Origin of the sequence: Brevundimonas aveniformis DSM 17977 (genome assembly GCF_000428765.1) — a bacterium.
Classification (GTDB): domain Bacteria; phylum Pseudomonadota; class Alphaproteobacteria; order Caulobacterales; family Caulobacteraceae; genus Brevundimonas; species Brevundimonas aveniformis.
In genome coordinates, this window is sequence record NZ_AUAO01000003.1 from 445,133 (window position 1) to 502,803 (window position 57,671).

Here is a 57,671-nt window from a genome sequence, read left to right on the forward strand (position 1 = left end):
CAGGCCTTCAACACCACGACCTCTATGGGCCGGCTCACGCTGAACGTGCTGCTGTCCTTCGCCCAGTTCGAGCGCGAGGTCACCGGAGAGCGCATCCGCGACAAGATCGCGGCTTCCAAGCAGAAAGGCCTTTGGATGGGTGGCGGCGTGCCCCTGGGCTACGACGTGCCCACCGATCCAACCAGCCGCGTGCTCGTCGTCAATGAGCGCGAAGCCGAGGACGTCAGGCACATCTTCAGGCGCTACCTGGAGCTGGGCACTGTCAGGCGCCTTGCTGCCGACCTAAGAAGTCGAGGCGTCTTTACCAAGGACCGCGTCGCCCGCTCAGGCCGCCAAATGGGTGGGCGACCGTTCAAGGAAGGGCACCTCTACTATCTCCTCAAGAACCGGACCTACCTCGGCGAGATCGTCCACCGCAAAGCAGCCTATCCTGGCCAGCATCCCGCCATCGTAGACCGCGAGCTGTTCGAGAAGGTCCAGACGCTGCTCGCCCAGAACGCGTTGGCTCAGCGAGCTGACCGAACGCCGCAGACAGGCCAGCTGACCGGCCGCGTGTTCGATGACCGCGGCCACCCGATGAGCCCGGTCACAAGCCGCCGCGGGCCTCGCATCTACCGGTACTATGTCAGCCAGGCGGTTATCAGGTCCGATCGCGGGGAAGCCGGGTCGCTGACACGGGTCCCCGCTGCCTCCCTAGAGCGCCTTGTGAGCAATGCGCTCATTGAGGAGACCGCGGGAACGGCGACGATTGAAGACGTGCAGCGCCTGGAAGTCGGTGCGAAGGGTCTCAAGCTTATCCTCCCAGCCTCGCTCATGGCCCCCGGTCGGGTGTTCGCCACCGATGGCGACAATGCGATCGTGCACTCAGATGGCGCCATCGGTCGCGTCGGCGGCGCCAAACGAGCGTTCGCCGGCGACGGTAAGCTGCTTGAAGCCGTCGGTTCCGTCGACGCCATCCAGAAGGCGCTCGCGCGGGCCCACCGCTGGGCAGCTCAAATCGCCAACGGTGAGCGCTCCGGCTCAGACGACATCGCCAAGGCGGAGGGATTGCAGTCTCGCTACGTCGACAAGCTGCTACGCCTCGCCTGGCTCTCACCACAAATTCAGGAAGACATCCTGAGCTCGGATCGGTGCGCCCGCACCTTGGGAGATCTGATCCATACGGACCATCCACTGGCTTGGACCGCGCAGTCGCTCTGACTGCTACCAATCGTTCAGGTTGAAGGTCCATGATAGAATATGGCTCGCTTCCGCCCCAGAAATCGCAGACGGTCAGCTCGGCTGCTGAGGCTCGGGACGACAGTGTTCGTAGCGACCTTCATCATTGTGATGTGGGGGCCCGCAATGGTCGCCAATCTCCAGTCGGCGGCGAGACAAACAGCTATTCAACAGCCCGCCGTCACCGCTGACACCTTCGTGTGCAACGTGGCGTCGATCACCGATGGCGACACGCTGCGTTGTCGGGACGGCACGCGGATCCGACTGCATGCGATCTCTGCGCGCGAGACAGACGAAACCTGTTCCCCCGGGCACCCCTGCCCCGCTGCTAGCGCTATGGCCGCGACGGAGGAGCTGACGAGATTGGCGGCCGGGCGGCAGCTGAGCTGTGAGCGCGTCGGCCGGAGCTACAATAGGGTGACGGCAATCTGCGCCGATGAGGCTGGCCTTGAGATCAACTGCGCAATGGTGCGGAGCGGCACGGCCGAGCTGTGGGATCGGTTCAATGCTCAAAGGGCGATTTGTCGATAGCCGCCCAGATTTGACCTTCGTGAGGCGTGAACAACAGACGCTGGGGCTGACGCCTTCTGCCGTGGCACGTATGGGCGGTGCAAAGGCCAGCAGGGATGCAGCGGCAGAAGGCAGGGTATCGATTGCATGAGCAAGAGAAGGGCTGCGTGGGAAGCCGTCGAGGCCGACCATAGTTCTCGTCCCGAAAGCGCTCTGCGCTGCAAGTTGGGCGACCAACTGATCGTACATCCAGCAGGGAGCCAGCTGCAGGCTCCAGCTTTCTACATCCTGGGCTTTAACGGCGGGGAGACCAGCGAAGACGAAGCCTCGAGATCGAATACGCCGACCCGTTCGGCGCGCCACTGGTTCGACCTCTGCGCCAGGGCGGCAAAGGCTGTCGCAGCACCCGCTTGGGGAATCACCGAACGATGCCACTGGGGAAGTCCGGACATCCCCACACTGACGAAGCGCCTACGCACACGAACGGCTCTACGCCGCTTGCTCACGCTGCACGCCCAAGCAAACCTGGCGATGTTCGAGGAAACGCCTGCCCTCGTCGTTTGGGTAACAGGGCTCGGGTATATGTCGGAGACGGTAGAGGACTACGGCCTCACGGAAGTGGGAGAGCCCAAGCTTCGCGCGCCGCCCTTGAAAGGAATTTTATGGCGCGAGTTCGTGGATGCAGGCGGCGTGCCGTACCTCTTCTCCCGCCATCCGACTGGTGCTCGCTATGCGACGGGCGAACACAATCTGCTTTTCGAGAAACTCGGAGAACTGGCGCAAGCACGCAGGGCGCTGCTCGCAAAGAGTCCTAGCGCCTCGCCGGGCCGATGATGACAGGCCCTCGAGTGCATCTGAATCGCGCCAGCAGCGGACATTGACCAAGTTGTCGCAAACGGACATTGCGATCGGTGCGACAACGCCGATGGAGAGAAGCCGCCGATGGGCCTGCCACCATTAGAAGAACGCCGTAGTGACGTGCTCGCCGAAGAGGTCGCGACGCTGGAGAAGCTCGCCAGCGAAATCGAGTCCGTGGCCCGTAACCACAAGATCCCCCAGCTCAATCCTCTCGCGCAGCGCGTCCGTGACGCGGTCGATAAAATCGAGAAAGAACTAGCGCGGCGAGGAGGGGAATAGGCGCTATGCGCTAAGAGCGAACATTGGTAGGTGGCTCTAAAACAGACATTGGCAGGTGGCCCCTCGCTCCACAATGAACCGGACACGTCAGGCATTGAACTCGGCTTCCCATGGCCCTGCGGCGGCGCTGCCGACTGGGCACGGAAACCGGAAAGCCGCGCCCTAGTGGTCACCGATCCGCAGCCGCTCGGCCCGCCTCGGCCGCGCCCCTCGCCGCTAGAGCGAGACTAGTCGGCTCCACCCCGACGGAGGAACTTCCACCGGAACCAGCCCCCTCCTTCGCACAACTTGCAATGGCGCTTCGCGAGAAACCACGGCTAAGCTAGTAGCATGGCCCGCGCATCCGCCCCTCCGCCGTTTCGTCCGTACTTGGCCCCGATGCTCCTGCAGGCCGCCAGCGCCGCTCGCGACGCCCCCCTATTGACCGTACTCGGTGCCGAGATTGAGGCGCTGCTCGCTGCAGCCGGCGCCTCACGCATGATCCTCTCCCGCACGCCGGTCATTGTGTCAGGCGGTTTGCGGACCGTCGTGATCGAGTACCGCCATGAGTCCCAGCCCGCTTGGGCCCCGGCCGGCCGCTTCATGGACATCAACCATCATCTCGTGGTCGTCTCGGTCAAGGGGGCGCTCGCGGCTGTCTGCGCCTCCGAGCCGGCGATGAGAGACCGCATCGGCAAAAACCTCACAGCCGCACGCCCCGTTTCGCGCTCGACCGTGGAGACCGCCTTCGTCGGAACTCGCACCAAGGCGCTGTGGCTGAACGGCATCCACGTACGTTCCGACGCCAAGGCGGACGCCAAGACGCTGATGGGCTCGAACCTGGAACTGGCGCTCGATCCGCTCGGCGACCAGAGCTATGCCTTCAACGCCGTCAGGAGTCGCGTTCCCTTGGCCCTGTCGGGCGGGGCCGCCGACCCGGTGATTGGGGCCGCGCCGGCCGAAGGGCGACTGTGGCTCAATCGTCCCTCTGACTGGAACTGCTTTGTCGCCGACATCGAGACCATTCTCGACGCCCTGGCCGTGGCCCTCGCCGGTCCGGCCGTGAGCCGCTTTCCAGCCCTGGCGCAGAGCGTGTCCGATCTCGCCCAGGTGACGGACGCCTATGCCGTCGCCTTTGTGCCGCCGGATCTCCTTCTTGAGGATACGGACGCAACCGTGCGCGACCTGGCCGTTCGCTGGGCCTTCGGCTCTGGTTTCGTCGTGACGCCCGCTGCCGGACCGGACATGACGGCCGCAGTGACGCTCGAGGGCGTCGCCCTAGGTGACCTGACGATCCAGCCGATCATGGCGAACGGAAAGGTGTCGGTCACCTTCGCCTGGATGACCGATCCTCCCGCCGGCGCCGCTGGGCGCGCCGAGTTCGATCAGATCGCCGCCAACCACGACTGGCTGAAACTCTACTACGGCAGCGGCCACACCATCGCAGAAGGCCACTGCTACGTCGCCGCCGTGTCGGATCGCTGGTTCCCCGACTACAAATTCAAGAACCTCGCCGGCTACGATCTGAGGATGGAAAAGCCCGACGTCCGCCGAGGACACACGCTCGCCCTCTCGATCGGTGAGCCGAAGGCGAACGGGCAACGGGACAACTCCCTATTCGGATACTGCCATGATCACTTCAGGCAGGGATGGCTGGCGAGCGACGATCGCTCCATGGAACTTGCGGACTTCATCCATATCTCGGAGGCCGGGGCGGTCACCCTCATCCATGTCAAACGCGCAGGGTCAACCGGCGTCCGGATCGCCTCCGCGTCCGAGTACGAGGTGGTCACCGGCCAGGCCATCAAGAACCTTAGGCACCTCGAGCGTCGAACCCTCGCGGACGCCCTGGACGCCGGCCGAAATCTTCAGATCGCACGCGCCGTCTGGCGCGACGGCGTCCGCCAGCCTGACCGTACGGGCATGATCGCCGCGGCCCGCGCGCTCGCTCCGGATCACGAACGGACGGTGGTGATCTTCCAGCCGCATCTGACGAAGACCGAGCATGACGATTGCAAAGGCGGCACCGCCACGCCAAGCCGGATACAGAAGATGAAGCAGTTGAACACCTTGCTTCTGTCCGCCCGCCTTTCCGCTAGCGCCGTCGGCGCCACGCTCGAGGTCTGGGTGGCGGCCTGAGCCAGCGGACAGAGCCTTGACTGGCCCGGCACACGGCTGTCCTTCAGTGCACTTGTCCTAATGTGTACTCAGCGAAACCGAACGTTAGCTTGGTGCCATGAGCGGACTTTGATGCCTAGCTCGAATGGCGACATGGGTCAGCGGCTAGATCTCGATGGGCTACGGTAAAGCTCTACACAAATCCCCGTCACACCCCCCCCGGGAGAATCCATGACCGTCCCCCCATCCCCATCGCCTCCTTCGGCGACAAGCGTGCGCTGGCTGTACCGGAGGACGGTCGACGCAGCGGGCACCTCGCACATTGTGCTACACGCGCTGAACCTGTGGTGGATCGCGGCGGCGGCTGCTGAGGAGACCATACAGGGCACGGCCATGGCCCCGGCCTTCCTCGCGCTTTTCGACGGCCACCTCAGCACGACCGATACGACGTGGCTGCGTTGGCGCGAGGACCTCGCTACCAGCGCCGAAATGCGCCGAGCCTACTCCGCCCTCTACGGCCGCTTCTTCGCCCGCGGGATGCTCCAGCACGTTAAGGGAATCACGAACTTCACGCCGCTCCACACAGACCAGACCAGGGTCGGCTCCATCACTGTAGCGCGTGTCGAGCCTGGCGACATTCCGGACTGGATCGCGTGGGACCCCGCAGCGCAGGTGCATGTGCTCGGCGAGGCGAAGGGCAACCTAACGGGCAGCGAAGGCCAGTTCCGGACGGGAACACCCGGCTGCATTATGAATGGCAAGGACCAATTCGAGCGCGTGAGCGTCGTCAACTCTGCCGGCGCCCAACTCTGGGTGGATGGATGGGTCGCCGCAAACCTTTGGGCCACGGACCAACGTGACCGTCGACCCGTGTTTGTCGCGTGGGACCCGCTGCGCAAAGGCCTTCGGCTCGACGGACAGCAGGCCGAAGAGAAGGCGCGGGAGATGCGAGGCGCGTGGCTCGCTTCCCTTGCCGACGGCTTCGCCGAGCCTGCGCTCCGGGACGGCGGGGGGGCCTTGGGCCCGACCGTCTTTGTCTTCGCACCGGCCACCGCCTATCGAGCGCCCAGGTCACCGCAGCCGCAGCTCGGACGGCTCCTGCCTCGCGTCGATGAAGTGATCGACGAGCCATCACAGGAATGGCACGCGGGACGCTACGTGCCGGCGATCCTGACACGCCATGGGCTGCGGCCGATGCGCGGTCGGGAAGCTGTTGCGGAACTGCTGCGCCTGCAGAGGCGCGCAATCCATGAGGGCGAGCTTCTTTGGTTCGTGGGCCTGCGTGCCGATGCGGCAAGCGCGAACGCTCAAGCTCGGAAGCCGTGGACGTCCGACTACGGAGTGGTCACTCCTAGTGGACTGGCCGTCTTCGACCTTCGGAAGGTCCGCTTCGGCCGGATGCGTTGACAGCATTCGAGGTCTGCGATGGGCGGAACTTCGTCGTGCTGCTTAGATGGCAGTCGAAATCGAAGGCCGAAAAGCGCCAGAAGCGGACATCGGCTCCCCGCCTGGAAGTAGACAAAAGATCACGAACCGCAGAAGCCGTGCGGACGAACAAACAATGAACTGGACGACGCATCGCGCAGCAGTCAGATTTCCCATCTGCCGAATCTCGCATGCTGCTCGGCTCGGAGTGAAGATGACCGCGCGCAACCGACAGATGTCCTTCTATGAATTCTTCGCTGGTGGAGGCATGGCACGTGCTGGACTTGGCGATGCGTGGACTTGCCTGTTCGCCAACGATTTCGACGCCAAGAAGGGCTTCACGTATCAAGCCAACTGGGGGACCGGTGGTGAGCTGACCATCGGGGATATACGCGACCTTGAAGCGAGCGCCTTGCCCGGCGCCCCAAACCTCGTCTGGGGCAGCTTCCCCTGCCAAGATCTCTCATTGGCAGGTGCCGGGGCGGGCCTCGCCGGTGCGCGGTCCGGCACCTTCTATCCCTTTTGGGACCTGATCCGGAGATTAGTGGACGATGGACGAGCACCGGATCTCGTGGCTGTCGAAAACGTGTGCGGCACGCTGACGTCGCACGGCGGCGAGGACTTTCGCGCCATCTGCCGAACCTTCTCAGAGGCCGGGTATCGCTATGGAGCCCTCGTCATCAACGCGGACCTCTTCGTCCCACAATCTCGACCCCGCCTGTTCGTCATCGGCGTTCGGGCAGATGTCCCGATCCCACTGGAACTTTTATCGCCGGAAGCGATCGGCCCGTTCCACACCCGCGCCCTGAGCCGCGCGATCGATACTCTCTCTCCAGAGGTTCGTGAGAACCTCGTCTGGTGGAATGTCCCCACTCCCGAAAGGCGTCAAAGCACGTTTGCGGATCTGATCGAGGACACACCTGACAGCGTCGTCTGGCATAATCAGCTCGAGACCAAGAAGCTGCTCGACATGATGTCGCCGGTGAACTTGGCCAAGGTCGAGGCCGCCAAACGCGCCGGGCGGCGCATGGTGGGCGGTGTCTACCGCCGGACCCGTCCCGACGGCCAAAGGGTCAAGGTGCAGCGGGCCGAGGTCCGGTTCGACGATGTGGCGGGATGTCTGCGAACGCCGGCGGGCGGCTCCAGCCGCCAGATCATTCTCGTCGTCGACGGTCCGCGGGTTAGATCTCGCCTCATCTCAGCGAGGGAGACAGCCCGCCTGATGGGCCTTGAGGACAGCTACATCCTCCCGAACCGCTACAATGAAGCCTATCATTTGACGGGCGATGGCGTTGCCGCTCCCGTCGTCCGGCACCTGGCCCGACACGTTTTCGAGCCCGTGCTGGCGGCCGCTCCGGCTTTGCGTCAGGTCGCCTGAATGGCGGGTCCTCTGCAGTTGGAGGACGGCTCTCACCTGCCTCCCTTTGAAACAGAAGATCTGCGCGCCAATCTGGCTGCGTTTCTCGACTCCGGTTTTGACGATCCATCAGGCCTGAGGGTGCGGGTCGGGAATTATAAGTGGGGCGTCTACGCTTTCTTCGACTACGACGGCGAACCCATCTACGTTGGCCAGACTAATGAGATGCTGCGCACCCGCATTCGGCGGCACCTCACCAATCAACGGACGGACGCCGTGGCGATGTCCGTCCTCGACCCTTTTGAAGTCTATGAGATCGAGGTCTGGCCGCTTCCGGATCTCCAGCAAGTCAGTGGCAAAGACGTTGAGGCCAAACGTCGCCTCGACGCTCTAGAGCGGCTGATCACCGAACAGGCGGTGGAACGGTCGACCTTCAAGGCGATCCTAAACGAGAAGGATCCTCCGCCGGGCGTTCTGGCTGTCGAGGCTCCGCGATCGTTGCGCGGGCGGATCGTCTCGGATCGAGTCTTCGAACTCCGCTCCCATCCAGACTTTCGTATCGCACGGCGCGCTCTCGTGATCTCACGTTTGGCGCAGGTGATCTCCGAGCGGAAAGTCCAAGGGGGCCTCCGGCGAGTTCTCAAGACGCAGGCGCGACGATTACAGTGGCTTGCGGAGAGGCGCTATGAGGCCCTCGGTGGAGCCGCCTCGGTTGAACATGAAGACGTGCTCGACGGCGGCACCTAGCCTGGCACTCCCATACTGAGCCATCCCGGTGCAGGACTGGCTGGGCAAGCACGGCTTCCGGCAGACCTGCCCCGGCAACGGACCTCGAAGCCGCACCGAATGACGGTCGTTCGGCGGCGACTACAGCTTTCCCTCCCTCGGAGCACGGCGCAACCTGTGCTAGTACCATCCTGGGAGGGTACGTGCTCACACAGATCAAGAAGATCAAAAGCTTAGGCGTATTCGACAATTACGCCTCACCGCCGGAGCTGAAGGCTTTTGAGCGGTTCAACGTCATTTACGGTGAGAACGGCTCCGGCAAGACAACGCTTTCCCGGCTTCTCGCCTGCCTTCAGGCGGGCGAGCACAAGGACTACCCGAGCCTCGAATTCAGCGTCGATACGCAATCGGGGTCGCTGACCCACGGCCAGAAGTACGTGCGGAACGTCCGCGTCTTCAACAGCGACTTTGTGGAAGCCAACATTGGCCGGTTCGACGGTCCTCTTCGTCACATCCTGATCCTGGGCGAGGAGAACAAGGCGGTCGCGGCAGAGATCAAAGCCGAGGTCGCGACCCGCGACGGCCGGACCAAACGGCTTCAAGATATCGCCGCCGCCGTCACGAAGCTGGAGAACGAGCGCGGGAAAATCTTCTCGACCATCGCCAAGACCATCGGCGAGGCGACCAGCGGTTCGACCCTGCGGAACTATCGCAAGCCCGACGCCGAAACCGCCTTTGGCAAGCTTGCGAACCCCAAGTCGCTCAACCACTCCGAACTGGAAATCCACCGCGCCACCGTGCGGCAGGAGCAGATGCCGGAAGTCGGCAAGCTCAATGTCCCCGGCATCATTGAGCCCGAGACTGGCAAGACCATCGGGCCGGTCGGGGCCGCGCACGCGCTAGCAAAGCGGTGCACGGCACTCACGATGCGGTCGGCGCAGTCAGCCGTCATTGCGCGGCTTGCAAGTTATCCGGACATCGCGGCCTGGGTTGAGGAAGGCGTCACCCTCCACAAGCACCACGCCAGCGACACCTGCGAGTTTTGCGCCCAGCCACTGCCGGCGGCCCGATTGAAGGCCCTTGCGGATCACTTCAGCGTCGAGGACCAGCAACTCAAGGCGGAGATCGACCGCGAGCGGGTCTGGATCGCCACCGTGCTGGAGGCCCTTGGCGGCTTCACACTGCCGGATCGCCTCGCGCTCTACTCAGAGCTTCGCGCCGACTACGACACCGCAGTCGCGGCCTTCGAGAATGAAATGGAGGCCGTCAGAGCGCGGGTGGCCGCCGTTGACGGCCTGCTCGCTGAGAAGCTGACGCGGCGTACAGAAGCTTATGACGGCGTGGCCCAATCAGATGCAGAAGCATTGAAGGCGGCCCTCACAGCGATTGCCGATGTGATGGAGAGGCACGACACCAAGACAAAAGGCTTTGAAGCCGAGAAGGTGGCGGCCCGAAATGCCATCGAGGCCCACTATCTCCTGACCGTCAAGGCACAGGTCGAGGAGGTGGCGGCAAAAATCGCCACCTACAAAGCCGAGGAGACGTTGCTCAACGACGGCGGGGACGGCCTGCCCGACAAACGAAGCCTTGCCGCAATCACGCAGTCGATCATCGAAAAGCAGGCCCAGATCTCGAACGAGCACAAGGGCGGCGAGGAGCTTACCGCGCACCTGAAACAATTTCTCGGCCGCACCGATCTCGTCTTCGAGAACAACAAGGACGGCTATGTCGTCCTGCGACGGGGAAAGCCTGCGAAGCGTCTCAGCGAAGGGGAGAAGACCGCCATCGCCTTCCTCTATTTCCTCGTCCAGCTGAAGGATCAGGACTTCGACCTGGCAGAGGGCGTGGTCGTCATCGACGATCCCATTTCCAGTCTTGATTCAGGCGCGATCTATCAGGCGTTTTCGTTCCTGAAAAACGTCACGCAAGACGCCAAACAACTCTTCATCCTGACCCACAATCACGAGTTCCTGCGGCTCGTAATCAACTGGTTCCAGAACCTGCCGAACTCTCTCGGTAAGAAGTCGTATGCGATGGTCCTGTGCTCCGAGACTGCGGCCGGACGCTCCGCCCGCATCACGGCACTCGACCCGCTTTTGATCGAACACGCGACCGAATACCACTACCTTTTCAAGGTGCTCTACACATTCCAGTCGGACGGCACGATCCTCAGTTGCTACCACGTGCCGAACGTGGCTCGGAAAGTCCTTGAGACCTTCCTCGACTTCCATCTGCCCTCCAACATGTCGCTCTATCGCAAGCTTGATGAGACGGACTTCGACCCGCACAAAAAGACGGCGATCTTCAAGTTCACCAACGACCTGTCGCATTTCACCGGGAAGGGTTTCGATCCCGCCTTGGTCTCTGAAACCCAGAAGAACACCGCATACCTTCTGGAGATGATCAAACAGGTGGCTCCCCTGCATTACGCCGGGCTTGAGGCGTTGGCCAAAGGTTGATCAGCCATCAAATCTTGGAGCGACCTCTGAACTCCTCAGGGCGCTGAGCAGACCTTCTTGACGGCAGCAAAGAGCCCATAGCCGAACTTAGCCCGTGCGAGCGCGCTTGCTCGAGCTTGCACTTGGAAATGGGTACTCAATCCGTTTCGCGGAGAGAATCTGCGGTCTCAGGCCCCCGAACCGCTCACCAAAGGCGCCACAGAGAGTCAGAGATCCGCGCCCGTGAGGTTCGCAAGCCGCGGAACACGCGCAACAATACCCCGGATAAATTTATTCAATAAAATCAATAGGGTATTGCTGGCGGGCACGTAGGGATACGAACGCTCGGTACCCATTGCTCCAACCCACGGAAGCTCCGGCGCATTTCCAGAAATCCTAGGCCGAACCTCGCCTTTGCCGCACAGGTCACGCCTTGGCGCTGTGTGGAAATGGGTACTCAATCCGTTTCGCGGAGAGAATCTGCGGTCTCAGGCCCCCGAACCGCTCACCAAAGGCGCCACAGAGAGTCAGAGATCCGCGACCGCGAGGTTCGCAAGCCGCGGAACACGCGCAACAATACCCCGGATAAATTTATTCAATAAAATCAATAGGGTATTGCTGGCGGAGACGGAGGGATTCGAACCCTCGGTACCGGTTACCCGGTACGACGATTTAGCAAACCGTTGCCTTCAGCCACTCGGCCACGTCTCCGGCAGGCGCGTGACCTACCGGGCGGCGGCGGCTTCCGCAAGGGGCTCTGACGCCCCCGTTAACGGGAATTCCACCGGCAAGCGACACAATAGGCGCATGTCGAACTCCGCCCGCATCCGCATTCCTGGCGACCCGCCCCCGCAAAGGGGCCTGGATGCGGCTGGACTCCAGGCCATGGCCGCCAAGGCGCTGGGAGCTCCGGATCCGCGCAATCGGCGTGGCCCCTTCCGCCCTGAAAAGCTGGTCAGCAGCCGTAAGCGCCAGTCTGAGCGCCTGTCATCCTTCTATTTTCGCGGCATCGACATTGCGTGCCTGATCAGCCTGACCCTCGCCTTGATGCTGGCGTCGGGCACGTCCCCGATGACCGCTCCGGTTGCCGCCGTCGCCCCCCTGGCGACGGCGGTTCTGGTCGCACTGGTCGCCTTGAGAGGGATGCGGCTGTATGGATTCGCGCGGGGCGAACGGCTGGATATTCATCTGCTCAAGGTGGCGACCTCCTTAGCCCTGGGGACCCTGGCCGGCGCGTTCGTCGCTATCCCTATCGGCCAGATATCTACGCTGACGCCGCTGACCGAATGGGCGATGGCCGGTGCGGCTCTGATCGGCCTTCTGCATGCCCTGTGGTGGGGGGTCGTCAATCAGTGGCGGGCCGACGGTCGCCTGACGCCATCGATCGCCATCGTTGGAGCCACAAAACACGCCGAGCGCCTGATCAATGAGGCCTTGCGCCGTCGCGACATGAATGTGCTGGGGGTTTTCGATGATCGGCTGGGACGCGCCCCGGACGCCGTGGGTGGTGTGCCCGTTCTGGGCGATCTCGACGCGCTGGTCAGTCATCGCCTGACACCGTACCTGGACCACATCGTGGTCGCGGTTGATCCGTCAGCCCGCGCCCGTGTCGGACAGATCACCCAACGCTTGGCCATCCTGCCCAATGCCGTCTCGCTTGTGGTGGATCAGGACGGCGAAGACGCACGCGATGCCTCGCTGGCGCGCCTTGCCCGGTCGCCACTGGCCTCGATTGATGGGTCGCGGGACCCCGACCGGGTCGCGTTCGCCAAGCGCCTTCAAGACCTGGTTATCGGCGGCACCATGCTGTTTGGGCTGGCCCCACTTCTCGCCCTGGTCGCCGTCGGCATCAAGATGGACAGCCCCGGTCCGATCTTCTTTCGCCAGCGCCGCCACGGCTTCAACAACGAGGAAATCCTAGTCTGGAAATTCCGCACCATGCGCCACGAGACAGCGGATGCGACGGCCGCCCGTCAGGTCACGGCCGACGATGACCGGATCACCCGTTTCGGCAAGTTTCTGCGCAAGACCAGCCTGGACGAACTTCCACAGCTTCTCAACGTGATGAAGGGCGAAATGTCTCTGGTCGGGCCGCGCCCGCACGCTGTCGGAATGAAGACCGGCGATACCGAATCCGCCCGCCTGGTGGCTGAGTATGCCCACCGCCACCGGATGAAGCCGGGCATGACCGGCTGGGCCGCCATCAAGGGCTCTCGTGGTCCCCTGCATAGCGCAGGCGACGTCAAGCGTCGCGTCCAGCTAGACATCGACTATATCGAGCGCCAATCCTTCTGGCTGGACGTCTGGATCATTCTGGTGACCGCGCCTGTGTTGCTCGGCGACCGCGCGACGGTGCGTTAGGGCGATGTTCTGGCGCGGTCTGGTCGGCTATCTCCCCGCCAACATTGTGCAGGGACTGGTCGGTGTTCTCACCCTGCTGTTCTTCACGCGCCTGCTGAGCGCGCACGAGTTCGGGCAATACGCCCTGGCCTTTTCAGTGATGAGCCTGGCGCACGTCGCCTGCTTTACCTGGATCGAGGCCGCCATGGCGCGGTTCTGGGCCGCGCAGTCTTCTCCCGAAACCATGCGGGCGCACTTTGCGACGCTTTACCGAACATTTGGGTGGATCACCGCCGCCTATCTTCCCGTGGCAGCGGCCTTTGTGTGGCTGTGGCCCCTGGACCATCACCTCAAGCTCGCCGTCGCTGTGGGGCTGGTCGGCGTTCCAATGCGGAGCGCCTTTCGACTGATCCAGGAACGCCAACGCGCCGAGGGGGCCGTCATGGCCGCCTCCAGCCTGGACATCGCAGTGACCCTGGGAGGCTTTGCCATCGGCATCGTAGCGGCTTTGCTGGGCGGCGGTGGGTCGGCGCCGCTGGTTGGCCTCGCCGTTGCCCCCTTCCTCGCGGCCCTGCTCTTCACACCGGGGGAGGTCCGCAAAGGGCGTCAGACGCCGCCCGAGCCGGCGCGCGCACGCGTCTATGCGGCCTACGGCTATCCGATTGCGGCGTCCCTGATTTTGGCGCTGGTCCTGTCGTCCACGGACCGGCTGCTGTTGGCGGCGTTCCTGGATGAGGCGGCGGTCGGGGCCTATCATGCGGGCTACAGCCTCGCCAACCGAACGCTGGATGTCATCTTCATCTGGCTCGGGGCCGCCTCTGGGCCGGCCCTGGTAATGGCGCTGGAACGAGGCGGCCGCGCGGCCCTCAAGACAGCGGCGCGTGAACAGGCATCGACCTTTGTGCTGATCGCACTGCCGGCCGCCGCAGGCCTGGCGCTCGTCGCCCAACCGCTCGCCGAGTTGATCATTGGCGAACAGCTTCGCGAAACAGCCGCCGCCATCACCCCCTTGATAGCCTTGTCGGCCCTCTTCGCTGGTCTGACGACCTACTATTTCCATCAGGCCTTTACCCTCGCCCGGCGCACCGGCCTGTTGCTGGTGGCCATGGCCATCCCTGCCGGACTGAACCTGGTGCTCAATCTGGTGCTCATTCCGCGAATGGGTGTGATGGGTGCCGCCCTGGCGACGGCGCTCAGCTATGGCCTGGGCCTGGTGGCCTCTGCGGCGCTTGGAGCCCGTGCCGTCTCCTTGCCGATCCCGGGGGCAGCCATTGTGCGCTGCGGGCTTGCAACTCTGGTCATGGCGGTTGCCGTCTGGCTGGTACCGGCTTCAGGCGGTCTGGTGGAGCTGATCTCCAAGGCCACAGTCGGGGCTTTGGTCTATGGGGCGGTTGCCTGGCTCATCAACGCCGCCGGCGTGCGTGACCACGGCTCACAGGTTCTCAAGACCTTTCAGGCAAGATGGGCCGCATGAAACGTAGCGCGCCCAAAACCCGAGCGATGACCGACAACGCTGCCTGGCGCACTGCGCGTCCTGCGGTGTCTGTTCTGGTGCCCTTCTTTCGGGATGATCCCAGCGGATTGATCGAGGCGCTGTCGGATGAGGCCCAGGCCCTGGCCGGCTCGGTTGAGCTGATCCTTTTGGATGACGGTTCCGGTGACGACGCTCTGGCCGAGCGGGTTACGGGCCTGGTCCAGGCATCGCGCCTGCCCACACGTTTCATCCGCTTGAAGAAAAATGAGGGACGCTCCCGGGGACGCAACCGACTGACCACGTCGGCGCGCGGCGGCAGTTTCCTGTTTCTGGACTCCGATATGCTGCCGGATGATCGGCGCTTTCTGCAAACCTGGGCCGATCTGGTCGCGCGCCAGGACCCGGCGGTCGCCTTCGGTGGTTTTTCTCTGTTGCAGGCCCCGCAGGACCGCGCCTTTGCTGTCCATCGCGCCATGTCGCAAAAGTCCGAGTGCATCCCCTACCAGGAACGCGCGCTTCAGCCTGAGAAGTACGTCTACACCTCAAACCTACTGGTTCGCCGTGATGTGTTCGAGGCCGAGGCCTTCGATTCGGAATTCTCGGGCTGGGGTTGGGAAGATGTCGAATGGGCGATGCGCGTGGCGCGGCGGTTCCGTGTCGTCCATCTGGACAATCCGGCGACCCACCTCGGCCTTGAGAGTGCCGACAAGCTGGCCGGAAAATACGAACAATCCGTGGCCAACTTCGCCCGCGTTGTGGACCGGCATCCCGACTTTGTCAGCCAATATCCCAGCTATCGCGCCGCCCGCCTGCTCAAGTCGGCACCTGGCGTGCGCCGGTGGCGCTCGCTGTTCAAGAAGGCCGCCCTTGACGAACGCGTCCCGGTGGCGGCTCGGGCCTTTTCCCTGAGGCTGTATCGCGCCGCCCTCTATTCGGAGGCGGTATGAGTGCGCTCGAGCCCTATTCGCCAGACCGTTCGCTGAAGGGCAAGCTGCGGCGACGCTGGGCGCGCGCCGTTCATCGGCGACCGATTGGGGGGGCGATCGACGGTCCCCTGATCTCGTTCAGCTTTGACGATTCACCCCGCTCTGCTGCCACGGCCGGTGCCCAGATCCTTGAGGCCCACGGCAAGCGGGGCACTTACTATGTTTGCGCGGGCCTGGACGGCAAACCCGGCCACATGGGCGACTACGCTGACCGGCGTGACTATGCCGACCTTTCCGTTCGCGGCCATGAGATTGCCTGCCACACCTTCAGTCACCTGGACTGCGGCAAGGCCTCCGAACCTGACATCGACCGTGACGTTGACCGCAACATCGAAGCCCTGAGCGAGGTCGGCATCACCACCCGCCATTTCGCCTATCCCTATGGTGACGTTTCGCCCGGTGCAAAACGTGTTCTGAATCGCCGCTTTGGATCCCTGCGGGCTCTGCATCCGGGGCTGGTGACGCCGGGCACCGACCTGAACCAATTGCCTGCCGTGGGGATCGAGGGACCGGAGGGCGAACGTCGGGCCGCAGGCTGGATCGACCGGGCCATCCGTCAACGAGTGTGGTTGATCCTGTACACCCACGATGTGCGCGAGACGGCATCGGACTGGGGCTGCACGCCTGACGCCTTCGATCGACTGGTTCGGCGCGCGTCGGCAGGTGCCCATGTCGCGCCGGTAGGCACCGTCCTTGGCCGGCTCGGGATTGTCTGATCATGCGCCTGGCCGTTGTCACGCCAACCCTGCGACGTCCTGAGGCGCTGGAGATCGCCATCCGCTCGGTCATGGCTCAGCGCGGTCTGGATGCCCGGCCCGACGAAATGGTGATCTCGGACAATGACCCGGAAGGGTCTGCACGCGAGGTTGTCGAGCAGCTGGCGCGTGAAGCGCCCTTCCCGCTCATCTATGTTCACGCGCCAAGGCCTGGCATCGCGACCGCGCGGAACACAGGCCTGGCCGCGACGGACGCCGAGCTCATCGCCTTTCTGGATGACGATGAAGTCGCGGCACCCGGATGGCTCAGCGCCCTACGACAGACACGGGCCACCCTCGGGGTGAAAGTCGTCTTTGGGCCGATCCGGGGCCGAGCGCCGTCGGCACCCGAGGCGATCCGTCCATACCTGGAACGGTTTTTCGGACGCTCCGGACCGGCGCAGGATGGGCTTGTCGATCAGCCATACGGCTGTGGAAACTCGCTCTTTGTGCGGGCGGGAACTCTGGATCGAAATCCCCCTTTCGACCTCGACGCCGACCAGTCCGGTGGCGAAGATGATGCCCTGTTTCAGCATCTGGCGCTGTCAGGCGTTCAATGGGGCTGGTCGTCCCAGGCTTGGGTCGACGAGGCGGCACCACCACACCGAGCCAACCTCTCCTATGCGCTGAGACGCGCCTTCGCCTTCGGGCAAAGCCCCAGCCAACTGGCCGCGCGGCATCGAAACTGGGTGAACGTCGTGGGCTGGATGGTGGTTGGCTCAGGCCAATTTGCTGTCTTTGGAGCCCTCGCCGTCGGTCAATGGTTGATCGGCCATGCTGCGCGGGTCGACACGACCGACAGGGCAATCCGTGGCCTCGGCAAACTGTTCTGGATGAAGCCGTTCGAACCGCAGTTCTACGGCATGGCCGAGTTGAAGCGGACCCAGCGCGCCGGCTGAGGGTCGCCCAGCGCCAGCTTGACCGCCACGGCCACGAACAGCACCCAACGCATGTCGTGCCAATTCAAGGTGATGCTCTCGGTCAGCATGGCGATGGAATAGGCGGCGACAAACGGCAGGGCGACCCAGGCCCCCTCATCTCCTGAGAAGGTGGCCCAGAGCGTGCGCATCCAGGTTTCGGTGAACCAAAGCCCAAAGGCGATAACGCCGATCAGGCCGATGTTCAGCCAGATCTCCATCCAGCCGTTGTGCGCGTGGTTGGCCCGGAAGCCGGCATAGTGGGTGATCCACGCCAGCGGCGCGAAGGCATCTGTGTCGTCCCAGATCGCCCCGTACCCGTAGCCGGTCCAGGCATGGCCGACCATGACGCGGTTGATGCCGTCCCAAATCTCGGTACGCCCGGTCAGGGTCGCGTCTTTGCCCAGAAAATCAAAGACGGCGTCGGCGGCGAACAACCAGATCGCCGCAATCAGAAAGAGCCCGACCAGGCCCACCCAGGCGGCCGACACACCGGCTGCGGGACCCCGGTGAACCAACCAGACGAATCCCATGCAGCCTACGGTGAGCAAGAGCACAACCAGCGACGTCTTCGAAGTCGAAGCCGCCACGAGCAAGACGCAGAGCAGCGCAAACGCGGCCCACATCTTCCGTCGTTGCGGGGCGAGCACAGCTGCGGCCACGCAAAAACCGAAGCCGACGGTCATATTGCCCCCGAGATTGTTCTTCTCGAGCCAGAGCCCTCTCCAAGCCCCGGGGAATTCCCTGGTCATCAGGCCCCATTCTGGCTTGGCCAAGGCCATCAAGACGGACAAAACCGCCAGAACGGCAAAAGCCGTAGCCACCAACTCAGCAAAGGTCGGCCAACGAAAACGAGCCGCCAGAGCGACCCCTCCCAGAGATGTAAAACCCAGGGCCACGAACCGCCGAACGGTCGCAGACGGATCGACGGACCAGAACCAGGACACGGCCACCAGACCTAGCAGGACCAGCAACAGGGGCGATCGAACCAGGCCTTCAATCGTCCGCGGCAAGGCCGTCAGGACCAGAAACAGCCCTGCGAAATAGGCCGGAAAATAGATCAGGCGGATCAACGGCCCTTCCTGGGTCGCCGCGCCATAGCCCATAACGGGGCCTAGCCAGCCTTGCGAATAGATCAGGACCAGAAGAACACCGCTGGCAAAGGCGAGCCCATCCATTGCCGTCGGCCGCGGCTCCGCCTGTGCCCGCATCTGAGCCAGGGACCACAGTTGGGCAGTCACCCCATGACTCTTTTCAGAAAGGACGGGGGCTGTGCCCTGGCCCGGTTGAACACCAGCCCGGCACATCGGGCCCCGGCGTTCTCCAGTTCGTCACGCAGGTCGGCCCCCAGAGATGCATCCGAGGCTTCCGCCGCCACAACCAGAACCACAGCGTCGGCAAATGGCGCAATCGTCAGCCCAAAGTCCGTCCGATCCGCAGACGGCGAATCCACGATGACCGTCTCGGCATGTCGACGCATGGCGTCCCAATAGGCCCCGCGCGGCAGAGCCACGGCCCGTTGTCCCGCCTTGAGCACGTCGGACCTGAATTGCGTCACCCAGAGGCGGCGCCCCAGACAAGGACGTGCCGACAGCAAGCGGGCATCGGCAATCAGGCGGCCATCCCGGCCTCGCAAGGCCGGCTGAATCGTGAAGAAGGCGGATCCATTGGGTGACGCCAGAGCCGGGCGGCCCAGGGCACCGAACCGATCCGTCTCTCGCGCCACGAGGCTTTGCTGAGTCTGATTGTTCAGGTCAGCATCCACCAGCCAAACCGGTTTGCGCGCCCGGACCGCTGCCAGTCGCGCGTATTCGCGGGCAACGGTCGAGGTTCCCTCACCCGATGTGGCCGAAATGAACTGAATCACACGACCGCGATCCGGTCGCGACGGACCGAGTGACGCCCAAAGGGCCGCCATCTCCTGTGTCAGGTCCACCATGATCGAATCACACTTTGCGTGTCACCAAGACCAGAAGCTACCACGGCTCACCGACCCTTGGCTGGCGTTACCGCCAGCACCGGCAGGTCGAGCGTGCGCGACGCCGAACCGGCGGTGACAAAACGACGGCCCAGAAACACCCTCATCAGCCCGAAGCACAATGCGGTGAAGCCGGCGAACAGAAAGGCCAGGGCCAGCAACGGCTTGCGCAGACTTGAGGCCCGATCCGGCGGGGTCGCGGCGGCGATGACGCGGACACTGTCCGCCCCGCCGCGCGCCAGATCAGCCGAAGCACTGGACTGGACTTGCCGCGCGGTAAAATCACGATAGGCGGTCGACAGAACCTCGCGTTCGGCGTTGAGCGCCCCGTTGCGGCTTTCCAGAGCGACCAACTGCCCCTGGCGTTCCGCCAGGGAATCGACCTGAGCCGCCAGGACCGCGCGACGCGCCGCCAGGGAATCGCGCTCGGCCTGGGCGCGCACGCGATCCATCTCCAGATCCTGCCAGACCGGATTGGGGCCGAGGCGCTGGTCGCGCACGCCGGACGCATTACCGCTTCGGGCCAGAGCCTCGAGTTGGGAGAGCTGAGCATCAATGTCCCGCACAGGCGGCGCATCCGGCTGATAGCGGCCTAGCAGTTCCTCACGGTCGGCCCTCAGCTCAACGATCTGGCTCTGGACCGAAAGGTTGAGGTCTTGCTGGAGGGTGATCTCGGCCGGGATCGATGTCATCTCGGCGCGCAGCGCGGCCAGCCGGCCCTCGGCCTGACGAAGCTGAGCCTCCACCGAGAGCAGTTCGTTGTAGGTCGTCTGATAGCTGGCAGCGACCGCTTGGCGTTCAGTCGCGAAGTCACCAATGTCGTTCTCGTTCAGGAACTGCTCATAGGCACGATCCGTGTCGTTCTGTTGGCGTTCGATCGCGTCGCGCTGTTCGGCCAGGAGGGGCGTGGTGGTGTCGCGGAATACTTCGCGGCGATAGGCCTGATAGGTCTGGATGATCTGGTTGAGGATGGCCGCGGCCGCCTGACTGTCCTCAGACTTGTAGGCCAGCTGGATCACCCCTGTATCCGGGGCCGTGCCGATTTCCAGGCTCCGCCCCAAGGCGATAACCGCCGCTGTCTGCTGCTCCGCCGGTGTGCCGTGGGCTCTTGGCCCGAGGATCGTACCCGGCCCCATGACCTCCACGACCCTCTGATGCAGGGCCGCGCTCGCGAGGATGGCCGCCTCGGCCTGGACCACGTCGGTCACTTCGGGAATGGCTCCACGCGCCGCGTCACCCGCGCGTGGCTCGTAGACATATTCCTGGCTCATCTGAACCAGCAGGCTGGAATGGGCGGTGTAGGTCTTGGGAAGGGAAAAGGCGGCAAACACCCCTATGCCAAACAACACCAGAAAAACGATCAGCATCATCAGACGCTCACGCCACAACAGCGTGATCATGTCGTCCCAGCCATGGCGCGGCCGTGACGACCAGGTCAGCCGTGCCTGACCTGCCCCGTACCCGCCCGACTGTCCCTGCATAGGCATGGAATGCGCGACTCGCCTCATGGTTAACGACAACCACCTTTGGAGGGCGTGCGTTAACTGCTGGTTACGTTTTGCCGTTAAGGCTCCCCCTATTCAGAAAGAGTCGTTCGAGCCGATGTTGCCCAACCGCCGCGCCCTTCTGACCGCTATTGCCGGCTCCGCCCTCACCGTCGCCTGCGGCGGTGGCTATTCGCGCTATCCGACCCCCGGAATCGGTCGCCAGGACCGGAGTACCTTTAGCTCTGGCAGCTTTGCAGACATCGGCTTTTCCGATTGGAGCGAGGCCGAGCCCGAGTATCTGCTCTATCCGGGTGATCAGATCGACGTGCGCACGCCCAGCGCCCCGGAACTGAACCAGCAGCTGACCGTCGGGCCGGACGGTCGCATTTCCATGCCTCTGATCGGCCAGCTCATGGTCGCGGATCGCAGTCTCTATGACATCGAAGCCGACCTCGTGGCTGCCTATACGCCGATCCTGCGCCGCCCGGAGGTCGAGGTTGTGCTGCGCCAGGCCGGACCGCTCAAGGTCTGGGTGGATGGCGAGGTCCGCACGCCCGGCGTCTATGACATGCCCGGCGACATCGACGCCTACCAGGCGGTCATTATGGCCGGCGGTTTCCTGCCCTCGGGACGGCGCGATGAGGTCGGCCTGATCCGTCGTGGTCCCGGCGGTCGGCGGATGATGCGAACCATCGACCTGTCGCGAGGGGACATGGAACATGTGGCCCTGCGGCGGATGGACATCATCTACGTCCCGCGAACAACGATTGCCGAAGTCGCCGTCTTCATCGGACAGATTCGCGACGCCCTGCCCATCGGCTTCACCTATGCCATCAACGGCCAGTACCAGCAGTTCTGATCGGTCGGACTGATCCAGTACGGAAAATCGGTGGCATCCACAGGTCCGGCCATTTCGCCCCCAGGCGAAACCGGCGACCGCCCTTGGCGTAACCGGCGTGCATAGGCCAAAGGGTTAACGCCCATGACCTCTCTCGCGCTTGCCCCCTCTCCGTCTGTGACCGACACCGAGGTCAATAGCCTGCCTCACAACCTGGAGGCGGAGCAGGCCATTCTGGGGGCCCTGCTGTTCGACAACCAGGTCACCGAGCGGCTGAGTGACAAGCTGGCCGGCAAGCATTTCTATGAACCTTTCCACCAGCGCCTGTTCGACGCCATAGAGGAACATGTGCGCCAGGGGTTGCTGGCTGACCCGAACATCCTGGTCGAACGGTTCCGCAAGGATCCGGCCTTCGATGAACTGGGCGGCATCCGCTATCTCGCCGATCTGGTGGACCGCGCGCCCCCGGGTTCGCACGCCGCTGACTATGGCCGCCTGGTCTATGACCTGGCGCTCCGCCGTGACCTGATCCGCATCGGCGGTGACATCGTCAAACAGGCTCCTGAGCCCGGCAAGGACGCTCGCGAACAGATCGAGCAGGCGGAACAGTCGCTATACACTCTCGCAGAAACCGGTGCCTCATCGACCGGGTTCGTGCCATTTTCCAATGCCTTGGCCGGTGCCGTTGACATGGCCGCCGAGGCTTTCCAGCGTGACGGCGGGCTGGCTGGTCTGTCGACGGGACTGGCGGACCTCGATCAGAAACTCGGTGGCCTCTATCCCTCGGACTTGTTGATCCTGGCCGGGCGTCCATCGATGGGTAAGACGGCGCTGGCCACCAACATCGCCTTCAATGTCGCCCGCAACTACAAGTGGGAACCGACGCCGGACGGTCGCAAGACGACGTCGGGTGGCGTGGTCGCCTTCTTCTCCCTGGAAATGAGCGCCGAACAGCTGGCCATGCGTATTCTGGCCGATGCCTCCGGCGTCTCTTCAGATCGCCTGCGCAAGGGTGAGATCGACGCTTCGGATTTCGGGCGCGTCCGGGATGCCGCCATCGAAATCGGTGAGGCCCCACTGTTCATTGACGCCACCGGTGGCCTGCCGATCGGCAAGCTGGCGGCTCGAGCTCGCCGTCTTAAGCGGGCCGAACACGGCCTGGATCTGATCGTGGTCGACTACCTCCAGCTGGCGACCGCCGCCAGCGAAGGCAAGCGCGACATGAACAGGGTTCAGGAGGTGTCTGAGATCACCCAGACCCTGAAGGCTCTGGCCAAGGAACTGAACGTGCCGGTCGTGGCCCTGTCGCAGTTGTCACGTCAGGTCGAAAGCCGAGAGGACAAGCGCCCACAACTGTCGGACCTGCGCGAATCCGGCTCGATCGAACAGGATGCCGATGTGGTCATGTTCGTTTACCGGGAAAGCTATTACCTGGGTCGCACCGAGCCCCGCGAAGGCTCGGAAGAACACCTGAAATGGCAGCAGGACATGGATGAGGTCCGCGGCAAGGCCGAGGTCATCATCGGCAAGCAGCGTCACGGCCCGATCGGCACCGTCAAGGTCAGCTTCGACGAGAACACCACCCGGTTCGGCAACCTGGCCCAGACAGGTCGATACGACCCTCGATAAATCGAACAGTGGTTTCCACTCATTAAGGTTTCCAGCGCATCCTGCGTCGGAATTTTAGGAACCGCGTACGAATGCCTATGCCTGCCGATGCCCTGGAAGCGGCGCTGCGAAGCGCGTTCCCTGACGCGGAGATCGAGATCACCGATCTTGCCGGCGACGGCGATCACTATCGTGCGCGTATCGTTTCCGACGCCTTCAAAGGGCTGGCGCGTGTGCGTCAACACCAACTCGTTTACGCCGCTCTGGGAGGCAGGATGGGTGGGGAACTTCATGCGCTCGCCCTCGAAACCCTCCCACGCACGGGGTCCTGATCATGCGCTACCGTTCCTTTGGCCGCTCCGGTAGGTCTATCTCGGACCTGACTCTAAACCTCAGCGAACGCACGCTGGCGCGCGGCAAGACGGCTGGGCCCGCTCTCGTCACCGAGGCGATGGAAAACGGCATTAACAGTTTCCTTCTGGAAACCCCGGATGCGATCCTCGCCGAGCTGGTCGGCCGCGCGGTCGCTGATGTTGATCGGCATCTGATTTTCGTTGCCGTCCGTATCGGCAACGTCAGCCAACGTGGTCAGCTTATACGCGATCTCTCTCCGGCCGGCGTCACCGCGGCTATCGATGCGGTGCTGCTCGCCTCGGGGATCGAGTACCTCGACATGGTGCTGTTGGACGACCCCCATGAGGATGAGCTGTCTCACGCCACGCTGTCTGCGTTGAAGGCGCTGCGAGCTTCCGGTCGCATTCAGATGCTGGGCATTGCCGGCGGGGACAAGGTCATGGATGCCTATGTCTCCACAAATGCCTTTGATGTCCTGGCCACGCCATTCAACGTCGATGCGTCCTGGACCACACGAAACCGCGTCAATGCCGCCGTCAGCCGTGACATGGCCGTCGTCGGCTACGATTTCTTCCCCGACTATCTGTCGTCCCTGAAGAAGATCGAGTCGGGCAATCGACCCAAGTGGGGCTTGTTCGACTGGGGCCGGTCAAAACACCAGAACAGTGACCTCAGAAACGACGGCCTCGAGGGCTTTGCGTTTCTGCATCAAACGCCGGGTTGGACGGCCGAGGAAATCTGTCTGAGCTACGCCTTGTCTGAGCCGATGCTGGCCAGCGTGGTCATCGACACAAGCGACTCCGAACACCTGGCGCGCCTGGCTGAACTGCCAGAGCGAACCCTGCCGCCAGGAATGGTCGCCCAGATCGAAATGGCACGCGTCAAGATGGCGTCGGCCCGTACGGCTTGACCTGAGGCGAGCGGGAACCTAGCTCCTAGCCTTCACCTGAAGGCCAGATCCCGTGACCGAGACCCCGACGACCGAAATTTCCAACGATCCCGTTCATGCCTTCATCGGGCAGACCATTGCCGAGCATCCGGTGGTCTTGTTTATGAAGGGCACACCTGACACGCCGCGCTGTGGCTTTTCCGGCTTGGTGGTCCAGGTGCTGGATCACATGAGCGTGCCATTCATTGGCGTCGATGTGCTCCAGGATGAGGCGCTGCGTGACGGCATCAAAGCCTTCTCCGATTGGCCGACCATCCCCCAGCTCTATGTGAAGGGCGAATTCATCGGCGGCGCCGACATCGTCAAGGAGATGTTCCAGTCCGGCGAGCTTCAGGCCCTGATGAATGAGAAGGGCGTGGCAGGCGAGGCGTGAGGCACGAGTTGCAACCACGCGAGGACCGCGAGGTCTTCGTCGTCCCCCTGACTGTCGCCGACAACGACATCGACGAGAACGGCCACGTCAACAATGTGGTCTATGTCCGCTGGCTCCAGGACGTCGGCACGGCCCACTGGCAGGCCCGCTTTGACGCCGACACGCGCGGTCGCTGGTCCTGGGTCGCTTCGCGCCACGAGGTCGACTATTTCCGCGCCCTGCCCCCGGGTTCCAAGCCCGTTGCCCGTACATGGGTCGGAGATCCGCAGGGCGCACGCTTCAACCGCTATGTCCGCATTGAAGACGAGAGCGGCCGCCTGTGCGCGCAAGGGGTCAGCGAATGGGTGCTCGTCGATGCCGCCTCGATGCGACCAAGCCGCATTACGGCAGAGATGGTCGGCGTCTTCGAAACCTGACGGACGGTCCTCCAAAAGAAAAGGCCCCGGGCGCTGCCGGGGCCTTTCCGATTCCAGGGATCGTCGCGCCGCTTAGGAGGCGTAGTATTCGACGACCAGGTTCGGTTCCATCTTCACGGCGTACGGAACTTCAGCCAGCTCCGGCACGCGGATCATGCGGATCGAGAAGCCGCGATCACCAACTTCGAGGTAATCCGGGATGTCGCGTTCCGAGGACTGCAGGGCTTCGAGCACCAGCGCCATGGCGCGGGACTTTTCCTTGACCTCGACGACGTCGCCCAGCTTCACGCGGTAGGAGGCGATGTTCACCTTCTTGCCGTTGACGGTGACGTGGCCATGGTTGACGAACTGGCGCGCGGCCCAGACGGTCGGGACGAACTTGGCGCGGTAGACGATGGCGTCCAGGCGCTGTTCCAGCAGACCGATCAGGTTCTCCGAGGTGTTGCCCTTGCGGCGCGCAGCCTCGTCGTAGGTACGGCGGAACTGCTTCTCGGTCAGGTTGCCGTAGTAGCCCTTGAGCTTCTGCTTGGCCTTCAGCTGGAGGCCAAAGTCTGAAACCTTGGACTTGCGGCGCTGGCCGTGCTGGCCGGGGCCGTACTGGCGCTTGTTGACCGGGGACTTGGACCGGCCCCACAGGTTTTCACCCATGGCGCGGTCGATCTTGTACTTGGCGCTGTGGCGCTTCGACATAAACGTCTCTCTATGCGGATGCGGCCCGGCCTCCCCGGTATTGGGAAGGCGATCTCAACGGCGGTCCACGCATCGTCCGTAATAGATCGCGCCCCGGTTTATGGCCGGGGCGTGAAGGCGGCGCTTATGGCGGATCAGTCCTGCGAAGTCAAATCCCGCGCCCGGCGTTCAAGTATCCGACCGCGCCCCCGCGCTAGGGCCACGACCATCCCTCTGAGCGTCCGCACCTCCTGAGACGACAGTTCGGCCCGATTGAGCATGGCGCGGATGGCCCGCATCATGGTCGGCTTCTTCTCCGGCGGATGAAAGAAACCGCCCAGCTCCAGCTCGGTTTCCAAATGCCCGAACATGCCTTCAACCTCATTGGCAGGGGCCGGCGGTTCAGCCTCGCCAAAGATACCGGGCGGCGCTGCATCCACCGCCACACGCCACTCATAGGCGTTGATCGACACGGCTTGCGCCAGGTTCAGGGAGCGATGACGCTCATCTACCGGGATCGTCACGATTGCCTGGCACAGGACCAGCTCATCGGTCTCTAGCCCGGTCCGCTCGCCTCCGAAAAGCAAGCCCGTCCGCTGCCCCGTCGCTGATCGGCTATAGAGATCGGACGCCGCCTCACGCGGGGTGACGATGGGCATACGCAGGCCGCGCGGTCGGCCTGTCGTAGCCAGCACCCGCTCCAGATCAGACACCGCCTCGGCCACACTGTCGAACACCCGCAGGTCGTCCAGAACCCAGTCCGCGCCCGATGCGGCCGCCCACGCACGGTCCTGGGGCCAGCCATCACGGGGGGAGACGATGCGGAGCTCCGTCAGGCCGAAATTGGCCATCACGCGCGCCACCGCTCCAATGTTCTCAGCAAGCTGCGGCTTGTCGAGAATGACAACGGGGGCAGTCATCTTGGACATCTCTAGAGATCAAACACCAGCGAGGCCGACAGGCCCTTGGGACCATAGACATAGGCCACTTCGGTTCGCAGGTCGCGGGCCATCGCGGCGATGATGGTCTTGCCCAGGCCGGTGCCCTTGGGTGTGTCCTTGGCCTCACTCACGCCGATGCCATCGTCCTCAACCGTCAACCGGGCCCGCCCCTCAGCCTCGCGTTTGAGGCGGATGCGGATTTCTCCGTCGCTGTCGGGATAAGCGTATTTGACCGCATTGGTCACCAACTCGGCGACCAGGACGCCGACCGCGACCGTGCGGTCGGTGGTGGTCTTCAACCGTTCGGCTTCGACCGAAAGCGCACACGCTCGCTCACCGGAGCACAGGGACTGTCTCAGCTCATCCACCAGGCTGGTCAAATAGGCATCGAGCTCAACCTGGCTCATGTCGTCGGACGTGTAGAGCTGACGGTGAACACGAGAGACAGCCTCGATCCGCGCCTGGGTCGCCGAGAAGGCCTCGCGCGCGCGTTCATCGTTGATCGAACGGCGCTGGAGCGTGATGAAACTCGAAACCAGCTGGAGCGAATTGCCGACGCGATGATTGACCTCGCGTAGCATGGCCTCGGCGCGGTCCCGCGCCCGCTCGACCTCACGATTGGCCAGCACGAGGTCTTCGGTCCGCTCAGCCACAGCGCGCTCCAGACCCAGATTGACCTCATCCAGCTCGTCATGGGCCCGCATGATGGCCTTGAAGTTCCGCGAGAACTGAAAGATGGCCAGACCGGCGACGAGCACGATGAGGATTGAGCCCAGCGTGCTGAACCACAGGTTCGCCTGCCGCGCCCGATTGGCCGCACGTTCCCGCTCGCGCAGGTTGTCGCGCGCGACCTGATCGATTTCATCGAAGCGTTGCTGGATCTCCTGAACCAGGCTGGCTCCACGCCCCGATCTCAGCACCTCGACGGCCTGGACGAAGCGCCCATCGCGGGCATCCCGGACGACCTGCTCGGTCATGGTCATCCCCTCCTCAATCAGAGGGCGGGTGCCTTCGAGGCGACGCAGCTGATCCGGTTCATCCCGCAGTAGCGTTCTCACCGCTTCAAAGTCGTCCAGAAGCTCCAGTCGCGATTCTCGTTCGGCCCGCAGGAAGGATTCCTGGCCTGTCAGCAGATAGCCACGCTCGGCGGCCACGGCATCGACAATGCGATGCTCGGTCTGGTCCAGCGCACGCCGTACATCGCGTGCGTGTTCAACCGCTGCAGAATGGTCGCTCAGGGCATTGGCGGTCCACAAGGACACCCCGCTGGTCGCCAGAAGCGCCAGAAAGCCCAACAGGGCCAGGCCAAGTGTCGGCCCGCCGAACCCGCGCGCACGCGCGCTCGAGATCAGGCCTTGCAAGCTACGAAAACGAAAGGGTTGCGGCACTGCGCATCCCTAGCCCGTCTTGACGGCCTAAACCACGCCAATCGTCTTGAGGCGGGCACGGGGATGAACCTCGTTCTGACTCATCACCACCGTCTGGCCGCGGAATCGTTCGATGATCGACCGCACGAACGGTCGAATCCCCGGCCCGGTCAGCAGCACCGCTGCATCGCCCGACTGAGCCGCTCGCTCGAACACGTCGCGGACTTCGCGAATGAAAGCCTGGAGCTTGGACGGAGCCATGGCCAGTTGCCTGTCCTCGCCCTGCCCCACCAGCGACTCGGCAAAGGCGGCTTCCCAGTCCGGCGACAGGGTGATGATCGGAAGCGACCCGTCCGGGCCCTGGTTCTGGAAGCATATCTGCTTGGCCAGACGGGTACGAACATGCTCGACCAACTGGGTCACACTGGCCGTATGAGGAGCCGCCTCTGCCAGGCCTTCGAGAATGGTCGGCAAGTCGCGGATCGATACGCGTTCACGCAGCAGGGCCTGAAGCACCCGTTGAACCGTCGTGGTCGTCACCACCGACGGGATCAGGTCATCGACCAGCTTCTTCTGCTCCTCCGGCAGATCCTTCAGCAGCTTCTGGACCTCTGCGTAGGACAGCAGGTCCGGCATGTTGTCCTTGAGAATTTCGGTCAGATGGGTGGTCAGCACCGTCGACGGGTCGACCAGGGTGTATCCCCGGAACGTCGCCTCTTCGCGCAACGACTCGTCGATCCAGGTCGCCGGCAGGCCAAACGCCGGCTCACGCATATGTTCGCCCGGAAGCTCAACCTGACGTCCCGCGGGGTCCATGGCCATGAGCTGGCCCAGTCGAACCTCACCGGCACCAGCCTCCATTTCCTTGATACGGATGGCATAGGCCTGGGTCGCCAGACGCATATTGTCGAGAATTCGCACCGGCGGCATGACGAAGCCGAACTCCGCCGCGAGTGTCCGCCTTAACGCCTTGATCTGGTCGGTCAGTCGACGCCCCTCGAGATCATTGATCAGGCTCAACAGCGCATAGCCCAGCTCAATCTTCACATCATCGATGGCCAGGGCGTTGGAAATCGGTTCTTCGGCCTGTTCAACGGGAGCTACCTCTTCCACCGGCGGCGGCACGTTGCGTTTGCGGCCCTCGTGCCAGGCCAGGAAGCCGGTGGCGATGGCGATGCCCGCGAACGGCAGGATCGGCATTCCGGGGATCAGCCCGATCACGCCCGAAGTCGCCGCCACCATGCCCAGCGACACCGGATTGGTGGCCAACTGGGCCACCAGCGCCTTGTCAGCAGAACCTTCAACCCCCGCCTTGGACACCAGAAAGCCCGCCGCGATCGACACGATCAGGGCCGGCACCTGCGTCACCAGACCATCGCCGATGGTCATCACCACATAGGAATTGGCGGCGTCCCCGGCCGGCATCTGGTGCTGCATCATCCCGATCAGGATGCCGCCGATGGCGTTGATGGCGGTGATGATCAGCCCGGCGACGGCGTCGCCGCGAACGAACTTGGAGGCACCGTCCATGGCACCGAAGAAGGTCGATTCCTGCTCCAGCTCTTTGCGGCGGCGCTTGGCCTCTGTCTCGTCGATCAGGCCGGCGGACAGGTCCGCGTCGATGGCCATCTGCTTGCCGGGCATCGAATCCAGGGTGAAGCGCGCGCTGACCTCGGCGATCCGGGTCGATCCCTTGGTGATGACCACGAAGTTCACCACCAGCAGGATCGCAAACACGATCAGCCCGATGACGAAATTGCCGCTCATCATCAGCTGGCCGAAGCCCTGGATGATCTGACCTGCGCTGTCCGCGCCCTCGTGGCCATGGCTAAGGATCAGCCGCGTCGACGCCAGATTCAGCCCCAGTCGGAACAGGGTCGCCACCAGCAGCACCGTCGGGAAGATGGCGAAGTCCAGCGGCCGCTTGATCAGCAGCGACGTCATCAGGATCAGCACCGATGACATGATCGACAGCGCCAGCAGCACGTCGAGCATCATCGTCGGGATCGGCACGATGAGCAGCACGACGATAAGCAGCACGCCCAACGCCAGGGCGACCTCGCCACGCATCAGCCACCCCATCACCTCGCGGGTGGTCAGGCGGTTCGAAGCGGGAACGGCGGCGTCGGTCATCTAGCTCAGGGCCTCGACCACACGGCGGGTCGCTTCGGCGATAGCGGCTTCGCCAAGGCTGAAGTCATCAGATTCGCGGCCCTGCCAGAAGACTGCGATGTGGATCGGATGCCCGCCCGGCGGGATCAACAGTCCAATGTCGTTCACAGGCCCGCGGCTGCTTGTGCCGGTCTTGTGCGCCACTTCCCAGCCAACCGGCACGCCGGCTCTCAATCGGTTAGGCCCGCTCGGGCTGGCGAACAGCCAGCTCATCAACAGGGATCGTGACATCGACGACAACCGCGTCACGTCGTCAGCGAACAGGGTCTGAAGATTGGCGACGAACTGGCCCGGGGTGGTCGTATCGCGCGCATCCCCGACCCCGTTCAACTCGGGCTCGAGCCGATCAACGTTGGTGACGGTGTCTCCGATCCGCCGATACCAGTCCCGCCAGGCTGTCAGCCCGCCCATCTCGCGAATGAGAATATTGGCGGCCGGGTTGTCACTAACCTCAACAGTCGCCTGGCAAAGCGCCTGGATTGTCAGGGTCCCGCCAACGGCCTGCCCTGTCACCGGCGCGTGGCTGACCATATCCGCTGCCGTCATCGCGACGGGGCGGTCGAGTTGCTCGTCTCCCGCCTGGACCCGCTCCAGGGTCGCCGCCGCCAGAAACAGCTTGAAGGTCGAGCAATAGGTGAACCGCTCATGGGCACGCCAGGACGTGGCCCGGCCATTCCGAACCGCCTGAACGCCGATCCGCCCCCCGACCTCGAGCGATGACAAATCCAGATCCGAGGCCGACGCACGCGCGCGCAAACCGGGGATGCAGGCGCTGAGGCCCACTCCGCCCAAACCGGCTAGCCATGCGCGCCGGTCTATCGCCATCAGGCCGCCGCCACACCCGATTGCGGCGAGGGAACATCGACGCCGGCGGCGGTGTATTCGTTCAGCTTGTTTCTGAGCGTACGGATCGAGATGCCCAGAATGTTGGCCGCGTGGGTGCGATTGCCCAGACAGTGGCTCAGCGTGTCCAGGATCAGGGTCTGCTCCATCTGGGCCACCGTCTGGCCAACAAAAGCGCGCGAAACCGCGTCTGCCGCCTGAGCGGCACGGCCCGCCGGTCCCTGGTCCAGTGAAGCCAGCGGCTTGCCGTCCGGCAGGGCGATGGCGTCCTCGTCGATCTCCGTCCCTGTCGCCAAAAGAACGGCCCGGTGCATCGCATTTTCCAGCTCCCGGACGTTGCCGGGCCAGGCGTGGGCGCGCATTCGCGACTGAGCCCCCGCTGACAGCGGGCGATGCGCCAGACCGTTCGCGGCGGCGTACTTCTTGATGAAGTGCTCGGACAGGACCGTGACATCCGCCGGGCGCTCCCGAAGGGCGGGCAGCCGCAGATTCACGACATTCAACCGATACAGCAGGTCCTCGCGGAAGCTGCCGTCCCGTACGGCCTTGCTCAGGTCACGGTTCGAGGTCGCCAGAATGCGAATGTCCACCTTGACTGGCTTGTTGCCGCCAACGCGATCAATCACCCGCTCCTGGATGGCCCGCAGCAGCTTGGCCTGGAGCCGGGCATCCATCTCCGAGATTTCATCCAGCAAGAGGGTGCCGCCATCGGCCTCTTCAAACTTGCCGATCCTGCGCGCCACGGCGCCCGTGAAGGCCCCCTTCTCATGTCCGAACAACTCGGATTCGAGCAGATTGTCCGGGATGGCCGCACAGTTGACACTGATGAAGGGTTTGTCCGCCCGGCGTGATTTCTGGTGCAGGTAGCGCGCCATGACTTCCTTGCCGACGCCGCTCTCGCCGGTGATCAGAACCGAGGCTTCCGACTTGGCCACCTGATCCGCCAGCCGAATGACCGCTTCCATGGCCGGGTCACGGCTGACCATGGGGCGTTGATCGTCCGACACCGCCGACAGGATCGCCGCGATCAGATCCGCTTCGGGCGGCAATGGGATGAATTCCTGGGCCCCGGCATGGATGGCGGCAGCGGCCTTGTCAGGATCGGCACCGACGCCGCAGGCGACGACCGGCACATGAATGCGCTCTGCCTCATTGGCCGCGATCAGGCCTGCGATATCGAGGTCATAGTCGACCATCAACAGATCGGCCCCCTGTCCGCGTCGCAGCGTCTCGGTCGCCTGGTCCGTGCGTTCGACGTGGCTGACCTTGGCCCCCTGGGCCATAGCCATCTTCACCGCCGCCGCCAGCTGTCCGCTCAGTCTTCCGACCACCAGAAGCCGCATGATCGTTTCTCCTACCTAGAGGGTCGCCGTTCAGGCGGCCTGGTCTTCACTCTTGATGATTTCAGTCATGGTCACACCCAATCGATCATCGACGACGACGACCTCACCACGTGCGACCAGCCGGTTGTTCACATAGATGTCGATGGCTTCGCCGACCTTCCGGTCCAGTTCGAGCACACTCCCGGCACCCAGCTTGAGCAGTTGGGCGACGCTCATGTTGGCCTTGCCCAGCACCGCCGAAATTCCGACGGGGACATCGAAGACCGGGGCCAGATCGACCGCCGCCTTTTCTTCACCCGAGTCCGCCGGAACCAGGGCGTTGGACTCTTGAAACTCTTCCAGGGGCAGGTCGTTGTCAGCCATCACTGGTCTCCATCCATCAGGTCAATTCCACCATCTGCCTCGGCCGACAGCGCGGCTGACAGGGCCGCGCGAACGCGGTCGACTGCTTCGGTGGGGTTGTATTCCGCTCGGCCGTCCGGCCATTCGATTGTGAAGGCAGCCGCCTGGAGGGCCGGCTCATCACGAACCAGAACACGGCCCGCAAAGCCGGCTTCGCCGACGGCCCGCTCAACCGTCGCCTGGGCATCGCCCCCGCCGCCATTGAGCCGAACGACCAGCCGCGTCGTACCCGACAACTCTTCGCTCAAGGCTTCCAGGGCGGCGGCCAGCGGGGCCTGCGGAAAACGCTCCAGAGCCTCGCTGCTGAGCACGCCCCCAATTTCCATTGCCAGGTCGGCGGCATGGCTGCGATAGCGCGCGACCACTTGATCCAGTCCACCCAGGGCCTGGACACAGGCATCTGCGATCTGGCCCAGCGCGCGGGCCGTTTCGCTTTCGTCGCGCCCCCGCTGATCGGCCTGTCCCTCGGCGAAGGCGTCGGCGCGGATCGCTTCAACCTCGGCTGGGGAATAGGCACGGCGCATGCGCGCCACCGGGGCCTGCGACAGGATCTGGCCGTCCTCGTCGAACCAGGTATCAAAATCGAACTTGCGGGGCGCGGACTCGGTCATCAGTAGATCAACTCGTCATCGCCACCCTGGCCGGCGAGCATGATTTCGCCCTTGGCCGCCAGATCCTTGGCGACCTGCACCATGGTCGTCTGAGCATTGTCGACGTCCTTCAGACGGACAGGCCCCATCGAGTCCATATCGTCGCGCATGATCTTGGCGGCTCGCTCACTCATGTTGGAGAAGAACATCTCGCGCAGAGTGTCGGACGCCCCCTTCATGGCCAGCCCCAGTTGATCCTTCTCGACGGCCCGCAACAGCGTCTGGACGCCGCCGGGATCCAACCGGGACAGGTCTTCGAACACAAACATCAGGGCGCGAATCCGTTCGGCGGATTCGCGATTGCGTTCTTCCAGGGCAGTCACAAAGCGGCTCTCGGTCTGCCGGTCGAAGTTGTTGAAGATCTCCGCCATCATTTCGTGGCTGTCCCGCTTTGATGTGCGGGCCAGGTTCGACATGAATTCGTTGCGTAGCGTCTGCTCGATCTTGTCGAGAATCTCGCGCTGAACCGGTTCCATGCGCAGCATCCGCTGCACACATTCCAGGGCAAAGTCCTCCGGCAGCGCCGTCAGGACCCGCGAGGCGTGTTCCGGCTTCACCTTCGATAGAACCACGGCCACCGTCTGCGGGTACTCGTTCTTGAGGTAGTTGGCCAAAACCACCTCGTTCACATTGCCCAGCTTGTCCCACATGGTGCGCCCCGCCGGGCCGCGGATTTCCTCCATCAGGCCGTCGACCTTGTCGGGCGACATGAACGACGTCAGCAGGCGTTGGGTCTGCTCGAATGACCCCATGATGGAACCGGCCCCACCCACGCCCGAGACGAATTCGACCAGGATGTCCTCGACCACATTGGCCTGGACGTTGCCCAGTGAGGCCATGGCCTGGGAGATTTCCTTGATCTCCTCCTCGTCCAGGCTTTCCCACAGGCGTGTGTGCTCCTCGCCCAGCGCCAGCAGGATCACAGCGGCCCGCTCGGGGCCGGTCAGCCGCTTGGCGTCATCGACGGACGGCTTTCGAGTGACCAGACGCCCCGCCATCAGCCTTCGTGCACCCAGCTACGCAGAATCGCCGTCGATTCATCGGGATGGCTATCGACGAACTCCGACACCTTGCGTACCGACGAGGCCTTCACCTGTCCTTCGATGCGCGCAATATCGAGCCGCTGGTCCATCTCTGACGGCGGCAGGGCGGGCGCGCCGGACATCGTCCCACCCCCCAGAGCCTGACCACCACCGCCCTCGCCGCCCGAAGAACCGGCGATCATCGGAACGCCGCCCCCCGTCGAGGCCGCCTTCACCAGCGGGCGCAGGACGAAGAAGACCATCAGCACCCCGACAATCAGCAGCACCAGCCACTGGATCATCTGCATGATGTCGTTCTGGTCGAAGTTGAACATCCCGCTCGAAGCCTCGGTCCCACCGATGGCCGCGCCATCCGGGCGGGCAAAGCGCACATTCACCACCTCGACCTGATCGCCCCGGCCCTCGTTAAAGCCCATGGCCGACCGGACCAGTTGCTGGATGCGCTGCATGTCCTCTTCAGAGCGAGGCGCGTAGGTGGCCTCCCCCTCGCCGCCGGCCGGCGGCGTCACGACACCGTCCACGGCCACCGCCACGGACAGGCGCTGGATGGTGCCCGGCTCGCGCACCGTCGTCGTCACTGTGTTCGAGATTTCATAGTTGGTCGTCTCGCCCGTTTCGTCCGAGGTCGAGCTCGGCCCCTGGGCTGTGCCTTGCGCGCCCTCGCCTTCCGGTAACTGCTCTTCAACCCCGACAATGCCGCCCTCAGCCCCCTGGCTGTCGCTCGAGTTGGACTGCTGGCTGGAGGTCGAACGAACGACCTGACCATCAGGATTGAACTCCTGGGCTTGGATCGTCTGACGGGTTTCATCGATCTCGGCGGTGACCTGCACGCGCGCCGCGCCCGGCCCAACAACGCCTTCAACCAGGTTCAACAGGGTTGCCTGGAGGCGATGCTCGATTTCGGTCCGGCGCTCGGACGCCGCCGCCCCCGAAAAGCCCTCACCCTCGCCGCCGGCCGCCAACAGCCGGTTGTTGGCATCCACAATCGTCACCCGATCCGGGCGCAGCCCGGTCACGGCGGTCGAAACCAGTTGCTGGACGGCCTGGATTTCTTCACCGGTCATTTCGCGACCGCCGGTGTCGATGCTGACGGATGCCGTCACCGGCGCGGCCTCGGCCTGGAACAACTGGCGCTCCGGCAAGGCAATCATCACGCGCGCCCGGTTGACCCCGCGCATGGACATCAAGGTGCGCGCAATCTCGCCCTCGATGGCGCGCTTGCGGTTCATGTTCTGCTGGAACTCGGTCTGGCCCAGAGCCGACTGCGCATCGAACAGCTCATAGCCAACGCTGCCAGAGGTCACGAGCCCCTGCTCAGCCAGCATCAGCCGCGCCGTGCCGACATCATCCCGGTTGACCAGGATCGTCGAGCCGTCGCCCCGGGCCTCATAGCTGATCCCGGCCTGGTCCAGCGCCGCCGTGACCTCGCCCGCTTCGCGCAGGTCGAGGTTCGAATACAGCAGCGCCGAGGGCGATTCCCCGACCCTGAGCATCAGGGCTACCAGAACCGCAGCCACGCCGGCGGCAACGCCGGCCAGCGCCGCCAGGCGGCCAATTCCAAATCTCTGAATAGCTGCCGTAAAGCCGCCCACGCGTTCCGCCCTCAGACCGGAATCGGACGACCGACCCCCACTAGGCAGAAAGTGCCGCCTCGGTGGTAAACGGGCTGTTAAACCCGCCCGCTATTCCGACCGACTCCAGGCAATTAGACGGGGCGGGCGTCCCGCGCCGCCTGAATCCGGGCTTCAGCAATGGCATCCGCGATCTCATGGGTCGGACGGCCTTCGTCCGCCGCCCGGTCAAAGATCTCGTTGAGCGTCTCCATCAGGCGCACCAGCTTGAGCTCGACCCAAGCCGGATCATAAACGCCGCCGGTCTGACGCGCCGTCAGTTCCGACGCCACATTAATGATGCCACCTGCATTAACGACATAGTCCGGCGCATAGAGCACGCCAGACGCCGCAAGCCGCTCACCAATGTCCGGCGTGGCCAGCTGATTGTTGGCGGCACCGCACACGGCCTTGACCTTGAGACGCGGCAGCGTCTCCGGGTTCAGCGTCGCGCCCAGGGCACACGGCGCATAGATGTCGGCCTGCACGTCATAGATGGCGTCGGGGGCGACGATCTCGGCATTTGTCCGTTCGGCCACCTCACGCAGCGCCTGCTCGGCGATGTCGGTGATGATCAGCCGGGCCCCGGCGGCGTGCAGCTTGCCACACAGGTAGGCCCCAACGTGCCCGGCGGCTCCCTGGACCGACACCGTCAGTCCATTCAGGTCATCCTGACCCCAGATCCGCTTGGCGGTAGCCAGGTTTGAACGGAACACGCCTTCGGCCGTCACCGGGCTGGGATCACCCGACCCCCAAGGACCGTCCGACAGGCCCAGAACATATTCAGTCACCGTGCGGGCTTCGGCGATATCCGCCACCGAAACCCCAACGTCTTCAGCCGAATAGTAACAGCCGCCCAGGGTATTGATCGCCCGACCGAACGCCCGGAACAGCTCCGGCGTCTTCTGGGTCTTGGCGTCACCGATGATCACCGACTTGCCGCCGCCCATCTCCAGATCGGCCACGGCATTCTTGTAGCTCATGCCGCGCGACAGACGCAGAACGTCGGTCAGCGCCTCCTCCGACGAGGCGTAGTTCCACATCCGGCAACCGCCGACGGCGGGACCCCGCGCGGTCGAGTGGACGGCCACAATAGCCTTAAGTCCGGTCTTGGCGTCGTAGAAGGCGTGAACGCCCTCGTGTCCCGCGAAGGACGGCGAATCAAAAAGGGTCATGGAGAACCCGTGCTCTGTTGATGGGGGAATGTTGTGTTGGGGCGCCCCTTACGCGCCTCGTTCCGTCGGGGCAAGTCTTGCGCCCATCTGATCAGTGTTCAGTCATCGGAATTGATGTCGCACCGGACGGCCATGGCGCGGCTGGATCGCGCACAAAAGCCAGGACATCCGCCATGACGCTTTCCGCACCATGGTCCCGCACCAGCAGGTGCCGCCCCTCAGGATAAAAGGCCGTTCGCGCCGTTGGTGGCAGCTGCCTGAGCGCCCTCTGTGTCACCGGCATAGAGATCAGTTGGTCGCGGCCGCCGTAGAAATAGGCCACCGGCACGCGCACGCGAGACAGGCCGCGATAGCCGCTCTCCATGGTGTTGACCAAGCCATAGACGGCATCGAACCGCGTGGTCAGGGCCATATCCGGGTCACGTCCCATCCGGTACAGCTCCAGTATGTTGTTCGACGCATAGATATCTTCGGTCACGAAGGCCGGCGGTTCGGGCGAGGCTGAGCCGAACAGATGCGCCGCCAGCCACAGGCTCACCCGGTTTGGAATCGGTTGGGCGGACCAACCCCAGACCGCCGGAGCCAGCAGCGCCGCGCGATCCACCGGCGGTGGGTTATCCGACGCCAGGGCGGCGATGATCACCGAAGACCCAAGGCTTTCCCCCGCCACAATGACCGGAAGCCCGGGATGGCGAGCCCGCACCAGCCGCACAGCAGTTCTCAGGTCCTGAACCAGCAGCACTTCGCCGGCCCACACGCCCCGCTCAGGCGCGCCACCAAAGCCGCGTTGGTCATAGGCATAGGTAACGACCCCCCGCTCGGCCCACCACGGACCTGCCATCCACCAGGTCGAGCGGCTGTCATTCATGCCGTGCAGCGCCACGATAACCGCCGTCGGCTCGCCGCGCGGTCGCCAGACGGCCAGGGGCAGTCGTGCCCCGTCGTCCGCGATCATCACATCCGTCTCCAGCCGCGCGCCGGCGAACTGGGCTGGGATCGGTTGGGGCGACTGAACCCGCGGCGCGCAGGCCACAAGCCAGCCCAGTGCCAGGGCACAGACGATCAGCCGGCGTCCATTCTCAATCCAGGTCATCGTCGTCGCTGACGACCGGGGGCGGCATGGCGGCGCGCTCATCCGCGGTCGGCAGTCTAAGGCGGATCACGCCCTTCATCCGGGCGGGATCGATGGCCTTCCCCTTCTTGGTGATGACCAGCTTGCCCTGGCGCATGAGGCCCAGCGCCGCAGTCTTCACCTTGGGCAGCACGCGCTGCCACTGGTCTGGCTGCATCGCCTTGGCGACCTCGGCCGGCTCGATGCTGGCCTTGCCCAGGCCTTGCGGATCGGCCTTGCCCAGGCGCTCGAAGATGGCGGCTTCAATCGGATCGGACATCTGAGATCAAACCCTTCCGGCGACGGGGATCAAGGCCCCGGTGACACCGCTGGCCTCTGGTGAAGCAAGGAACAAGATGACCGACGCCAACTCGTCGGCGGTCACCCACTTTGACGGATCGGCATCCGGCATGTCGGCGCGATTGGCTGGGGTGTCGATGATCGACGGCAGGACGGCATTGACGGTCACCTTGCCCTTGAATTCCTCGGCCAGCGCCTCGGTCAGACGATGGACGCCTGCTTTCGACGCCGCATAGGCCCCCATGCCCGTTGCCGCCGACAAGGCCCCCTTGGCCCCAATGTTGACGATCCGCCCCGCGCCGCTCTCAACCAGATAGGGCATGGCCGCACGCGACGCATTCAGCGCCGTCATCAGATTCAGCGCGTGCAGACGGTCCCAGGACTCATTGCCGTTCCCGTCGACCGTCTCCCACACAAAGCCCCCGGCGATGTTGATCAGGGCGTCGATACGCCCAAGCTGGCCACGCACCGCCTCCATCACCTGGTTGGCCTGGCCGGCATCGGTCAGATCAACGCCGCCGATCACCTTAGCAACCGACAGATCGGGCGGTGGCGAGGCGGCAGAGTCGACAGCCACCACCCTGGCCCCATCCTCGGTCAGGCGCTGGGCCACAATCCGGCCCAGGGCCCCGAAGGCTCCGGTGACAACGACCACCCGGTCAGACACGGCTTCTCTCCTCTTGTTCTCGAATGCGCAGTTACGACGGCGCGTCACCGGTTACCAGGTCCGACGGATCAAACGCACCGGACGCGACAAAGTACGGATTGGCGAACATCTCATCGTCGGGCACCCGGTTCGGGCCATAGGTCAGGGGTTCGCCATCAAACGTCCAGACGCATCCGCCCGCCGCCCTGAGAATCGCATCACCTGCGGCGATGTCCCACGCCATGGTTCGACCGAAGCGCGGGTACAGGTCCGCCTTCCCTTCGGCCAATCTGCATAGCTTGAGGGAGGAGCTGGCACGCACCGTTTCGGCCACGGGCAGCCGCGCCAGATAGTCCTCCAGCCCGACACTTCGACTGCGACGGCTGGCGATGACGCTCAGCCCCTGCGCCGGCACGCCCCGCGCCCGGATCTTCGTCCAGACCAGGGGCTCTCCCTTCACAAAGTCTGCTCGCTCGGCACCGTCAGGACTACCGCGGAAGACCTCTCCCGTTACCGGAAGATAGATCACACCCACCGTGGGCCGGCCTTCTTCGATCAGGGCGATGTTTACGGTGAACTCGCCGCTACGCTGGACAAACTCAGCTGTGCCGTCCAGCGGATCGACCAGAAAGAACCGGGCCCCCACCGTCGGGATCTGGCCGGCGCAGACCGATTCCTCGGCCACCACCGGAATATCCGGCCAGTGGTGCGCTAGCGCCTCCAGAATGATCACCTCGGCGGCGGCATCAGCCTGGGTCACCGGGGAACCGTCCGCCTTGATGCGCTCCCCCATATCCGCACTTTCATAGACGCGCAGGATCTCTTCGCCGGCGCGTAGAGCGACGGCAACCAGAGTTTCGAGCATGCTTGCCAGGTCAGCCTTGCGGGTCATGCGCTCCGTCCTATAGGCAGGCGCATTCAGAAGGAAGGCATTCATGGTCGCCAGAAAAACCGTCGATGAAGGTGAGTTCGCCGGCTGGGACACCTATGACCTGAAAGACACCTTCGACCAGGTGGTCGGGCCGTTTTATTTCAGGGCGGACGCCGATGGGCGCATGCGCTGCGCCTTTCGTGCCGAGCAAAAGCACATGAATGCCGGCGGTCGGATGCATGGCGGATGCCTGATGACCTTTGCCGACATCGCCCTGTTCCAAACGGCCTATCAGCAGATGGAGGGGTCGCGGGGCGTGACTGTCCAGCTCGATTCGACCTTCGTCGACGCCGTGCGCGTTGGTGACCTGGTCGAGGCCACGGGTGAAGTGGTCCGCGCCGGAGGATCGCTGGTCTTTGTGCGTGGCCAGATCTCGGTTCAGAACCGCACGGTCATGACGTTTTCGGGAATTATCCGAAAGCTCTCGCCGCGCTGATTCACTGCTTTCGCCGGGGTACAGGCGATGTGCCGACTCGCTTGGGTCGATTGCTTCGCACCGCCGAGGTGCGAAGCCGTGTTTGATGTCTCCGCCTTGAGCCGAGCAGCTATTTCGACCAGCACCTCAAACACCGCTGCAATTCAAGGTTTGACGACATCTGGCGCAAACAGTCGCCGCATCGTATGATGGCCAATGCTTCCGAGAGACCAAATCAGCCGATTGCTGGCGATGGCGGTATTGTCGCTGAGCTTGTCAGCCTGCTTCTCATCGCGCGAGCCGCTGGTGGAAGAATGGCGCGCTGAGCCGATTCTGGGAGACCGAGGCTCGTTCCATGGCATTGACCCGGATACCAATGCTCGCACTGAATGGACGTTCACTCGGTCAGGTCGAGGGTATCTGATTTCCGGCAACAATCCTCAGGCGGGAAACCGAGTGCTCTTTCATGATTTTTCAGAGTGGATCCCCGGTCGATTTCTTGCGCAGATCGGGGATGACCAAGGATACGTCTATCTGCTGATTGAACGAAATGAAGCGAATTATGCAGCGTATTTGCCGGAGTGTAGCGACCTCAACAGCACGGAGCAGCGTGTGCTAAGGGTCAGCGTCGGAATCCTTGGTGAATGCGAATTCAACAACTTTCCAATGCTGGCAGCGGCGATCGACTTCCTCGCAGAACGGGCAGCCGTAGGACCGGCCTACCGATTTGTTCCCTACTAGCCTCGCAGCCCCGCTTCCGACGCCGGCCGCGCCTTCATCGTTTCGCGCCAGCGACCGAGGTTCTCCAGCGCAGGGTCCGGCCGGTATTTAACCAGCCGTCCGAAATCCAACCCGACATAGGCCACGATGTCAGCCGCCGTGATCCGGTCTGCGGCAATGAATTCGCGACCTTCCAGGTGGCGGTTCAACGCCTTCATCATCTTCTCGGCAGTCTTGAGATTGTAGGCCCCGACCTCGGGCACCGGCGGCTCCAGCGCGGCCAGCATCGGATGCGAGAACCGCGTGTGCATCATCATCGGGTTTGCCAGATACAGCTCCATGCGCCGCGTCCACATCTCGATGATGGCCACCTCCTCCGGGTTGCGCCCGAACAGATTCGGGTCGGGATAGCGGCTCTCCAGATAGCGACCGATCGCCAGAGATTCGGTGATGGTCGTGCCGTCATCCAGCTCCAGCGCCGGCAAGTGCGCCAGACCCGCCCGCTCGCGATATTCGGAGGCCTTGTGCTCTCCCGTCATCAGGCTCACGGGCACGATCTCGATGTCCTCAATGCCCTTCTCGGCCATGATCCATCGCACCCGCCGAGGGTTGGGGGCCAACAGGGTGTCGTACAGCTTCAAGGTCGTCTCCCGTTTCAGAACACCGACGCGGGCATGGCCCCGACGATGGAGGCACTCATCAGGGTCGCCAGGAAACCGGCGAACAGAGCCTTCCAGACCATGCCCAGAACCTCTTCGCGCCGATCCGGGACCAGCACCGACAGGCCCGTGACCGTGATCCCGACCGAGCCCACATTGGCAAAGCCGCAAAGTGCATACGTCATCAGCATCCGCGTCCGCTCGCTCATGTCTCCAGCCGGGATATTGCCGAGCTCGATGAAGGCCTTGAACTCGGTCTGGGTCAGCTTGACCCCAAGCAGCCAGCCGGCCTGGCCGGCCTCGCTCCATGGCACCCCGGAGAGCCAGGCAACGGGCGTAAACATCCAACCCAACATCCGCTCCAGCGTTAGCGGATCACCACCGACGATGATCCAGCCGATCATGATGTTGACCAGCGCCACCAGGGCCACGAACACGATCAGAACCGCCGAAATGTTCAGCACCACCATCAGGCCGTCGGCGGTCCCCTTCACGATCGCATCAATGGAGGAATCGTACTTGAGGCCGGAATCATAGTCCGCCGCCACGCCCGACTGCGCTTCCCGCTCCGGGATCAAGATCCTGGCCAGGGCGACCCCCGCGGGTGCCGATATGATCGAAGCGACCAGCACATGCCCGGCCGCATTGGGCAGAACCCCACCCAGGATTGTCGCATAGGCAACCATGGTCGACCCGGCCACCGTCGCCAGACCGACCACCATCAGGAGGAACAGCTCTGACCGCGTCAGCTTGTCGAGGTAGGCCCGGATCACGATCGGGCTTTCGATCATGCCCAGAAAGATATTGGCCGCGACCGCCAGGGCTGACGCCCCGCCCAGACCCATGGTCCTTTGAAACAGGAAGCCGAACCCCCGGATCAACCACTTGAGGACCCGCCAGTGCCACAGCAGGGCCGACAACGCCGAGATCACCAAAATAAGAGGTAACACACGGAACGCAAAGACAAATATACTGTCCGTGGTCGTCTCATACGGTTGCGGACCGGTCCCGACCAGATAGCCGAAGATGAACTGGGTTCCCGCCTGTGTGGCCTGATCCAGGCCATCGACCGCTCCCGTGATCGCTCCCAGCACATGATCTGCGCCGGGCAGACCGAACACCATCAACACCAGCGCCGCCTGGACCAGGACGGCTCCCAGCGTCAGCCGCCAGGGAAAGGCCGTTCGGTTCTCGGACAACAGCCAGCAGACACCAACGATGACGGCCAGACCGAGTAGGCTTTGCAAACTCAACAGGCTGAACACGTATGAGACTCCCCTCGCCCGTCACGTTTGTAGCCGTCTCTAGCCCAAACGAAAACGGCCCCGCAGATCGCTCTGCGAGGCCGAAATCTATTGAGCCGGAAAGTGGCCTAGGCGCCGACTGATTCCAGATCGACCTTCACGCCCGGACCCATCGTCGACGACAGCGAGATGCGCTTGACGAACTGGCCCTTGGCACCCGACGGCTTGGCCTTGACCAGGGCGTCGACCATGGCCTTGACGTTGGCTTCGATGGCGTCCTGGGTGAACGAGGCCTTGCCGATGCCGGCGTGGATGATCCCCGCCTTCTCAACGCGGAACTCGACCGCGCCGCCCTTGGCGTCCTTGACCGCCTGGCCGACGTTGGGGGTCACGGTGCCGACCTTCGGGTTCGGCATCAGGCCGCGCGGGCCCAGCACCTTACCGAGGCGACCGACCAGACCCATCATGTCGGGCGTGGCGATGACGCGATCAAAGTCCATGAAGCCGCCGTTGATCTTTTCGAACAGGTCTTCGGCGCCGACGTGCTCGGCCCCGGCCGCCGTGGCTTCCTCGGCCTTGGCGTCCTTGGCGAAGACGGCGACGCGAACGTCACGGCCCGTGCCCGAGGGCAGGTTGACGACGCCACGGACCTGCTGGTCGGCGTGACGCGGATCGACGCCGAGGTTCACGGCGATCTCGATCGATTCGTCGAACTTGGCCTTGGCGTTCGCCTTGACCATGGCGACGGCTTCGGCGAGCGGCAGGACGGCTTCACGGTCGCCGGTCCAGGCCTGGATGCGCTTGGGTTGCTTTGCCATCCTCTTAGCCCTCCACCTTCAGGCCCATCGCACGGGCCGAGCCTTCGATAATCTTGGCGGCGGCCTCGATATCGTTAGCGTTGAGATCCTTCATTTTCTTTTCGGCGATCTCGCGCAGCTGGGCGCGGGTGATCTTGCCGACCGTCTCGCGACCGGTCTTGGCCGCGCCCGACTTAATCTTGACGGCTTCCTTGAGGTAGTGCGTCGCCGGCGGGGTCTTGGTGACGAAGGTGAAGCTCTTGTCCTGATAGACGGTGATGACCGTCGGTAGGGGCGTGCCCTTCACTTCCTTTTCGGTACGTGCATTGAATTCCTTGCAGAACCCCATGATGTTCACGCCGCGCTGACCCAGGGCCGGACCGATCGGCGGCGACGGGGTGGCGGAGCCGGCGGGCACCTGCAGTTTGATATAGCCCAAGATCTTCTTGGCCATTGGCTGTCTCCATCTGCGACGGCAACTCAATGCCGCCTATGTGGCCGTGGTTCGGGCAGCCCCTCCCACGGATTTCATCGCCCGAATGAGCGAAGCCGCGGCCTGTACCAGACTAGGCCTCGCCTTGCAATCAATGAGCGTTATCGGGGGTGTCAGCCCCGCTTGATCAAGCCGAGCAAGAACAGAAGTCCAATTGCACCCAGCACCGCGACAACAAGGCTACCGCCCCAACCTCCGAAGCTGATGCCAAGCAGGCCCGCGACAAAGCCACCGAGAAGGGCCGGATCAGCCCGACAATGAGATTGGCCAACAGACCATTCCCACAGCTCATCACCTTTTCAGCGATAGAGCCGGCCTCAATGCCGACCACGATAGCTCCGATGAGTCCGACGCCTTCCATGCGACCTTCCGCCAAGGCTGAACTGAACAACCAGAACGTCGAACTCAGTCACTCCGTTCGCCCCTGATCAAACGCAAATGCTTGTCTTGCAGAGCAAAACCCCCGGGAGTTGCTCCCCGGGGGTTCGCTTTGGTCATTGGCTCAAGGCCAAGGCTTTGATGGTATCGCCCGGGACTAGCGGTTGATGTTGATCGTGGTCCGGCGGTTGAGCGGCTCGCGGACACCGTCAGCGGTGGCGCGGGCCAGGTCGGTTTCACCCCGGCCCTCGGTGGTGATGGCCCCACCGGTCACGCCCTGAGCGATCAGGGCATCACGGACGGTGGCGGCACGACGCTGCGACAGACGCACATTGTAGGCGGCCGAACCGGAGGTATCGGCGTGGCCCACGACGTGGACGCGGGTGGCCCCGCCGGCCCGGGCATGCGCCGCGGCCTGACGAACAATTTCCGTCGCTTGCGGAGTGAGGTCGTAGCGATCCCAGTCGAACAGCACCGTGAACTCACGCGCGTTCCACACCGGCGGCGGCGGCGGAGGCGGCGGCGGCGGCGGGGGAGGCGGCGGCGGAGGCGGGGGAGGCGGCGGCGGAGGAGCCGCAATCGCGCCGAACGAATGGCGATAGCCGATCGTCACCGAATGGTCGGTGTAGTCCATGCCGACAAAGATTGGCGTCGATGTTTGAAGCTCGAGGTCACCGACGTTGAAGTAGCGATAGGTCAGATCGATGTTGCCGCGCGGCCCTGTGGAGATCGCCGCACCGGCCAGCAGTTGCCAGGCGAGGCGAGAGTCATCCAGATCCTCTGGCGTCTGCTGAAAGTTCACTCTGGCCCAGCCGACGCCGGCACCGACGAAAGGCCGGAAACGACCGGACCCGAAGTCGAACAGGACGTTGGCCATCAAGCTGGTGGCGTTGATGTCCGTCTCGGCCGCTGGCGGCGTTCCGTTGAAGGTGTCGACCGAGGCCGTACGTCGGCCAAGTTCAGCCTCGAGTCTCCAGTTCGGATTGAGACGGAAACCGAACCTTCCGAACAGCGCCAATCCACCGTCCAACTCTCCTTCGACTGTTGGGGTGCAGGCCGCCGGCACGCATTCCGCCACATCGGCGGTGCCCCAGTGATAGCCGATGTCGCCCGCGATATAGGGTCCATTGGGATCGGCCATGGCGGGTCCGCCCATGACCATGGCAAGACCGGCCACGCCGGTCAGAAGCAGCTTTTTCATCATCACTCCCCTCGTCGGACAACCCGACGATCCTGATGACGAACGACGATATGCCGATTGGTGCGCTTGGCAAGGTCGCCCGGCCGGCCTGTCAGATTTCGACCAGAGCCTGTGGCACCAAAGCAAAACCCCCGGGAGTTGCCTCCCGGGGGTTCGCATTCGGCTTTGGCTCTAGGCCAAGGCTTGGATCAACGGACCGCTTAGCGGTTGATGTTGATCGTGGCCCGGCGGTTGAGCGGCTCGCGGACACCGTCAGCGGTGGCACGGGCCAGGTCGGTTTCACCCCGGCCTTCGGTGGTGATGGCCCCACCGGTCACACCCTGAGCGATCAGGGCATCACGGACGGTGGCGGCACGACGCTGCGACAGGCGAACGTTGTAGGCGGCCGAACCGGAGGTATCGGCGTGGCCCACGACATGGACGCGGGTGGCACCGCCGGCACGGGCGTGAGCAGCAGCTTGCTGAACAATCTGCGCAGCCTGTGGGGTCAGGTCGAAGCGATCCCAGTCGAACAGCACCGTGAACTCACGCGGCTGCCACTGTTGCGGCGGCGGAGGCGGTGGCGGAGGCGGCGGCGGCGGCGGGGGAGGCGGCGGCGGCGGCGGCGGCGGGGTCACCCAACGGCCACCGAAGCGGCGAACGTAGGAAACCGTATAGACGTTCGCGTCGCCGTTGGCCGGGCCCGGATAGACGTCCGAGTAGAAGCCGTCGTCCTGATTGTCGAAGCGGGTGTAGTCGACGCGGATGCCGTTGGCACCACCGCCGAAGAACCACTGCGCCCCGACACCGTAGTTGATCGAGTTCGACTCCGAATCGCCCAGGCCTTCAACAGCCAGGGTGGTCGTGCCGTAGCCGAGGCGGAACAACAGTTCGAAGCTGTTCGAAGCCGGGGCAACCGCCACCAGATAACCTGCATACTGACGGTCCAGATCGACGTTGCCGATCGGGGTGTCTTCTTCGTCGATGCCGATGGAGCCTTCCAGCTCGGCCCCGAAGTAGCGGTTGAAACGCAGACCCGCGCGGCCAGTGACCGCATTCAGCCCAACATCACCCGGACCGCCGATGGTCGGAGAATCGGCCATCACTTCAAAGCGCGACAGACCAATGTTGATGTAGGGGCTTACGCCCTCATACCAGACCCACTCTTGGGCCGAAGCGGCGGAACCCGCCGCCAGCAGGGCGACGGCAGACGCCGATGCCAGAACGAACTTCATCGAAGTCACCTCGAAAAAAAAGCTTAGGCGGCCCTCCCGCCATCATTGAACTGATAAGCGGGTGAGGCCGTCATGCAAAGCATTGATAGCCATGACCTGGCCCAAAGAGCCGGGGGCGCGTCATTTCGGCAACGGTATGGCCAAACGGTGGCCGAGCTTCACTGTAGGCGTTTGCAAGGACGCTGGCGCTATCCCCAGCCGAGCGTGCTAAGGGGGCCGGTTGCCTCTGTCCAAGGACCCCTCGATGCCCCAAACGCGCGAAGCCGTCATCGCCGCGACTGGTCTGTTTACGCCGGACCAATCCGTGTCCAACGCTGAACTCGTAACGGCCTTCAACGCCTATGTGGATCGATTTAACGCCGACAACGCCGCCGGCATCGCCGCTGGCGAAATCGAAGCCCTGCAACCCTCCTCCGTCGAGTTTGTAGAGAAGGCGTCGGGCATCAAGTCGCGGTTCGTCCTAGACAAGTCGGGCATTCTGGACCCGGCCCGCATGACCCCTCATCTGCCTGAACGGTCGAATGACGATATTTCGATCCTGGCCGAGATCGCTGTGCGCGCCGCCGAGGATGCCATCGCGCGCTGGGGCAAGCCGGCGTCTCAGATCGACGCCGTGCTGTGTGCGGCTTCCAATATGCAGCGCCCCTACCCGGCCATGGCCATCGAAGTTCAGCAGGCGCTGGGGATCGGTGGCTTCGCCTTTGACATGAATGTGGCCTGTTCGTCGGCAACCTTCGGGATTAAGACGGCCGCCGACTTCATCGCCTCCGGGTCGTGCCGCGCCGTCCTGATCGTCAATCCCGAGGTCTGTTCGGCCCATCTCAACTTCAAGGACCGGGACAGCCACTTCATTTTCGGCGACGTGGCCACGGCCGTTATCGTCGAGGTGGCGGATGAGGCCGACGGAGGCTGGGACATCCTGGGAACCCGCCTCAAGACCGAGTTCTCCAACAATATTCGCAACAACTTCGGCTTTCTGAACCGCCCCGCTCGCCCGACCCAGGCACTCGATTCGGCGCAAGCCAATGGCGAAGCGGCTGATCCCCTGACCGACCGCCTCTTCGTCCAGCAGGGCCGCAAGGTGTTCAAGGACGTGGTGCCCATGGTGTCGGACATGATTGTCGACCACGCGGGTGAACTCGGCATCGACCCCACCGGCCTGAAGCGGATGTGGCTGCATCAGGCGAATATCAACATGAACCAGTTCATCGGCCGCAAGGTTCTGGGCCGCGAACCCGAACCGCACGAGAACGTCATCATCCTGGATGAGTACGCCAACACCTCATCGGCCGGATCGATCATCGCCTTTCACCTCCACAATGATGGATTCGAATCGGGCGACACGGGGCTGATCTGCTCGTTCGGCGCGGGCTATTCGGCCGGCACGGTTTTCGTGAGGAAGCGGTGACCACCTTGGATCGGACAGACATCGGCAGCGTCATCGACGCCCTCTACGCCTGCATCTCCGGCCCTGCCGGCCCGCGCGACTGGGCGACCCAGCGACTGATCTTCCATCCCGACAGCCGCCAGGCCCGCACGGGCCTGGATGCCGGAGGCCAGCCCTGGATGAAGATCATGGGGCGTGAAGCCTACGTCGAGGACGTGACACCCTTCTTTGCGACCAACGCCTTCTATGAGGTCGAGACGGCCCGCCGGATCGATGTCTTCGGCAACATGGCCCACGTCTGGTCCGTCTATGAGGCCAAGACCCATCCCGACGATGAAGCGCCCGAACGTCGTGGCATCAACTCGATCCAGCTCTATCGCGACGCAGACGGGCACTGGTCGGTGTTGCACATGATCTGGGACAATGAGCGCCCCGGACTGACCGTCCCGGACGGCCTCTAGCCTTCAGGTGGGTGATCCGCCTTCCACTGCATGGCCATGCGAATACGGTTTTCGACACTGGGGTGGTCATAGAAGAGAAACTCCTCCAGCCACGACGGCGACGGAGCGCGGTATTCGGCTGTCTTGATCAGGGCCGCCGACAGCCCATCCGGCTCGTTGGCATATTCGAGCGAAAACCGGTCAGCGTCCGTCTCCATCGTTCGAACCATCGTATTGATGACCGGCGTGGCCAGCACGAAGATGAAGGCAATCACCACACTCAGCACGGGCAATCCGGCAGGATCGCTGATCTCGCCAACCCTGTTGGCTCCCTGCCAGCGCCGGGCCACAGGATAAAGCCGGTCCGCCAGCCAGAACACCGCCATCGCCAGAAAGCCGAAGATGCCGGTCATCCAAAGGGCGTGCCGGTGCACATAGTGGCCCATTTCGTGGCCGACGACGCCGCGAACCTCGGCCAGGTCAGCCCCCTGCTGGAACATGACGTCACTCATGGCGACACGGGCGGTTCCGAACAGGCCTGAGACATTGGCCGTATAACGGTCGGACTGGCGGCTGCCGTCATAGATATAGATCCGGTCGGACGGCGTGCCGGTGCGTTCCGCCAGCCTGACAACCGCGTCCCGCACAGGGCCATCCGGTGCCCGCGTGTAGGTATTGAACAGCGGTTCTATGAAAACGGGCCCGGCCAGCAGCATCACGGCCATGAAGGTTGCGGTCAGGCCACCGGCCCACGCCCACCAGATCCGGCCTGCGCGCCGCATGAGGAAATAGACGCCCACCAGCAGGACGGCCAGGCCGACCGCCCCGATCGCCGCCGACATGGCTCCCTCGGCCAGCCACGCGCCGACCGGTTGACGGGTCAGACCGTACTCGGTTTCGCGACGCCATCCTGACCACCAGGACCAGGGCAACGCCAGCACCCAATTCAGCCCTGAAAAGACCAGGGCGACGATCAGCACAGTCAGATTGGGGCGCGACCTTCCGCGCCCCAGCCGATCCCGTATTCCGCTCAGGACGCCGGATCTGAGGATCAACCAGGCCACGACGGCCGTGACCACCAGGTTGCCGAGGATCAGCCAGTGCGACCCTTGTGTATAGCTAACGGCCCGCTCGACCTCCTCTGGCGACATCGTCGCCAGCCAGCGCGCGGTTTCGGCCTCAACGTCCAGGCTCATAGCCCCCTCCCCGATTATCGAAACCAGTAGAGGCCGGACCAGGCGGCCGCACAAATGAAAAGGGCGCAATGGTTGCCCATCGCGCCCCTGATTTCACGACAGGAAACCTGTCCTAGAAACGACGAACGTAGCCGATCGTCCAGATATCCGCCTCGCCGGCGTCATCCTGGAAATCGCGACGGGTATAGTCCGCCCGAACGCCGTTCACGCCGTCAAAGAAATAGTTGGCACCGACGCCGTAGTTCCAGCTGTCGCTATTGTTGGTGACCGTCGAACCAAGGCCCGAGGCCTCAATCTCGGTCGTGCCGTAACCCAGGCGACCGAAGACTTCGAAATTCTGAGCCACCGGATAGGAGGCGACGCCATAGACGGCCGCGTCGTGGTTCAGTTGCACGTCGACGTTCGGCACCATCTGCTCGTCACCGAGGCCAACCGTCAGTTCGCCTTCAACCCCAAGGTACGGATTGAAGCGCGCGCCGACCCGACCCGTCAGGCCATCAAGATCAACATCCGTGTCGTCGCTCGACAGGTTCGAATAGCCCACCGAACCGTACCAGGTCGGGTTGGACAGGGTCTGAGCCGCTGCCGGAGCAGCAACAGAGGCCGCAATAGCGGCGACGGCGGTAAAAGCGAGAGTACGCATGACAAACTCTTCCTTGCTGGTTTCAGTGACGTTCTTCGCGCCACCGGCCCACCCAGCCAGACTGCGCAGATAGGAACCGACAACGGTCCTTCCAAGACCCCTCCGGGGCGAAATCAGGACCATAAGTCTCTGTTTTGACATGATACATTGTTCGTCGAACATCATGTGGTTGGTGCTTGGCCATTGTCCGGCCAGCACCTAGACTGGTGGCTGAAACCGACGGGAGATCCCGGATGAACCGAACGCTGGCCTTGACGGCAGCCCTCGCCTTGGCGGCTTGCCAACCCCAGGCGCAGGACCGCGCTGCTGAACGTGACGCTGCCGAAGCCCCCACTCCGGCCGCGGAGACTCCGGCACCCCAGGATTCTTCGTCGACGATTGTCGCTCTGGATTCGGAGGGCCTGAGACTGGTCGATGAAACGACAGGCTCGACGCGCCTGATTCCCTTCGGTGCCCCGCAGGCGGAAACCACAACGGCGATCACGGCCCTCGTCGGAAACGCCACTGAGACTGGCCAGATGGAGGAATGCGGCCCAGGGCCACTGAGTTTCGCGAACTTCCCTCAGGGCCTTCGTCTGTGGTTCTCGCAAGGTGCCTTCTCGGGCTGGGAAAGCACCGAGGCGCTCACCACCATGTCTGGCATTTCTGCCGAGGCCACGCGCGCCGAGCTTGAGGCTGCCGGCGTGTCAGATTTCACGCGAGACACGCTGGAAGATGAGTTTGATCTCGGGGGAATCTACGGCGTCATGGAGCCGGGCGGACAAGAGGTCGCGCTGCTCCACACCGGCGACAACTGTTTTATGCGCTAGAGCCTGATTCAGCTTTTTGTCGGCACCGCAGGGCGGTTCCAACAAAAACCATCGCGCTCTAGTGCGCCTCAGCGCGCGGCAGGAATTTCAAGGTCGAGCGCCCGCGCTGAGGGTTCAGCCTGGCCGATGAAGACGTGCTGGGGATCAGGGTGCTCTGGGGTTAACTGCCAGGCGTCAACCTCGATCAGGCTAGGATAGGTTTCGACGGGTCGACTTGCGGCCCGACGGCCCCAGGTCTTCGGCAGGCCCAGGAGTTCATTGATATAGCCCCAGACACAGACCGGGTGCATGAGCAGGCTATAGGCCAGGGCATAGAAGAAGAACCCGCCGGCATTTCGTCGAACTCGGAATTCCTGGGCCGCAAACATCCGTCTCTGAATGGCAAAGATGATGAGATTCCAGGCCACCGCCAGCGGCAACACCAACAGCGTCATGGGGCCGGCGATCTGGAAATTGCCGAGCAGCGCCAGGACAAGTCCGGGGATGAAGATCAGCGTGTAGGCCAGATCAATCGGCAGGAAGAGCAGGTTCCACCAGATAAACAGGGTGGTCATGCGGTGATGAATGAGCAGCGAACCATGCGCCTGAAACGCTTCAATCAGGCCCCGCGACCACCGCTTCCTCTGGCTGGCAAAATGTCCGAGCCGTTCGGGAACATTGGTAAAAACCAGAGCATCTTCGGCGTAGCCGATCCGGGCTCCCTGTTTAAGCAAGCCCCAGGACACGACGATGTCCTCACCAACACAGTCGGGCCAGCCTCCGACGCGCTCCAGAGCTTCGCGCCGGTACAGTGAGAAGGCACCCTGCGCGACGAGGGTGCCGTGATACATGCTCTGCATACGCTTCACCGCGGCGATGCCGTGAAAATAGTCCCACTCCTGAGCCCGCGTGAGCCAGGTATTGCGTGAGTTTTTGGCCAGAACAGACCCGGCGACGGCTTCGGTGCCTCTTGGGTCTGACAAAAATCGTTCAACCAGTCGCTGCAGGGCCTGGGGTGCCAGCCAGCAATCGCCGTCCACAGTGACGATCAGCTGATGTCGAGCCTGGGCCAGACCGCGATTCAGGACGGCGGCCTTGCCGGCGTTCTCAATCCCGACCAGCAATCGGGCCGAATGGCCCCGCGCCCATCCCAACTCCCGAATGGCCTGCGTTGTGACCTCGGACGTTTGGTCTGTCGAGCCATCATTGATGACGAGAATCTCGATCTCGCCGGGATAGGTCTGGAGCGAGATCGAGCGCAGGGTATCGGCAATGCTGGAGGCTTCGTTGTACGCCGCGACCAGAATCGTCACCGGCGGATAGCTCGCCGGCGTGCGTCGCGGCGGCCTCCTGTCGGTCAGCAGGGTTCCCAACATGAAGGCGTTCATGAAGCCGGGAATATAGGCAATGAAGGTCGTTGCAATAATCGCGAAAGCCCAGCCGGCCCAGGCGGCCAGATCGTGCAGCCACCTGCCTGAGGCCCATATACTGAAGCCCAGCCACGCCACGGCGAGCGACAGGGCAAAGGCATATTTCACCGGCACGGGCACATAGAAGAACCGACGACGCGGTCGAGTCTGCGCGTGCGCGCCGACGCCTATGGCCGGGTCTGCCCCCGGGAAATGCGAGAAGCTACCGTCCCCCACTTTAGACGGTCCGGGCTCTCAGAATGTCTATACTACGCAACGTGAACACCTGGTACTCGGACCCGAAATACGTCCCCCGGACAATAGCTTAACCATTGTCCAGGGGCCCCGACAAAACAAGTCGCCATCAAGGCGAAGTTTTGTCGTCGGTTACCGCCAGATCAGTCTGACAAGTCAGCGTGCCGCGACGACCGCAAGCGACCTATGATCCGCAATGTTCGAAGAAGGCGTTCACCAGAGGGAGAGCTCCGGGAGCGGCACTCACATCACGGGCCTCGCCGCCCGCTGTCATAAGCAGTTGCCCGGTGGTTCGGAATGCAACCAGGACCGGCTCGGACGTCGATGCCGCGCTTTCGAGCTGCGGTTCCATACCCTCCGGAATTTCAACCCCCGAGAACGTCCCCTCGGCGGTCCCGGAGCTAAAAATGAAGTCGGGCGTATCGCCCTCCCAGGTCGTCCGCCACAGGCGGACCGAGCGCGCGCCTTCCGCACAGGACATCAGCAGCCGGACATCATCGGTTTCGGGCACCGCAAAGGCCAGAAATTGCTCAGCACCGTCTTCGCTCAGCATCCAGCGCGGCTCTCCTTCAGGATAGGTCGTTGCGTCGGTCGGGATTGTCCCGGCCACCTCTGAAGCCTGGGGCCCGTTATCTGTGGCCGGCGCTTCCCCGGCTGCGGTTTGACCCGCCGGCTGACAGCCGATGACAAACGAAGCCGCCGCAATGACAGATAGTAGGGTTCGCATGACCGACCTCCTTGGATACCCGATCAGGGTGAACCCCGTTCTTCCAATCTGCAACCCGGAGATCGGCGGCCGATCTTGCTACCGGTCCTTCTCGCGTTCGGTTCCAGAACGCGCACTCAGGGCCGCCTGAGCCGCAGCCAACCGGGCGATCGGGACGCGATAGGGCGAGCACGACACGTAATCCAGCCCCGCCCCCTCACAGAAGGCGATGCTCGACGGGTCGCCGCCGTGCTCACCACAGATGCCGAGTTTGACGTTCGGGCGCACCTTGCGGCCGCGCTCCGCCGCGATCTTGATCAGGTCGCCGACGCCCTCCGGGTCAAGCCGCACAAACGGGTCGTGCTCGAAGATGCCCTTGTCCAGATAGGCCTGGAGGAACCGGCCGGAATCGTCTCGTGAAATGCCGAAGGTCGTCTGCGTCAGGTCATTGGTGCCGAACGAGAAGAACTCGGCATACTCGGCCAGATCATCGGCCCTGAGCGCCGCGCGCGGCAGCTCGATCATGGTCCCGACCATATAGTCCAGCCGGTCACCCCGATCCGCGAACACCGCTTCGGCCACCCGATCGGTCAGTTCGCGCAGGAATTTCATCTCCTGCCCCTTGGCCACCAGCGGGTGCATGATTTCCGGCAGCGGGGCCTCACCCGTCTCGGCCTTCACCTCCAGCGCCGCCTCGATGATGGCGCGCACCTGCATCTCGTAGATTTCGGGATAGGCCACGCCCAGTCGGCACCCACGATGGCCCAGCATCGGGTTGGTCTCATGCAGGGCCTTGGCCCGGCTCATCAGCTTGTCGGCGTCCAGGCCCGTCGCAGCGGCCACCGCCTTCACGTCCTCTTCGTTGTGCGGCAGGAACTCGTGCAACGGCGGGTCCAGCAGCCGGATCGTCACCGGCAGACCGGCCATGATCTTGAACAGCTCAACGAAGTCCGCCTTCTGGAACGGCTCGATCTTGGCCAAGGCGGCCCGACGGCCCGCCTCGTCGTCGGCCAGGATCATTTCGCGCACGGCCGCGATCCGGGTGTCGTCAAAGAACATGTGCTCGGTCCGGCACAGCCCAATCCCCTCGGCCCCGAAGCCGCGCGCGGTCGACGCATCCAGCGGCGTCTCGGCATTGGCCCGCACCTTAAGCCGCCGCGCCGCATCCGCCCAGGCCATCAGCGTCTGGAAGTCGCCGGTCAGCTCCGGCTCGATCATGGCCACCTTGCCCTCGATGACATCGCCGGTGGAGCCATCGATGGTGATGATCTGGCCGGCCTTGAAGGTCTGGCCACTCGCAGTGAACTGCCCCGCCTTGTCGTCAATATGGACGCCGCCGGCCCCCGACACACAGGGGCGGCCCATGCCGCGCGCCACGACCGCTGCATGGCTTGTCATGCCGCCGCGCGCCGTGACGATGCCACGCGCCGCATGCATCCCGTGAATGTCCTCGGGCGACGTCTCCTCGCGCACCAGGATGACGGCCTCGCCCAACTGGCCCAGCCGCTCAGCCTCATCGGAATCGAACACAATCTTGCCGGTCGCCGCGCCGGGAGACGCCGGCAGGCCCTTGGCGATCACCGTCCGCGGTGCCTTGGGATCCAGCGTCGGGTGCAACAGCTGATCCAGCGCCTGGGGCTCGACCCGCTGGATTGCCTCCTCGCGGTCAATCAGGCCTTCGGAGGCCAACTCCACCGCAATCTTCAGGGCCGATTTTGCGGTGCGCTTTCCATTTCGGGTCTGCAGCATCCACAGCCGACCCTGTTCGACCGTGAACTCGATGTCCTGCATATCGCGATAGTGCCGCTCCAGCCGCCCGACCGTGTCGCGGAATTGGGCGAACACCTCCGGCATGGCCTCTTCCATCGAGGGCTTGGTTTCGCCCATCTCCTCTCGGCCGGCCTTAGTGAGGGCCTGAGGCGTGCGGATGCCGGCGACGACGTCTTCGCCCTGGGCGTTGATCAGGAACTCACCGTACAGCTTGGCCTCACCCGTGGACGGATTGCGGGTGAAAGCCACGCCCGTCGCGGACGTGTCACCCATATTGCCGAACACCATCGACTGGACGTTGACGGCCGTGCCCCAGCTCTCAGGGATATCGTGCATACGGCGATAGAATTTGGCCCGGTCGTTCATCCAACTCGCGAAGACGGCGCTGACCGCCCCCCATAGCTGCGCCTTGGGATCTTGCGGGAACTCGGCACCGGTTTCGTCCAGAACGACCTGCTTGTAGCGGCCAACAACGCGCTCCCAGTCCGCAGCCGCCAGTTCGGTATCCTGGCTGACGCCCAGCCTGTCTTTGGTTTCGTCCAGAACCTCTTCAAAGGCGTCGTGCCCGACCCCCAGCACCACGTTGGAATACATGGTGATGAACCGGCGGTAGCTGTCGAACGCAAACCGGCGATCACCTGACAAGCCCGCCAGTCCCTCGACCGTCTCATCGTTGAGCCCCAGGTTCAGCACCGTATCCATCATCCCCGGCATCGACGCACGCGCACCGGATCGTACCGAGACAAGCAGGGGATTGGACTTGTCGCCAAAAGCCTTGCCGACAATCCCTTCGACCTTGCCGAGGGCCGCCTCGACCTGGCTCTCCAGATCGGCGGGATAGGCCTGACCATTCTCGTAATAGGCGGTGCAAACCTCGGTGGTGATGGTGAAGCCCGGCGGCACCGGCAGACCCAGAGACGACATCTCCGCCAGATTGGCACCCTTGCCGCCCAGCAGGTTCTTCATCGACGCGTCGCCGTCAGCCGACCCGCCCCCGAAACCGTAAACCCATTTCGTCATCGTCATCCCTGAGCCGGTGGAATCGTGGGCGGCTCGCCCGCTACAGGGTCTGACTAGCGCGCGACGCCTCGAATGGCGAGGGTTGAGCGATTTGTGATTTGCATCCTGCCGTTCGCTGGGTCGTTTCTGTGGCGGGGCTACCTCTCATCCACCACGGAGACCTGATACATGAGCATTCTCGGCAATATTTTCGGCAAGATTTTCGGTCGCGGCGACGACAAGACCACCGTGACAGGGGGCAAGTCGGCTGACGGCACAAAGCCCTCCCCCGCGGGCATGAACAAGGCTGATTTCGGCGGCAAGTCCGCGCCGATTGGCGTCCAGCTCGACGAGGCCGATGTCGAGGTCAT

55 protein-coding genes and 1 tRNA gene (2 of these 56 running past the window's edge) are annotated in these 57,671 nt (G+C 63.7%); 25 read left to right on the top strand and 31 right to left on the bottom strand.

Annotated features, from left to right (window positions below; translation table 11 throughout):
• From G391_RS14600 to G391_RS0110775, 8 genes are all read left to right on the top strand, one after another.
• A protein-coding gene (locus G391_RS14600; RefSeq protein ID WP_035304277.1) for a recombinase family protein crosses the window boundary here: on the top strand, positions 1-1,200 show its 3' portion. It extends 342 nt beyond the left edge of the window; 1,200 of the gene's 1,542 nt are visible here — the last part of the coding sequence; the start codon falls outside the window, past its left edge; the stop codon is at positions 1,198-1,200.
• Between the two features lie 675 nt (positions 1,201-1,875).
• Complete coding sequence (locus tag G391_RS15645) at positions 1,876-2,562, top strand: hypothetical protein (RefSeq protein WP_029087521.1); 687 nt, start codon at positions 1,876-1,878, stop codon at positions 2,560-2,562.
• 108 nt (positions 2,563-2,670) lie between these two features.
• Positions 2,671-2,865 carry a hypothetical protein gene (locus tag G391_RS0110750; RefSeq protein WP_029087522.1) on the top strand — a complete coding sequence of 65 codons (195 nt, stop codon included), beginning with the start codon at positions 2,671-2,673 and terminating at the stop codon, positions 2,863-2,865.
• Between the two features lie 378 nt (positions 2,866-3,243).
• Positions 3,244-4,983, top strand: a complete 1,740-nt coding sequence (locus G391_RS0110755) for a hypothetical protein (protein WP_035304279.1) — start codon at positions 3,244-3,246, stop codon at positions 4,981-4,983.
• A gap of 252 nt (positions 4,984-5,235) precedes the next feature.
• A complete protein-coding gene (locus G391_RS0110760) occupies positions 5,236-6,369 on the top strand; it encodes a calponin homology domain-containing protein (protein WP_029087524.1) in 1,134 nt (377 codons plus the stop codon).
• A 46-nt stretch (positions 6,370-6,415) separates the two neighbouring features.
• Positions 6,416-7,765, top strand: a complete 1,350-nt coding sequence (locus tag G391_RS0110765) for a DNA cytosine methyltransferase (RefSeq protein ID WP_342663506.1) — start codon at positions 6,416-6,418, stop codon at positions 7,763-7,765.
• The gene (locus tag G391_RS0110770; RefSeq protein ID WP_029087526.1) at positions 7,766-8,491 is read left to right on the top strand and encodes a GIY-YIG nuclease family protein; all 726 of its coding nucleotides are present in this window, start codon (positions 7,766-7,768) and stop codon (positions 8,489-8,491) included.
• Positions 8,492-8,673: 182 nt separating this feature from the next.
• On the top strand, positions 8,674-10,929 hold the full coding sequence (locus G391_RS0110775; RefSeq protein ID WP_029087527.1) for an AAA family ATPase: 2,256 nt from the start codon (positions 8,674-8,676) through the stop codon (positions 10,927-10,929).
• A 598-nt stretch (positions 10,930-11,527) separates the two neighbouring features.
• Here the strand turns inward: G391_RS0110775 and G391_RS0110780 are convergent.
• Positions 11,528-11,619 (bottom strand) — tRNA-Ser (locus G391_RS0110780).
• Between the two features lie 96 nt (positions 11,620-11,715).
• Between G391_RS0110780 and G391_RS0110785 the strand changes: the two genes are divergently transcribed.
• From G391_RS0110785 to G391_RS14615, 5 genes are read left to right on the top strand one after another with little or no spacing between them, the layout of a single operon-like run.
• The gene (locus tag G391_RS0110785; protein WP_084169217.1) at positions 11,716-13,269 is read left to right on the top strand and encodes an exopolysaccharide biosynthesis polyprenyl glycosylphosphotransferase; all 1,554 of its coding nucleotides are present in this window, start codon (positions 11,716-11,718) and stop codon (positions 13,267-13,269) included.
• 4 nt (positions 13,270-13,273) lie between these two features.
• Complete coding sequence (locus tag G391_RS0110790; RefSeq protein ID WP_029087529.1) at positions 13,274-14,722, top strand: lipopolysaccharide biosynthesis protein; 1,449 nt, start codon at positions 13,274-13,276, stop codon at positions 14,720-14,722.
• A 26-nt stretch (positions 14,723-14,748) separates the two neighbouring features.
• A complete protein-coding gene (locus G391_RS0110795; RefSeq protein WP_029087530.1) occupies positions 14,749-15,669 on the top strand; it encodes a glycosyltransferase family 2 protein in 921 nt (306 codons plus the stop codon).
• Positions 15,666-16,424, top strand: coding sequence for a polysaccharide deacetylase family protein (locus G391_RS0110800; protein WP_029087531.1), 759 nt, complete (start codon positions 15,666-15,668; stop codon positions 16,422-16,424). The genes G391_RS0110795 and G391_RS0110800 overlap by 4 nt, the downstream gene beginning before the upstream one ends.
• Positions 16,425-16,426: 2 nt before the next feature.
• Entirely contained in the window at positions 16,427-17,362 is a 936-nt protein-coding gene (locus G391_RS14615) for a glycosyltransferase family 2 protein (RefSeq protein WP_035304280.1), read from the top strand.
• On the opposite strand, the gene G391_RS14620 is transcribed toward G391_RS14615, so the two are convergent.
• The 3 genes from G391_RS14620 to G391_RS0110820 are packed head-to-tail and all read right to left on the bottom strand — an operon-like array spanning position 17,320 to position 20,845.
• Entirely contained in the window at positions 17,320-18,621 is a 1,302-nt protein-coding gene (locus tag G391_RS14620) for an O-antigen ligase family protein (protein WP_245572085.1), read from the bottom strand. The two genes, G391_RS14615 and G391_RS14620, sit on opposite strands and share 43 nt — an antisense overlap.
• Positions 18,618-19,319, bottom strand: coding sequence for a P-loop NTPase family protein (locus tag G391_RS0110815; protein ID WP_029087532.1), 702 nt, complete (start codon positions 19,317-19,319; stop codon positions 18,618-18,620). Before G391_RS0110815 ends, G391_RS14620 begins: the two co-directional genes overlap by 4 nt.
• A 47-nt stretch (positions 19,320-19,366) precedes the next feature.
• A complete protein-coding gene (locus G391_RS0110820) occupies positions 19,367-20,845 on the bottom strand; it encodes a GumC family protein (RefSeq protein WP_245572086.1) in 1,479 nt (492 codons plus the stop codon).
• 115 nt (positions 20,846-20,960) lie between these two features.
• On the opposite strand from G391_RS0110820, the gene G391_RS0110825 reads away from it, so the two are divergent.
• The 6 genes from G391_RS0110825 (at position 20,961) to G391_RS0110850 (ending at position 25,383) form a co-directional block, all read left to right on the top strand.
• Positions 20,961-21,704: a polysaccharide biosynthesis/export family protein gene (locus tag G391_RS0110825; RefSeq protein WP_029087534.1), complete on the top strand. Its 744-nt coding sequence runs from the start codon at positions 20,961-20,963 to the stop codon at positions 21,702-21,704.
• 123 nt (positions 21,705-21,827) lie between these two features.
• Positions 21,828-23,312 carry a replicative DNA helicase gene (locus G391_RS0110830; protein ID WP_035304281.1) on the top strand — a complete coding sequence of 495 codons (1,485 nt, stop codon included), beginning with the start codon at positions 21,828-21,830 and terminating at the stop codon, positions 23,310-23,312.
• Positions 23,313-23,383: 71 nt separating this feature from the next.
• A complete protein-coding gene (locus tag G391_RS0110835; protein WP_029087536.1) occupies positions 23,384-23,623 on the top strand; it encodes a BolA family protein in 240 nt (79 codons plus the stop codon).
• 2 nt (positions 23,624-23,625) lie between these two features.
• Complete coding sequence (locus G391_RS0110840) at positions 23,626-24,555, top strand: aldo/keto reductase (RefSeq protein WP_029087537.1); 930 nt, start codon at positions 23,626-23,628, stop codon at positions 24,553-24,555.
• A gap of 52 nt (positions 24,556-24,607) precedes the next feature.
• The gene (gene grxD / locus G391_RS0110845) at positions 24,608-24,967 is read left to right on the top strand and encodes a Grx4 family monothiol glutaredoxin (protein ID WP_029087538.1); all 360 of its coding nucleotides are present in this window, start codon (positions 24,608-24,610) and stop codon (positions 24,965-24,967) included.
• Between the two features lie 8 nt (positions 24,968-24,975).
• Positions 24,976-25,383, top strand: a complete 408-nt coding sequence (locus G391_RS0110850; RefSeq protein ID WP_029087539.1) for an acyl-CoA thioesterase — start codon at positions 24,976-24,978, stop codon at positions 25,381-25,383.
• A gap of 72 nt (positions 25,384-25,455) precedes the next feature.
• Here the strand turns inward: G391_RS0110850 and rpsD are convergent, their stop codons facing one another.
• From rpsD to cysQ, 15 genes are all read right to left on the bottom strand, one after another.
• Complete coding sequence (gene rpsD, locus G391_RS0110855; RefSeq protein WP_029087540.1) at positions 25,456-26,073, bottom strand: 30S ribosomal protein S4; 618 nt, start codon at positions 26,071-26,073, stop codon at positions 25,456-25,458.
• A 134-nt stretch (positions 26,074-26,207) separates the two neighbouring features.
• Positions 26,208-26,981, bottom strand: a complete 774-nt coding sequence (locus tag G391_RS0110860; RefSeq protein WP_029087541.1) for an RNA methyltransferase — start codon at positions 26,979-26,981, stop codon at positions 26,208-26,210.
• A gap of 2 nt (positions 26,982-26,983) precedes the next feature.
• Positions 26,984-28,381: a sensor histidine kinase gene (locus G391_RS15255; RefSeq protein WP_084169219.1), complete on the bottom strand. Its 1,398-nt coding sequence runs from the start codon at positions 28,379-28,381 to the stop codon at positions 26,984-26,986.
• A gap of 27 nt (positions 28,382-28,408) precedes the next feature.
• The gene (flhA, locus tag G391_RS0110870; protein WP_029087543.1) at positions 28,409-30,493 is read right to left on the bottom strand and encodes a flagellar biosynthesis protein FlhA; all 2,085 of its coding nucleotides are present in this window, start codon (positions 30,491-30,493) and stop codon (positions 28,409-28,411) included.
• A complete protein-coding gene (bla, locus tag G391_RS14630; protein ID WP_245572087.1) occupies positions 30,494-31,315 on the bottom strand; it encodes a class A beta-lactamase in 822 nt (273 codons plus the stop codon).
• Positions 31,316-31,356: 41 nt separating this feature from the next.
• Positions 31,357-32,718 (bottom strand): sigma-54-dependent transcriptional regulator FlbD, encoded by a 1,362-nt coding sequence (flbD, locus tag G391_RS0110880; RefSeq protein ID WP_029087544.1) that lies wholly within the window; start codon positions 32,716-32,718, stop codon positions 31,357-31,359.
• A 30-nt stretch (positions 32,719-32,748) separates the two neighbouring features.
• On the bottom strand, positions 32,749-33,081 hold the full coding sequence (fliN, locus tag G391_RS0110885) for a flagellar motor switch protein FliN (protein WP_029087545.1): 333 nt from the start codon (positions 33,079-33,081) through the stop codon (positions 32,749-32,751).
• Positions 33,081-33,731 (bottom strand): FliH/SctL family protein, encoded by a 651-nt coding sequence (locus tag G391_RS0110890; protein WP_029087546.1) that lies wholly within the window; start codon positions 33,729-33,731, stop codon positions 33,081-33,083. Before G391_RS0110890 ends, fliN begins: the two co-directional genes overlap by 1 nt.
• On the bottom strand, positions 33,731-34,768 hold the full coding sequence (gene fliG / locus G391_RS0110895; protein ID WP_029087547.1) for a flagellar motor switch protein FliG: 1,038 nt from the start codon (positions 34,766-34,768) through the stop codon (positions 33,731-33,733). The genes G391_RS0110890 and fliG overlap by 1 nt, the downstream gene beginning before the upstream one ends.
• Positions 34,768-36,405, bottom strand: coding sequence for a flagellar basal-body MS-ring/collar protein FliF (gene fliF, locus G391_RS0110900; protein WP_029087548.1), 1,638 nt, complete (start codon positions 36,403-36,405; stop codon positions 34,768-34,770). Before fliF ends, fliG begins: the two co-directional genes overlap by 1 nt.
• Positions 36,406-36,518: 113 nt before the next feature.
• A complete protein-coding gene (locus G391_RS0110905) occupies positions 36,519-37,598 on the bottom strand; it encodes a Glu/Leu/Phe/Val family dehydrogenase (RefSeq protein ID WP_029087549.1) in 1,080 nt (359 codons plus the stop codon).
• Between the two features lie 91 nt (positions 37,599-37,689).
• Positions 37,690-38,691 carry an alpha/beta fold hydrolase gene (locus G391_RS14635; protein ID WP_035304286.1) on the bottom strand — a complete coding sequence of 334 codons (1,002 nt, stop codon included), beginning with the start codon at positions 38,689-38,691 and terminating at the stop codon, positions 37,690-37,692.
• The gene (locus tag G391_RS0110915; RefSeq protein WP_029087550.1) at positions 38,678-38,989 is read right to left on the bottom strand and encodes a DUF3253 domain-containing protein; all 312 of its coding nucleotides are present in this window, start codon (positions 38,987-38,989) and stop codon (positions 38,678-38,680) included. Before G391_RS0110915 ends, G391_RS14635 begins: the two co-directional genes overlap by 14 nt.
• Before the next feature lie 6 nt (positions 38,990-38,995).
• Entirely contained in the window at positions 38,996-39,676 is a 681-nt protein-coding gene (locus tag G391_RS0110920; protein ID WP_029087551.1) for an SDR family NAD(P)-dependent oxidoreductase, read from the bottom strand.
• 31 nt (positions 39,677-39,707) lie between these two features.
• Positions 39,708-40,547, bottom strand: a complete 840-nt coding sequence (cysQ, locus tag G391_RS14640) for a 3'(2'),5'-bisphosphate nucleotidase CysQ (protein ID WP_051257334.1) — start codon at positions 40,545-40,547, stop codon at positions 39,708-39,710.
• A 43-nt stretch (positions 40,548-40,590) separates the two neighbouring features.
• Here cysQ and G391_RS0110930 point away from each other — a divergent pair, with 43 nt between their 5' ends.
• Together G391_RS0110930 and G391_RS0110935 are read left to right on the top strand one after the other, a co-directional pair.
• Positions 40,591-41,022 carry a PaaI family thioesterase gene (locus G391_RS0110930; protein WP_029087552.1) on the top strand — a complete coding sequence of 144 codons (432 nt, stop codon included), beginning with the start codon at positions 40,591-40,593 and terminating at the stop codon, positions 41,020-41,022.
• A gap of 222 nt (positions 41,023-41,244) precedes the next feature.
• A complete protein-coding gene (locus G391_RS0110935) occupies positions 41,245-41,742 on the top strand; it encodes a hypothetical protein (protein ID WP_156893934.1) in 498 nt (165 codons plus the stop codon).
• Here G391_RS0110935 and G391_RS0110940 read toward each other — a convergent pair.
• From G391_RS0110940 to G391_RS15765, 7 genes are all read right to left on the bottom strand, one after another.
• A complete protein-coding gene (locus tag G391_RS0110940) occupies positions 41,739-42,362 on the bottom strand; it encodes a glutathione S-transferase family protein (protein ID WP_029087554.1) in 624 nt (207 codons plus the stop codon). The genes G391_RS0110935 and G391_RS0110940 overlap by 4 nt on opposite strands.
• A 14-nt stretch (positions 42,363-42,376) precedes the next feature.
• Complete coding sequence (locus G391_RS0110945; RefSeq protein WP_029087555.1) at positions 42,377-43,645, bottom strand: NupC/NupG family nucleoside CNT transporter; 1,269 nt, start codon at positions 43,643-43,645, stop codon at positions 42,377-42,379.
• A gap of 107 nt (positions 43,646-43,752) precedes the next feature.
• Positions 43,753-44,442, bottom strand: coding sequence for a 50S ribosomal protein L1 (gene rplA, locus G391_RS0110950; RefSeq protein WP_029087556.1), 690 nt, complete (start codon positions 44,440-44,442; stop codon positions 43,753-43,755).
• Positions 44,443-44,446: 4 nt separating this feature from the next.
• Complete coding sequence (gene rplK, locus G391_RS0110955) at positions 44,447-44,875, bottom strand: 50S ribosomal protein L11 (RefSeq protein WP_029087557.1); 429 nt, start codon at positions 44,873-44,875, stop codon at positions 44,447-44,449.
• Positions 44,876-45,027: 152 nt separating this feature from the next.
• Complete coding sequence (locus G391_RS14645) at positions 45,028-45,201, bottom strand: GlsB/YeaQ/YmgE family stress response membrane protein (RefSeq protein ID WP_342663507.1); 174 nt, start codon at positions 45,199-45,201, stop codon at positions 45,028-45,030.
• 248 nt (positions 45,202-45,449) lie between these two features.
• Positions 45,450-46,493, bottom strand: coding sequence for an OmpA family protein (locus G391_RS0110965; RefSeq protein ID WP_029087558.1), 1,044 nt, complete (start codon positions 46,491-46,493; stop codon positions 45,450-45,452).
• Between the two features lie 200 nt (positions 46,494-46,693).
• On the bottom strand, positions 46,694-47,707 hold the full coding sequence (locus G391_RS15765; protein ID WP_029087559.1) for an OmpA family protein: 1,014 nt from the start codon (positions 47,705-47,707) through the stop codon (positions 46,694-46,696).
• Positions 47,708-47,951: 244 nt separating this feature from the next.
• Between G391_RS15765 and G391_RS0110975 the strand changes: the two genes are divergently transcribed.
• Both G391_RS0110975 and G391_RS14650 read left to right on the top strand, forming a co-directional pair.
• The gene (locus G391_RS0110975) at positions 47,952-49,115 is read left to right on the top strand and encodes a beta-ketoacyl-ACP synthase III (protein ID WP_029087560.1); all 1,164 of its coding nucleotides are present in this window, start codon (positions 47,952-47,954) and stop codon (positions 49,113-49,115) included.
• Positions 49,112-49,555: a Cif family virulence factor gene (locus G391_RS14650; protein WP_051257307.1), complete on the top strand. Its 444-nt coding sequence runs from the start codon at positions 49,112-49,114 to the stop codon at positions 49,553-49,555. The genes G391_RS0110975 and G391_RS14650 overlap by 4 nt, the downstream gene beginning before the upstream one ends.
• Here the strand turns inward: G391_RS14650 and G391_RS0110985 are convergent.
• Positions 49,552-50,730, bottom strand: a complete 1,179-nt coding sequence (locus G391_RS0110985; protein WP_029087561.1) for a M48 family metallopeptidase — start codon at positions 50,728-50,730, stop codon at positions 49,552-49,554. The genes G391_RS14650 and G391_RS0110985 overlap by 4 nt on opposite strands.
• A gap of 112 nt (positions 50,731-50,842) precedes the next feature.
• A complete protein-coding gene (locus G391_RS0110990) occupies positions 50,843-51,373 on the bottom strand; it encodes a porin family protein (protein ID WP_029087562.1) in 531 nt (176 codons plus the stop codon).
• Positions 51,374-51,606: 233 nt separating this feature from the next.
• Here G391_RS0110990 and G391_RS15265 point away from each other — a divergent pair, with 233 nt between their 5' ends.
• Positions 51,607-52,182 (top strand): hypothetical protein, encoded by a 576-nt coding sequence (locus G391_RS15265; protein WP_051257308.1) that lies wholly within the window; start codon positions 51,607-51,609, stop codon positions 52,180-52,182.
• Positions 52,183-52,250: 68 nt separating this feature from the next.
• On the opposite strand, the gene G391_RS14660 is transcribed toward G391_RS15265, so the two are convergent.
• From G391_RS14660 to ppdK, 3 genes are all read right to left on the bottom strand, one after another.
• Positions 52,251-53,807 (bottom strand): glycosyltransferase family 2 protein, encoded by a 1,557-nt coding sequence (locus G391_RS14660; RefSeq protein ID WP_245572088.1) that lies wholly within the window; start codon positions 53,805-53,807, stop codon positions 52,251-52,253.
• Positions 53,808-54,009: 202 nt separating this feature from the next.
• Positions 54,010-54,552 (bottom strand): hypothetical protein, encoded by a 543-nt coding sequence (locus tag G391_RS0111005; RefSeq protein ID WP_029087563.1) that lies wholly within the window; start codon positions 54,550-54,552, stop codon positions 54,010-54,012.
• Positions 54,553-54,630: 78 nt separating this feature from the next.
• Positions 54,631-57,327 (bottom strand): pyruvate, phosphate dikinase, encoded by a 2,697-nt coding sequence (gene ppdK, locus G391_RS0111010; RefSeq protein ID WP_156893935.1) that lies wholly within the window; start codon positions 57,325-57,327, stop codon positions 54,631-54,633.
• A gap of 162 nt (positions 57,328-57,489) precedes the next feature.
• Between ppdK and G391_RS0111015 the strand changes: the two genes are divergently transcribed.
• Positions 57,490-57,671, top strand: partial view of a DUF3597 domain-containing protein gene (locus tag G391_RS0111015; RefSeq protein ID WP_029087565.1) — the 5' end (the start) only. 238 nt of this gene lie beyond the right edge of the window; the window shows 182 of its 420 coding nt (coding positions 1-182); it begins with the start codon at positions 57,490-57,492; its stop codon lies beyond the right edge, outside the window.

What these genes read in the sequence shown, in the direction of transcription:
- G391_RS15645 (WP_029087521.1), top strand. Translation starts at nt 1,876, where the DNA reads ATGAGCAAGAGAAGGGCTGCGTGGGAAGCCGTCGAGGCCGACCATAGT.
- G391_RS0110750 (WP_029087522.1), top strand. Translation starts at nt 2,671, where the DNA reads ATGGGCCTGCCACCATTAGAAGAACGCCGTAGTGACGTGCTCGCCGAA.
- G391_RS0110755 (WP_035304279.1), top strand. Translation starts at nt 3,244, where the DNA reads ATGCTCCTGCAGGCCGCCAGCGCCGCTCGCGACGCCCCCCTATTGACC.
- G391_RS0110765 (WP_342663506.1), top strand. Translation starts at nt 6,416, where the DNA reads ATGGCAGTCGAAATCGAAGGCCGAAAAGCGCCAGAAGCGGACATCGGC.
- G391_RS0110770 (WP_029087526.1), top strand. Translation starts at nt 7,766, where the DNA reads ATGGCGGGTCCTCTGCAGTTGGAGGACGGCTCTCACCTGCCTCCCTTT.
- G391_RS0110785 (WP_084169217.1), top strand. Translation starts at nt 11,716, where the DNA reads ATGTCGAACTCCGCCCGCATCCGCATTCCTGGCGACCCGCCCCCGCAA.
- G391_RS0110790 (WP_029087529.1), top strand. Translation starts at nt 13,274, where the DNA reads ATGTTCTGGCGCGGTCTGGTCGGCTATCTCCCCGCCAACATTGTGCAG.
- G391_RS0110795 (WP_029087530.1), top strand. Translation starts at nt 14,749, where the DNA reads ATGACCGACAACGCTGCCTGGCGCACTGCGCGTCCTGCGGTGTCTGTT.
- G391_RS0110800 (WP_029087531.1), top strand. Translation starts at nt 15,666, where the DNA reads ATGAGTGCGCTCGAGCCCTATTCGCCAGACCGTTCGCTGAAGGGCAAG.
- G391_RS14615 (WP_035304280.1), top strand. Translation starts at nt 16,427, where the DNA reads ATGCGCCTGGCCGTTGTCACGCCAACCCTGCGACGTCCTGAGGCGCTG.
- G391_RS0110815 (WP_029087532.1), bottom strand. Translation starts at nt 19,319, where the DNA reads ATGGTGGACCTGACACAGGAGATGGCGGCCCTTTGGGCGTCACTCGGT.
- G391_RS0110820 (WP_245572086.1), bottom strand. Translation starts at nt 20,845, where the DNA reads ATGCCTATGCAGGGACAGTCGGGCGGGTACGGGGCAGGTCAGGCACGG.
- G391_RS0110825 (WP_029087534.1), top strand. Translation starts at nt 20,961, where the DNA reads ATGTTGCCCAACCGCCGCGCCCTTCTGACCGCTATTGCCGGCTCCGCC.
- G391_RS0110830 (WP_035304281.1), top strand. Translation starts at nt 21,828, where the DNA reads ATGACCTCTCTCGCGCTTGCCCCCTCTCCGTCTGTGACCGACACCGAG.
- G391_RS0110835 (WP_029087536.1), top strand. Translation starts at nt 23,384, where the DNA reads ATGCCTATGCCTGCCGATGCCCTGGAAGCGGCGCTGCGAAGCGCGTTC.
- G391_RS0110840 (WP_029087537.1), top strand. Translation starts at nt 23,626, where the DNA reads ATGCGCTACCGTTCCTTTGGCCGCTCCGGTAGGTCTATCTCGGACCTG.
- rpsD (WP_029087540.1), bottom strand. Translation starts at nt 26,073, where the DNA reads ATGTCGAAGCGCCACAGCGCCAAGTACAAGATCGACCGCGCCATGGGT.
- G391_RS0110860 (WP_029087541.1), bottom strand. Translation starts at nt 26,981, where the DNA reads ATGTCCAAGATGACTGCCCCCGTTGTCATTCTCGACAAGCCGCAGCTT.
- flhA (WP_029087543.1), bottom strand. Translation starts at nt 30,493, where the DNA reads ATGACCGACGCCGCCGTTCCCGCTTCGAACCGCCTGACCACCCGCGAG.
- flbD (WP_029087544.1), bottom strand. Translation starts at nt 32,718, where the DNA reads ATGCGGCTTCTGGTGGTCGGAAGACTGAGCGGACAGCTGGCGGCGGCG.
- fliN (WP_029087545.1), bottom strand. Translation starts at nt 33,081, where the DNA reads ATGGCTGACAACGACCTGCCCCTGGAAGAGTTTCAAGAGTCCAACGCC.
- G391_RS0110890 (WP_029087546.1), bottom strand. Translation starts at nt 33,731, where the DNA reads ATGACCGAGTCCGCGCCCCGCAAGTTCGATTTTGATACCTGGTTCGAC.
- fliG (WP_029087547.1), bottom strand. Translation starts at nt 34,768, where the DNA reads ATGGCGGGGCGTCTGGTCACTCGAAAGCCGTCCGTCGATGACGCCAAG.
- G391_RS0110905 (WP_029087549.1), bottom strand. Translation starts at nt 37,598, where the DNA reads ATGACCCTTTTTGATTCGCCGTCCTTCGCGGGACACGAGGGCGTTCAC.
- G391_RS14635 (WP_035304286.1), bottom strand. Translation starts at nt 38,691, where the DNA reads ATGACCTGGATTGAGAATGGACGCCGGCTGATCGTCTGTGCCCTGGCA.
- G391_RS0110915 (WP_029087550.1), bottom strand. Translation starts at nt 38,989, where the DNA reads ATGTCCGATCCGATTGAAGCCGCCATCTTCGAGCGCCTGGGCAAGGCC.
- cysQ (WP_051257334.1), bottom strand. Translation starts at nt 40,547, where the DNA reads ATGACCCGCAAGGCTGACCTGGCAAGCATGCTCGAAACTCTGGTTGCC.
- G391_RS0110930 (WP_029087552.1), top strand. Translation starts at nt 40,591, where the DNA reads ATGGTCGCCAGAAAAACCGTCGATGAAGGTGAGTTCGCCGGCTGGGAC.
- rplA (WP_029087556.1), bottom strand. Translation starts at nt 44,442, where the DNA reads ATGGCAAAGCAACCCAAGCGCATCCAGGCCTGGACCGGCGACCGTGAA.
- rplK (WP_029087557.1), bottom strand. Translation starts at nt 44,875, where the DNA reads ATGGCCAAGAAGATCTTGGGCTATATCAAACTGCAGGTGCCCGCCGGC.
- G391_RS0110965 (WP_029087558.1), bottom strand. Translation starts at nt 46,493, where the DNA reads ATGAAAAAGCTGCTTCTGACCGGCGTGGCCGGTCTTGCCATGGTCATG.
- G391_RS15765 (WP_029087559.1), bottom strand. Translation starts at nt 47,707, where the DNA reads ATGAAGTTCGTTCTGGCATCGGCGTCTGCCGTCGCCCTGCTGGCGGCG.
- G391_RS0110975 (WP_029087560.1), top strand. Translation starts at nt 47,952, where the DNA reads ATGCCCCAAACGCGCGAAGCCGTCATCGCCGCGACTGGTCTGTTTACG.
- G391_RS0110985 (WP_029087561.1), bottom strand. Translation starts at nt 50,730, where the DNA reads ATGAGCCTGGACGTTGAGGCCGAAACCGCGCGCTGGCTGGCGACGATG.
- G391_RS0110990 (WP_029087562.1), bottom strand. Translation starts at nt 51,373, where the DNA reads ATGCGTACTCTCGCTTTTACCGCCGTCGCCGCTATTGCGGCCTCTGTT.
- G391_RS15265 (WP_051257308.1), top strand. Translation starts at nt 51,607, where the DNA reads ATGAACCGAACGCTGGCCTTGACGGCAGCCCTCGCCTTGGCGGCTTGC.
- G391_RS0111005 (WP_029087563.1), bottom strand. Translation starts at nt 54,552, where the DNA reads ATGCGAACCCTACTATCTGTCATTGCGGCGGCTTCGTTTGTCATCGGC.
- ppdK (WP_156893935.1), bottom strand. Translation starts at nt 57,327, where the DNA reads ATGACGATGACGAAATGGGTTTACGGTTTCGGGGGCGGGTCGGCTGAC.